The 57,671-nt window shown below is 36.2% G+C and carries 42 protein-coding genes, 1 tRNA gene and 1 riboswitch (1 of these 44 running past the window's edge); of the genes, 36 read left to right on the forward strand and 7 right to left on the reverse strand.

Going from position 1 to position 57,671, the window contains the following annotated elements:
• The 3 genes from AAA915_RS04625 to AAA915_RS04635 form a co-directional block, all read right to left on the reverse strand.
• The coding region (locus tag AAA915_RS04625; protein WP_338201804.1) for a MucBP domain-containing protein at positions 1–2,653 on the reverse strand (2,653 nt) is incomplete at its 3' end.
• Positions 2,654–2,848: 195 nt separating this feature from the next.
• Positions 2,849–2,919: transfer RNA gene (locus tag AAA915_RS04630), tRNA-Gly, on the reverse strand.
• 158 nt (positions 2,920–3,077) lie between these two features.
• The gene (locus AAA915_RS04635; protein ID WP_338201806.1) at positions 3,078–3,683 is read right to left on the reverse strand and encodes an SOS response-associated peptidase family protein; all 606 of its coding nucleotides are present in this window, start codon (positions 3,681–3,683) and stop codon (positions 3,078–3,080) included.
• 96 nt (positions 3,684–3,779) lie between these two features.
• Between AAA915_RS04635 and trpS the strand changes: the two genes are divergently transcribed.
• From trpS to glmU, 11 genes are all read left to right on the forward strand, one after another.
• Entirely contained in the window at positions 3,780–4,799 is a 1,020-nt protein-coding gene (gene trpS, locus AAA915_RS04640) for a tryptophan--tRNA ligase (protein WP_338201855.1), read from the forward strand.
• Between the two features lie 4 nt (positions 4,800–4,803).
• Positions 4,804–5,283, forward strand: a complete 480-nt coding sequence (locus AAA915_RS04645; RefSeq protein ID WP_338201808.1) for a deoxycytidylate deaminase — start codon at positions 4,804–4,806, stop codon at positions 5,281–5,283.
• Positions 5,213–5,869, forward strand: coding sequence for a TPM domain-containing protein (locus AAA915_RS04650; RefSeq protein ID WP_420915126.1), 657 nt, complete (start codon positions 5,213–5,215; stop codon positions 5,867–5,869). The genes AAA915_RS04645 and AAA915_RS04650 overlap by 71 nt, the downstream gene beginning before the upstream one ends.
• A 57-nt stretch (positions 5,870–5,926) precedes the next feature.
• A riboswitch (M-box (ykoK) riboswitch) is annotated at positions 5,927–6,093 on the forward strand.
• A gap of 89 nt (positions 6,094–6,182) precedes the next feature.
• Entirely contained in the window at positions 6,183–8,873 is a 2,691-nt protein-coding gene (gene mgtA / locus AAA915_RS04655) for a magnesium-translocating P-type ATPase (protein WP_338201810.1), read from the forward strand.
• Positions 8,874–8,989: 116 nt separating this feature from the next.
• Positions 8,990–10,966 carry a methionine--tRNA ligase gene (metG, locus tag AAA915_RS04660; RefSeq protein WP_338201812.1) on the forward strand — a complete coding sequence of 659 codons (1,977 nt, stop codon included), beginning with the start codon at positions 8,990–8,992 and terminating at the stop codon, positions 10,964–10,966.
• Complete coding sequence (locus AAA915_RS04665; RefSeq protein ID WP_338201814.1) at positions 10,966–11,733, forward strand: TatD family hydrolase; 768 nt, start codon at positions 10,966–10,968, stop codon at positions 11,731–11,733. The genes metG and AAA915_RS04665 overlap by 1 nt, the downstream gene beginning before the upstream one ends.
• Positions 11,720–12,286 carry a ribonuclease M5 gene (gene rnmV, locus AAA915_RS04670; protein WP_338201816.1) on the forward strand — a complete coding sequence of 189 codons (567 nt, stop codon included), beginning with the start codon at positions 11,720–11,722 and terminating at the stop codon, positions 12,284–12,286. Before AAA915_RS04665 ends, rnmV begins: the two co-directional genes overlap by 14 nt.
• A complete protein-coding gene (rsmA, locus tag AAA915_RS04675; RefSeq protein WP_338201818.1) occupies positions 12,276–13,169 on the forward strand; it encodes a 16S rRNA (adenine(1518)-N(6)/adenine(1519)-N(6))-dimethyltransferase RsmA in 894 nt (297 codons plus the stop codon). The genes rnmV and rsmA overlap by 11 nt, the downstream gene beginning before the upstream one ends.
• An 84-nt stretch (positions 13,170–13,253) precedes the next feature.
• Positions 13,254–13,499, forward strand: a complete 246-nt coding sequence (locus tag AAA915_RS04680; protein WP_034978009.1) for a Veg family protein — start codon at positions 13,254–13,256, stop codon at positions 13,497–13,499.
• Between the two features lie 122 nt (positions 13,500–13,621).
• Complete coding sequence (gene purR / locus AAA915_RS04685; protein ID WP_338201821.1) at positions 13,622–14,452, forward strand: pur operon repressor; 831 nt, start codon at positions 13,622–13,624, stop codon at positions 14,450–14,452.
• Positions 14,453–14,515: 63 nt separating this feature from the next.
• Positions 14,516–15,901, forward strand: coding sequence for a bifunctional UDP-N-acetylglucosamine diphosphorylase/glucosamine-1-phosphate N-acetyltransferase GlmU (glmU, locus tag AAA915_RS04690; protein WP_338201823.1), 1,386 nt, complete (start codon positions 14,516–14,518; stop codon positions 15,899–15,901).
• Positions 15,902–16,019: 118 nt separating this feature from the next.
• Here the strand turns inward: glmU and AAA915_RS04695 are convergent, their stop codons facing one another.
• Positions 16,020–26,768, reverse strand: a complete 10,749-nt coding sequence (locus tag AAA915_RS04695; RefSeq protein WP_338201825.1) for an SLAP domain-containing protein — start codon at positions 26,766–26,768, stop codon at positions 16,020–16,022.
• 410 nt (positions 26,769–27,178) lie between these two features.
• On the opposite strand from AAA915_RS04695, the gene AAA915_RS04700 reads away from it, so the two are divergent.
• The 6 genes from AAA915_RS04700 to AAA915_RS04725 all read left to right on the forward strand — a co-directional run bounded on the left by AAA915_RS04700 (position 27,179) and on the right by AAA915_RS04725 (position 34,742).
• On the forward strand, positions 27,179–28,534 hold the full coding sequence (locus tag AAA915_RS04700; protein WP_338201859.1) for an MFS transporter: 1,356 nt from the start codon (positions 27,179–27,181) through the stop codon (positions 28,532–28,534).
• 139 nt (positions 28,535–28,673) lie between these two features.
• The gene (locus AAA915_RS04705; RefSeq protein WP_338201827.1) at positions 28,674–30,230 is read left to right on the forward strand and encodes an SLAP domain-containing protein; all 1,557 of its coding nucleotides are present in this window, start codon (positions 28,674–28,676) and stop codon (positions 30,228–30,230) included.
• A 153-nt stretch (positions 30,231–30,383) separates the two neighbouring features.
• Positions 30,384–30,782, forward strand: coding sequence for a nuclear transport factor 2 family protein (locus AAA915_RS04710; protein WP_338201830.1), 399 nt, complete (start codon positions 30,384–30,386; stop codon positions 30,780–30,782).
• 288 nt (positions 30,783–31,070) lie between these two features.
• On the forward strand, positions 31,071–32,435 hold the full coding sequence (locus AAA915_RS04715; protein WP_338201832.1) for a PTS sugar transporter subunit IIC: 1,365 nt from the start codon (positions 31,071–31,073) through the stop codon (positions 32,433–32,435).
• A 14-nt stretch (positions 32,436–32,449) separates the two neighbouring features.
• Positions 32,450–33,550 (forward strand): DUF871 domain-containing protein, encoded by a 1,101-nt coding sequence (locus tag AAA915_RS04720; protein WP_338201835.1) that lies wholly within the window; start codon positions 32,450–32,452, stop codon positions 33,548–33,550.
• Positions 33,551–33,674: 124 nt separating this feature from the next.
• Positions 33,675–34,742, forward strand: coding sequence for a DUF871 domain-containing protein (locus AAA915_RS04725; RefSeq protein WP_338201837.1), 1,068 nt, complete (start codon positions 33,675–33,677; stop codon positions 34,740–34,742).
• A 55-nt stretch (positions 34,743–34,797) separates the two neighbouring features.
• On the opposite strand, the gene AAA915_RS04730 is transcribed toward AAA915_RS04725, so the two are convergent.
• Complete coding sequence (locus AAA915_RS04730; RefSeq protein ID WP_338201839.1) at positions 34,798–35,517, reverse strand: alpha/beta hydrolase; 720 nt, start codon at positions 35,515–35,517, stop codon at positions 34,798–34,800.
• A 118-nt stretch (positions 35,518–35,635) separates the two neighbouring features.
• Between AAA915_RS04730 and AAA915_RS04735 the strand changes: the two genes are divergently transcribed.
• From AAA915_RS04735 to AAA915_RS04825, 19 genes are all read left to right on the forward strand, one after another.
• Positions 35,636–36,535, forward strand: coding sequence for a BadF/BadG/BcrA/BcrD ATPase family protein (locus tag AAA915_RS04735; RefSeq protein WP_338201840.1), 900 nt, complete (start codon positions 35,636–35,638; stop codon positions 36,533–36,535).
• The gene (locus AAA915_RS04740; protein WP_110446503.1) at positions 36,532–37,626 is read left to right on the forward strand and encodes a DUF871 domain-containing protein; all 1,095 of its coding nucleotides are present in this window, start codon (positions 36,532–36,534) and stop codon (positions 37,624–37,626) included. Before AAA915_RS04735 ends, AAA915_RS04740 begins: the two co-directional genes overlap by 4 nt.
• A 20-nt stretch (positions 37,627–37,646) precedes the next feature.
• On the forward strand, positions 37,647–38,924 hold the full coding sequence (locus AAA915_RS04745; RefSeq protein ID WP_338201843.1) for a PTS sugar transporter subunit IIC: 1,278 nt from the start codon (positions 37,647–37,649) through the stop codon (positions 38,922–38,924).
• A gap of 5 nt (positions 38,925–38,929) precedes the next feature.
• Entirely contained in the window at positions 38,930–39,193 is a 264-nt protein-coding gene (locus tag AAA915_RS04750) for an acylphosphatase (protein ID WP_338201845.1), read from the forward strand.
• Between the two features lie 7 nt (positions 39,194–39,200).
• Positions 39,201–40,337, forward strand: coding sequence for a DUF1343 domain-containing protein (locus tag AAA915_RS04755; RefSeq protein ID WP_338201847.1), 1,137 nt, complete (start codon positions 39,201–39,203; stop codon positions 40,335–40,337).
• 371 nt (positions 40,338–40,708) lie between these two features.
• On the forward strand, positions 40,709–41,554 hold the full coding sequence (locus AAA915_RS04760; RefSeq protein WP_338201849.1) for a MurR/RpiR family transcriptional regulator: 846 nt from the start codon (positions 40,709–40,711) through the stop codon (positions 41,552–41,554).
• Between the two features lie 61 nt (positions 41,555–41,615).
• On the forward strand, positions 41,616–42,512 hold the full coding sequence (murQ, locus tag AAA915_RS04765) for an N-acetylmuramic acid 6-phosphate etherase (protein WP_338201851.1): 897 nt from the start codon (positions 41,616–41,618) through the stop codon (positions 42,510–42,512).
• A 75-nt stretch (positions 42,513–42,587) separates the two neighbouring features.
• Positions 42,588–43,992 (forward strand): IS3 family transposase gene (locus AAA915_RS04770; protein WP_338207474.1). Its coding sequence is split into 2 segments (ribosomal slippage): positions 42,588–43,081 and positions 43,080–43,992, totalling 1,407 coding nucleotides; the frame shifts between segments, so codons are not numbered across the junction.
• Positions 43,993–44,258: 266 nt separating this feature from the next.
• The gene (locus AAA915_RS04775) at positions 44,259–45,230 is read left to right on the forward strand and encodes a ribose-phosphate diphosphokinase (protein ID WP_223902105.1); all 972 of its coding nucleotides are present in this window, start codon (positions 44,259–44,261) and stop codon (positions 45,228–45,230) included.
• 164 nt (positions 45,231–45,394) lie between these two features.
• Positions 45,395–46,996, forward strand: coding sequence for an ATP-binding cassette domain-containing protein (locus tag AAA915_RS04780; RefSeq protein ID WP_338200925.1), 1,602 nt, complete (start codon positions 45,395–45,397; stop codon positions 46,994–46,996).
• On the forward strand, positions 46,986–48,569 hold the full coding sequence (locus tag AAA915_RS04785) for an ATP-binding cassette domain-containing protein (protein WP_338200923.1): 1,584 nt from the start codon (positions 46,986–46,988) through the stop codon (positions 48,567–48,569). The genes AAA915_RS04780 and AAA915_RS04785 overlap by 11 nt, the downstream gene beginning before the upstream one ends.
• A 25-nt stretch (positions 48,570–48,594) precedes the next feature.
• A complete protein-coding gene (locus AAA915_RS04790; protein ID WP_338200921.1) occupies positions 48,595–50,199 on the forward strand; it encodes an ATP-binding cassette domain-containing protein in 1,605 nt (534 codons plus the stop codon).
• 199 nt (positions 50,200–50,398) lie between these two features.
• Positions 50,399–51,427, forward strand: a complete 1,029-nt coding sequence (locus tag AAA915_RS04795) for an SIS domain-containing protein (protein WP_338200919.1) — start codon at positions 50,399–50,401, stop codon at positions 51,425–51,427.
• A 69-nt stretch (positions 51,428–51,496) separates the two neighbouring features.
• Positions 51,497–52,564, forward strand: a complete 1,068-nt coding sequence (locus tag AAA915_RS04800; protein WP_338207476.1) for an SIS domain-containing protein — start codon at positions 51,497–51,499, stop codon at positions 52,562–52,564.
• A gap of 2 nt (positions 52,565–52,566) precedes the next feature.
• Positions 52,567–52,986, forward strand: a complete 420-nt coding sequence (locus AAA915_RS04805; RefSeq protein ID WP_338200915.1) for a PTS sugar transporter subunit IIA — start codon at positions 52,567–52,569, stop codon at positions 52,984–52,986.
• Between the two features lie 13 nt (positions 52,987–52,999).
• A complete protein-coding gene (locus tag AAA915_RS04810) occupies positions 53,000–53,467 on the forward strand; it encodes a PTS sugar transporter subunit IIB (RefSeq protein ID WP_338200913.1) in 468 nt (155 codons plus the stop codon).
• 22 nt (positions 53,468–53,489) lie between these two features.
• The gene (locus AAA915_RS04815; protein ID WP_294603256.1) at positions 53,490–54,302 is read left to right on the forward strand and encodes a PTS mannose/fructose/sorbose/N-acetylgalactosamine transporter subunit IIC; all 813 of its coding nucleotides are present in this window, start codon (positions 53,490–53,492) and stop codon (positions 54,300–54,302) included.
• A complete protein-coding gene (locus tag AAA915_RS04820; RefSeq protein WP_046325426.1) occupies positions 54,292–55,125 on the forward strand; it encodes a PTS system mannose/fructose/sorbose family transporter subunit IID in 834 nt (277 codons plus the stop codon). The genes AAA915_RS04815 and AAA915_RS04820 overlap by 11 nt, the downstream gene beginning before the upstream one ends.
• An 89-nt stretch (positions 55,126–55,214) precedes the next feature.
• Positions 55,215–56,393 carry an MDR family MFS transporter gene (locus tag AAA915_RS04825; RefSeq protein ID WP_338200910.1) on the forward strand — a complete coding sequence of 393 codons (1,179 nt, stop codon included), beginning with the start codon at positions 55,215–55,217 and terminating at the stop codon, positions 56,391–56,393.
• Here the strand turns inward: AAA915_RS04825 and AAA915_RS04830 are convergent.
• A complete protein-coding gene (locus AAA915_RS04830; RefSeq protein ID WP_338200908.1) occupies positions 56,390–57,127 on the reverse strand; it encodes a GntR family transcriptional regulator in 738 nt (245 codons plus the stop codon). The two genes, AAA915_RS04825 and AAA915_RS04830, sit on opposite strands and share 4 nt — an antisense overlap.
• Positions 57,120–57,671: the 3' portion of a GntR family transcriptional regulator gene (locus AAA915_RS04835; RefSeq protein WP_338200906.1), read on the reverse strand. It continues 186 nt past the right edge of the window; only the last 552 of its 738 coding nucleotides appear in the window; the start codon falls outside the window, past its right edge; its stop codon occupies positions 57,120–57,122. The genes AAA915_RS04830 and AAA915_RS04835 overlap by 8 nt, the downstream gene beginning before the upstream one ends.

Raw genomic sequence — 57,671 nt, forward strand, 5'->3', positions numbered from 1 at the left:
CCACAATTGGTTGCCAACCAGCAGTACCGCCAGGGTTAACCGAGGCATTTTTAGTGTAAACATAGGTGACTTCCGTTTCCGTGCCAGAGAATTTGCCAGTTGGCTTAGTCTTCAAAGTATAACCCGGGATGACTTTAACAGCACTGTCCGGATAAGGGTCACCAATAGCACCTGTTAGTTGTTCATCGGTTATACCAGCAATTGGCTTACCATTCTGGTCAACGTAATGAGCTACGACCGTGACTAATTTAGCGTAAATATAGGTGACTTCCGTTTCAGTACCAGAGAACTTGCCTGTCGGTTTTGTTTTCAAAGTATAACCTTTGATATCTTTAACAGCACTGTCCGGATAAGGGTCACCAATCTTGCCACTTAGAGTTTCATCATCGGCAATCGGCTTGCCATCCTGGTCAACATAGTGCGCCAGCACCTTAACCTGGTTAGTGTAAACATAAGTGACTTCCGTTTCCGTGCTGGAGAACTTGCCACTTGGCTTTGTTTGAATTACATAGCCGGCAATTTCTTTTGCGGGATAGTCATCGCCAATCTTGCCGGTTAAAGTGTCATCACTAGCAATCGACTTGCCATCCTGGTCAACGTAGTGGGCCAGCACCTTAACCTGATTAGTGTAAACATAGGTAACTTCGGTTTCCGTACCAGAGAACTTGCCAGCCGGTTTTGTTTGGATTACATAGCCGGCAATTTCCTTTGCAGGATAGTCATCACCAATCTTGCCGCTTATTGTTTCATCCTTGGCAATAGGCTTACCGTCCTGGTCAACATAGTGGGCCAGTACTTTGACCTGGTTAGTATAAACATAAGTGACTTCGGTTTCAGTACCTGAGAATTTGCCTGTCGGTTTTGTTTGAATTACATAGCCGGCAATTTCCTTTGCGGGATAGTCATCGCCAATCTTGCCGGTTAAAGTGTCATCACTAGCAATTGGTTTCCCGTCCTGGTCAACGTAATGAGCCAGCACTTTGACCTGGTTAGTGTAAACATAAGTGACTTCGGTTTCAGTACCAGAGAACTTGCCTGTCGGTTTTGTTTGAATTATATAGCCGGCAACCGTTTTATCTGGGTAATCATCACCAATCTTGCCAGTTAAAGTGTCGTCATCGGCAATCGGCTTGCCGTCCTGGTCAACATAGTGGGCCAATACCTTGATCTGATTAGTGTAAACATAAGTGACTTCGGTTTCAGTACCAGAGAATTTACCGCTCGGTTTGGACTTCAAAATATAACCTTTGATATCTTTAACAACATTATCTGGATAAGGCTGACCGATGATACCGCTTATCGTCTGGTCAAGCGCACCCGCAATTGGCTTGCCGTCTTGGTCAACGTAATGGACCAGCACTTTAACCTGATTAGTATAAACATAAGTGACTTCCTGGACTTTATCTGTATAAGTTCCGCTAGCATTTGCAGGAGTGATTTTTACCACATAACCAGCAATATCTTGGGGTTCGCTGCTATAGGAGTCACCGATTTTCCCATTTAAAATTTTGTCTTCTGCCAGTTTTTTTCCAGCTTCATCGAGGTAGTGGACTGTAACTGCTCCGCCTAACCTGACATACGTATCCTGGTCTCTGCTCCCGGAATAGTTACTCATTAATTGACTAGAAGTCCAGCTCTTATTTCCCTGTGGCTTATCTACTGTGCCATTGCCTACATTCAACCAGGTGCCGGATGCATCAAGGTCAGTTCCCTGTAAATAATTATTAGGACCCAGAACTAAAGTAGATAAATCACGTAAATTCCCTAACATTCTTTTTTTATTAGTCACCTGAGCCATCTGGAAACTACTGATATTTAGAGTTTTTAAGTTTGTGGCGCTACTAAACATATATGACATATCAGTTACTTTTCTAGTATTAAAATTGCGTAAATCTAGACTAGTTACACCTGAAAGGCAAAACATAAAGCTCATATCAGTAACACTAGAGGTATCAAAACTGTGTAAGTCTATGCTCGATAACTTATAACAACTGGCAAACATCATAGTCATATTAGTTACTTTCTTGGTGTTAAAGCTACTCAGATCAAGATGCTCTAAACTTTCACACGAATAAAACATCTCTTGCATATTAGTGACTTCAGAAGTATCAACTTGATCTAAACCCTCAATTTCAGTTAGGCCACTAAGCAGCCAAAACATCCAAGAGGCATTGCCAACGAGCTTCAATGGCCCTGTAATCTTGATTTTCTTAATAGATTTATATACATCATTATCTCTAAAAAGTTGATAAAGGTGTTGAGGATTAGTCACCGTACCACCTGGTATAGTTACTATACCAGTAACAGTATCAAAAGTTACCTTGAGTCCGCCCCAAGAAGCTGTCAAAACAGACCGCGGGGTAATTCCTTTAGCTTCTTCGCCCGCAGCTGGCGGTTCATTGCTAGCCGCAGCTTCAGAAGTAGGACTTGCTTGATTGTTATTAGCAACAGCACTATCAGTTGAAGCTGCTGTTTGATTATTATTGCTAGCTGGTAAGGAGCTACTTTGAGCTCCTTGCTTTTTAGCGGCAGAATCAACTAAAGTATCAGCTTTAGCCGTATCAGGAGACATAATAATTAAGCCCAAGGTAGCAGCCGCTAAGCTAGTAAATATTAATTTGCCCCGATGGTGGCAGTTGGATTTAGAATTCATTGTCAAACCATAATTAAACCTTTCACAAATTAAAGAAATAAAACAAAAAGATAAAGTAATAATACCATTTTAAAAGTAAAAATAACAGTTTATATTGAGGCTTTATACAACAATAGTATATGATTGCTATCCTTAAAAACTAATAATTAGGCAATGAAAAAAGCAATGACTTTTGAAGCCATTGCCTTTTAATTAAGCGGATAGCGTGAATCGAACCCGCATCTTCAGCTTGGGAAGCTAACATTTTACCATTAAACTATACCCGCATCACTCAAACAGTTTACCATGTTTCGCTTGCGAAACCAAGTTTTGTTTTTAATTTTTAAAAATTGGCTAGATAGAAAACATATCTAAATCTTATAGTATTTTAGCGTGTTTTAGCTTAATTTGGGTAATAACAGGTGATAGAAAGTTTTTAGAATTGTTACTTTTTATGAGGCATTTTGACAGAATCAAGATTTAACTGGCTGCGATCAACTAATGATGAGAAGTTTTGAAACAGCCATTGGCGCAATTCATCTGCCTGAATAACTAAAGGCATACGGTCATGGATTGGGGCATAGTCCGCGTTAGGTTTAGTAGTAACCATTGAAAAATGATCTTTTTGATAGATTCCTGCTATTAACGTCAGTGCGGCATTAGCATTTTTAAAACTGAAGCGTTCATGATAATGATGGTTATTTTCACCCAGATAGGTCTCGTGACCGGATTCAAAAAATTGTTTGGCGATAATAATGCAGCGAGATTTAGCAAAGGAAGAATCCCACATTGATCTTTTCTCTTCAAAGAAGCGTTCAACCCGGGCATTAAAAACTACTTTTTTGTGGTCGAACGGACTGGGATAACCCCAAGTTTTAGGCAGCAATTGCAATTGATTATCTGAATATACTAGTACAGGAGCAATACCTTGTGGAAAGATATTCTGATTTTGAGGCAAGTTACTGGCGGGTTCTATTAATGGTAAATTTAAGTCGTTTGCTAAGTATTTTTTAATTTCGGCCAAACTTGGCAGTTGAAATTGATTACACATTTTTTCCTCCGTGTTTATTCATTACTTGATTTTTGGTAGAATTAATATAATTATTACATTAAAAAGATTTTAATTATTTAAGGAAGGCAGATTATGATGAAAAAGAAAGTTATCCTTACAGGTGATCGCCCAACTGGAAAATTGCATGTGGGTCATTACATTGGTTCATTAAAGAATAGGGTAAAATTGCAAAATTCGGGTGAATATCACCCATTTATAATGATTGCTGATACTCAAGCTTTAACTGATAATGCCCGTAATCCTGAAAAAATTCAAAAGAGTTTAATTCAAGTAGCACTGGACTATTTGGCAGTAGGGATAGATCCTGAAATTTCTACAGTTTTCGTTCAATCTCAAATACCTGCTCTGTTTGAATTAACAGCTTATTATATGGACTTAGTCACAGTCAGCCGCTTGGAGCGTAATCCGACTGTTAAGGCCGAGATCAAGCAAAAAGGTTTTAACGATTCTATTCCCGTGGGCTTTTTAAATTATCCAGTATCACAAGCGGCTGATATCACAGCCTTTAAGGCAACTTTGGTACCAGTTGGAGATGATCAAGAGCCCATGCTAGAACAAGCACGTGAAATTGTGCGAACTTTTAACCGCGTATATAACTGCAATGTTTTAGTAGAACCTAAAGGCTACTTCCCGGAAAAAGGTGAGGGACGGTTGCCTGGTCTAGATGGTAATGCCAAAATGTCCAAATCCTTAAATAATGCTATTTATCTGTCTGATGACGCCAAGACCGTTGAACAAAAAGTAATGTCAATGTATACTGATCCCCAGCATATTCATGTTGAAGATCCAGGTAAAGTAGAGGGTAATACTGTCTTTACCTATCTTGACATTTTTGATCCTGACAAGGATAAGGTAGCGCAATTAAAGGCAGATTACCAAAAAGGTGGCTTGGGTGACGTTAAAATTAAGCGTTACTTAAATTCGGTGTTGGAAAATGAATTGACTCCAATACGTGAGCGGCGCGCTAAATATGAACAGAATACATCTATTGTTTATGATATGCTGATTGAGGGCTCTAAAAAAGCAAACGAAGTAGCTGATCAAACCTTACAAGAGGTACGAGACGCAATCGGTTTGAATTATTTCAAGAGGTAAAAAAATGCGTAAGCGAATTCCCTGGAAACAGTACTTTATGATGCAGGCTTTAGTGATTGCCCAGCGTTCAACATGTGACCGAGCTTTGGTTGGTAGTGTTTTAGTAAAAAAGAATCGTATTATTGGAACGGGTTATAACGGTTCCGTTACGGGTCAGCCTCATTGCGATGATGTAGGTCATCAATTAGTTGACGGTCACTGCGTGCGGACAATTCATTCTGAAATGAACTCACTTATTCAGTGTGCACGTAACGGCGTTTCAACCGATGATACTGAAATTTATGTTACACACTTTCCCTGTTATAATTGTGCTAAAGCCTTAGCGCAGGCTGGAGTTAAAAAAATCAATTATTATTTTGATTATAATGACAGTCCTCTGGCGATTAAACTTTTTAAAGACTGTGGGGTTCCTTATGAACAAATTAAAATCGATCGGCAATATGTGGAGCAATTGGCCCATAAGCTGGAAGACGCTGAAAACTAAATTAGCGTTATTTACGGCTTTATTCGGTATTTTTCTGACAATGACGGGCTTTTCAAGTCCTAACATTAAAGATAATAGTAATTTGCTCGAGCGTGAAACCAGTAAATTGATTTTGGCCAAAAATGACCGTTATTTTCAAACCAGTGAGCAACCACAAATCATTGTCAAAACGGTGAACCGGGTTGACCATTTAACGCCCGCCAAATTAAATAAATATAAACGGACAGTTTTTATCGTTGTGGGTACTAAAAACAAGAAGCGTAACGTGCAGATATATTCCAGTAAAGATCTCCATAGTGCATTTTCTGCTGATGTCCGGACAAATATAATTCGGTCTCAATCTGACAAATTGCGTAGTAATAATAAAAAGAAGTTTAATGAAGGGTTACGTTTTGTTTTTAGGGCATGTGCCACTACCATTGACCAGCGTTACCAATATTCACTTGATAAATATGACTTGTCCAGTGATGAGCGCGCGCAACTTTCCCACCCTCATAGGCTGGCTTTACCTATCGCTTTAGCCTTGGCACTAGTAATCAGCGGCTTAGTTTACTTTTTTAAAAATAATTTGAACATAAAAAGGTAAAAATGTTGACTTTATCATGTGTTATGTATTAAACTCACAGTGCGAATTAAATAAGAACAAATAAACTGTTAGGTGAGACTCCTACGTGAACAAATGCTATCGCCCGGAAACATCCAGAGATGCCAACGGGTCAAATAGTTTTCGTCGATATAAGGCGCAAACCAGATAGCTAGCAGCATAAGCTTACGTCACGTAGTGTTAAAACTGAACGATGAGTATAATAATACCTGTTGAAAAGGGACGCCAAGCGGTTAGCTAGGTGGCCCTTTTTTAGTTTGTTTGAATTAGTTGTGTGATGAGGAGAGTGGGGAAAATGCTGAAAAAACCAAATGGTACTACTAGCAATAAAGATTTAGAACTGGTAAAAGCAATAGCTAAAGAAAGCAGATCAGAGACTTTAGCAAGACTGCATGCAAGCAGTGATGGTTTAACTAGCCAGCAAGCTGAAAAAAACCGGGAGGAATATGGTTCTAATACTATTGCTACAAATAGACATAATTCTAAACTCCGCTTTTTGGCAGAGGCTTTCATTACCCCTTTTACTTTAGTATTGCTAGTCTTAGCTACGTTGTCTTTATTTACTGACTATATTTTTGTGCCTGCTGGCGAAAAGGACCTAACTACTGTAGCAATTATGGTCACAATGGTTTTGATTTCCGGGATAACCAGTTTTGTGCAAAACGTCCGGTCATCTAATGCTGTGGATTCCTTACTTAAGCTTGTTTCTGTTACTACAGATATTATTCGCGATGGTAAAGACCAGGAAATTGATACCAGTGAAGTGGTTGTAGGTGATGTGATTCGGTTAGCTGCAGGCGACATGGTACCGGCAGATATGCGTCTTTTAACCAGTAAGGACCTCTTTTGTTCTTCCAGTTCTTTAAATGGTGAATCAAATCCGGTAGAGAAAATCGCTACTGCCAAGCCAAAAATCGGGGCGGACCGTGATTATCTGGATTATCCTAATATTTTATATGAAGGTACAACAATCGTTTCCGGTTCGGGCTTAGGAATTGTTTTTGCGACTGGTGAAAGAACCATATTCGGCAAATTGGCTCATGATATTTCACATAACGATGTTAAAAACACAACTTTTGATGTTGGTATCAAAAATGTTTCTAAATTATTAATAATTATGACTGCCATCATCGCACCTTTAGTTTTCATTATCAATGGTATTACTAAGGGCGATTGGGTAAATGCCTTGATCTTTTCAATTGCTACTGCAGTTGGATTAACTCCCGAAATGCTGCCTGTAATTGTAACCACCAATCTGGTTAAGGGATCAATCGAAATGTCCAAAAAAGGCACGATCGTTAAAAAAATGAATTCAATCCAAAACTTTGGTTCAGCTGATATTTTGTGTACTGATAAAACCGGTACCCTTACTCAGGACAAAGTAGTTCTGGAACGTCATTATGATTTAAATTTACGGGAAAATCCGCGGATTTTGGAGTTAGGCTATCTTAATTCCAATTACCAAACGGGGATGAAAAACCTGATTGACAAAGCAATCATTGAAGCTGCTGGGGATGAACTGGATATCAGTGAAATTCAGCGTGATTACAATAAGATTGATGAAATTCCGTTTGACTTTTCCAGAAGACGCATGAGTGTGGTGGTGGAAAACGCAGATGAGCAGCACGGCGAGCACTTGCTAGTAACTAAAGGTGCCTCAGAAGAAATGATGGCTGTTGCTACCAAGCTTGAAGTTGACGGACAGATTTTACCTTTAACACCTGAACGTAAGCAAAAAGTAATGGCTAAAGTAAATGACATGAATGATGATGGCTTACGTGTGATCATGCTGGGTTACAAGCGTAATCCTGCACCTGTCGGTGAATTTTCAGTAAAAGATGAAAATGACCTTATTCTTTGCGGCTATCTTGCTTTTCTTGATCCACCTAAGGAGAGTGCTAAAGATGCTTTGGCTCGCCTAAAGTACGATGGAATTAACGTTAAAATTCTGACAGGAGATAACGAGGCCGTTACCAGAACTGTTGGCTTACAAGTTGGTTTAAATGTCGATACAGTTTATTCAGGTGCAGATCTTGAAGGCAAGAAGCCTGAAGAGTTGGCAAAAATGGTGGAAGAATGCAATATTTTTGTCAAATTATCACCGGAAGATAAAACCAAAATTATTAATCTGTTAAAGCAAAATGGTCATACTGTAGGCTATATGGGTGATGGTATCAACGATGCCCCAGCAATGAAAGCAGCTGATGTCTCAATTTCTGTGGATACTGCTGTGGATATTGCTAAGGAATCTGCTGATATTATTCTGCTGCATAAAGATTTGAATGTACTAGAAGAGGGCGTGAGAATCGGTCGAAAAGTATTTGGCAATACTATGAAATATATCAAGATTACACTTTCTTCCAACTTTGGTAATATTTTATCAATTATGGTAGCCTCTTCATTCCTGCCATTCTTACCAATGCTGCCACTGCAACTTTTGGTTTTAGATTTACTCTACGGCACTAGTTGCTTGGCTCTGCCATTTGATGACATGTCTGATAAATTTTTAAAAGAACCACGAACATGGTCAACCAAGAAGTTGCCTAAGTTTATGTTTTACTTTGGTCCAACTTCATCCGTCTTCGATATTTTGACTTTCGCGTTGCTATTCTTTGTAATCTGCCCACAATTGACAGGTGGCAATTACAGCACCCTGGGAGCAACACAACAGGTTGCATTTGTCGCTCTTTTTCACACTGGCTGGTTTATTGAATCACTTTGGACTCAGGAAATGGTTATTCACGCTTTGCGTGATCCGCGCTTACCATTTATTAAGCAGCACGCTGCACCGGGAGTTACCCTGGCTACATTTGGTGCTGGTGTAATTGGAACTTTGATTCCATTTTCATTCTTGGCAACAAAGCTGGGCTTTGGCAAGATGCCAATTGAATTTATGTGGGTAGTACTCGGTATACTTGTTCTATATATTTTATTGACTACAGTTGTCAAGTATTTCTATTTAAAGAGTGAAAAATTTTTAATCTAAAAATAAGTATAGAATACTAAATATCTACTAAAAAAGAGAACTCCGTAAGGAATTCGCTTTTTTGTTAGTGTAGTATAATATAGTATAATTAAGCAAAAATTAAGGAGAAAATGAATATGGCTGATAAAAAAACTTTTTATATCACAACACCAATCTACTATCCATCCGGCCGATTGACTATCGGTAATGCTTATACCACAATCGCAGCTGATGTAATGGCACGCTACAAGCGCAGCCAAGGCTACGACACTTTCTTTTTAACTGGTACTGATGAGCACGGATTAAAAATTGAACAAAAAGCTGAAAAGCAAGGGGTTAAACCGCAAGAGTTTGTAGATAAAATGGTGGCCATTTATAAAAAGTTGTGGCAAAGCCTTGATATTTCATACGATAAATTTATTCGTACTACTGATAAAGAACACGTTAAAGGCGTACAAAAGATTTTTGAGCAGCTGTTAAAACAAGGTGATATTTATCTAGGCGAATATACAGGCTGGTATTCTGTAGAAGACGAGGAGTATTTTACAGAATCACAATTGGCTGAAGTGTATAAAGACGATGATGGTAATGTGATCGGTGGTAAGGCGCCATCCGGTCATGAAGTCCAATTGGTTAAAGAACCATCATACTTTTTCAAGATGAGTAAATACGCTGATCGACTTTATCAGTACTACCAAGACCATCCTGATTTTATTCTGCCTCATTCTCGCGAAAAGGAAATGGTCAACAATTTCATAAAGCCTGGTCTGGAAGATTTATCTGTTACCAGAACGACTGTTTCCTGGGGTATTCCTGTTCCAAGTGATCCTAAACATGTTGTTTATGTTTGGATAGATGCTTTATCTAACTATATTACTGCATTGGGCTATGGCTCAGATGATGATTCTTTATTTAAAAAATACTGGCCGGCTGATATTCACTTGGTAGGTAAAGAAATTGTTCGTTTCCACACCATATACTGGCCGATTATGTTGATGGCTTTAGGTTTGCCATTGCCTAAGCATGTTATTGGTCACGGCTGGGTTTTGATGAAGGACGGCAAGATGTCCAAGTCGAAGGGTAACGCGGTTTATCCTGAATCTATTATTAACCGTTATGGCGTGGATGCATTGCGTTACTACTTAATGCGTGCTCTGCCATTTGGGTCTGATGGTGTCTTTACGCCAGAAGATTTCGTTGAGCGCGTTAACTATGACTTGGCTAACGACTTAGGCAACCTGCTCAACAGAACTGTTTCCATGATCAATCAATATCAAAATGGAAAAGTTGAACCAGTTGCCCAAGAGCAGGATGACTTAGGCAAGGATTTAGCTCAAACGGCGGCAGACGTTATTGCCAACTACAAAAAAGAAATGGATACTTTGCACTTTACCCAGGCAATTGAAGATATCTGGAAGTTTATTAATCGTGCTAATAAGTATATTGATGAAACTATGCCTTGGAAATTAAATAAGGAGGGTAAAGCTGCAGATGTAGCGCGTGTAATGTCAAACCTGGCAGAAAGCCTACGTATCATTGCTTTGCTAATTGCTCCAATTATGACCAGGACTCCAGTAGAAATGTTCAGACAATTAGGTCTTGACTGGAACAATGATGAGCACAAGCAACTTGAATTTGGTAACTGCGCTTGGGACACTCAAGTCATTTCCGATCCCAAGCCGATCTTTCCAAGAGTTAAGCCTGAAGAAGAAATTAAATACATTAAAGACGAGATGGCTAAAGCTAAGCCGAAGAAGGAAAGCCGTAGCGAACAAGGTAAGGATAAGGAAATATCCATAGACGATTTCGCTAAGGTCAAAATTCAAGTCGGTAAAATTTTATCTGTTGAGCCGGTTCAAGGTTCTAAGAAATTGCTTCAGTTCCAAATGGATTTTGGCAATGGCGATGAAAGACAGATTTTAAGTGGTATTAGGCAATATTATCCTAATGCCAGTGAATTACTTGGCAAAAAGGTTTTGGCAGTAACCAATCTTAAGCCACGCAAGATGTTAGGTCATTTGAGTCAAGGTATGCTTTTATCCAGTGAGAAAAATGGAGAAGTTAAGTTAGCCTTGGTTGGCGATGAACATGCAGTTGGGGCGCAATTAAGTTAATGAAATTAATTGATAACCATACTCATTTACAAGATGAACCGTTTAGGGGCAAAGAAGAGTTTTACCTTGATCGGGCGCAAAAATTAGGTGTGACCAAAATAATTTGTGCAGGACAGGATCCTGAATTTAACAAGCGCGCGATTGATTTAAGCCAGCGTTTTACTCAAGTCTTTGCGATGGTGGGTTATTGTCCTGACGTGGCCAAAGATTATAACCAAAAAGCAGAAGACTTGCTAATTGAACAACTGCAACTTCCTGGGGTAGTGGCCTTAGGTGAAGTAGGACTAGATTACTATTGGGATGAATCTCCGCGTGACAAACAAAGAGAGGTTTTTGCCAGACAGATTGAACTGGCCCATGAATTGAAAAAACCGGTTGATATTCATACGAGGGATGCTTTTGGCGATTGCTATGAGATATTAAAAAACAGTAATTTAGAGTACGGTGCAATTTTGCATAGCTTTAATGGTGATGTTTCATGGCTGACTAAATTCTTGGATTTAAATGTATATTTTTCTTATTCTGGTGTTGTTTCATTTACTAAAGCAACCGAAGTGCATGAAGCGGCCAGAAAGACTCCTTTAGAGCGATTGTTGGTGGAAACTGATGCTCCATATTTAACTCCTAAACCATATCGCGGCCGGCAAAATGAACCAGGCAATGTTTATTACGTAGCTCGTGCTATTGCGGAATTAAAGGATCTTCCGTTAGAAAAAGTTGCTCAGGCAACATATGCGAATACGATGAGGGTCTATGGTCTTAACTAAAAAACAATTTAATGCCGTTGTTGTCGTTGAGGGAAAAGACGATACTATTCGCCTTAAACAGTTTTTCCCCGGAATTGAAACTATTGAAACAAATGGTTCTGATGTTCCTGATACAGTGCTTACTGAGTTGCAGGAACTAGCTCATAAAAGAGAAATTATTGTCCTGACAGATCCAGATTTAAATGGCGAGCGAATAAGACGTATAGTTACTAAGGCAGTGCCAACCGCTAAACAGGCTTTTATAACACGTAAAGAGGGCGAACCCCATAAAAAAGGTTCACTTGGCGTTGAGCATGCATCAAAAAAGGCACTGGTAAAAGCATTAAGTGCTTTACATGAAAAGAAGCTGCCCAGCAGTGATTTAACCAGGAAAAAGTACCAGGAACTGGGTTTAGCCAGTGGCCTTAATTCACGCAAATTGCGGGAGCAAGTTGGGATTAAGCTGCGCGTTGGTTATGGTAATGGCAAACAATTCTACCAACGTTTACAGACTTTTGGTATTTCACTTGCGGAACTTAGCCAAACTGTCGAGGAGGTTAAAGATGAACACTGAGATTCCTATTGGCTCTCCAGTTAGAACTCAAGCAATTATAAACCGTTATTTTATGAAGGCTAAGAAAAGCTTGGGTCAAAATTTTTTGGTTGACCTGGATGTACTTCAAGGTATAGTTCAAGCTGCTGCAATTAAACCTGGTGATCAGGTGATTGAAATTGGGCCAGGAATTGGTTCTTTGACTGAACAACTGCTCAACGCTGGAGCTAAAGTTTTTGCTTATGAAGTTGATGAAAACCTCCCGGAAGTGTTGCAGAATGAACTACCCGCAAAAATAAATGGTAAACCTTTGGATCAATGCTTTAAATTAAAAATGAAAGATATTTTAAAGGCTGACTTTGCAGCCGATCTAGTTGATTTTTTTGATTTTGATAAACCGATCAAAGTTGTTGCCAATTTACCTTATTACATTACAACTCCAATCATTTTCTTTCTTAATAATTCTCAACTGAAATTTACCAGTTTAACCTTGATGATGCAAAAAGAAGTGGCAGACCGTTTGCATGCCCATGTCGGAACAAAGGAATATGGGCCTTTAACAATCGCGGTTCAAGCCGAAATGAGTGTGCAGCCTTATTTGACTGTGAAAAGCAGCTCATTTATACCCCAGCCCAAGGTTGACTCAAGCGTCGTAGTTTTAAAACCTTTAGCGGCAGCGAAAAAACCTGATATAGATAACCTTGAACACTTTAACCGGATAGTAAAAATGTGTTTTGCTCAAAGACGTAAAACATTAAATAATAACTTAAAAGTTCTTCTGCCAGATGAAAAACAACGCTTGGCTTTGATTAAATCTTTGGGTGTCGATTCACGAATTCGTCCAGAACAACTGACACTAGAACAATTTGTTGAAATTGCACACAGTGTGTCGGTTAAAAATTGACGAAAATATTCTGGGGTAGTTTTTAAAAAGAATTGAAAAAATAATAATAAAGTGGTATAATACAACTCAAAGGAGTTGTTTTCATTGCCAACATCTATTATGACCATTAAGAGTAAGCTTGATTCACATTTAGGTGATTCATTAACTGTAGTTGCAAGAGCTGGACGTAAGAAAGTAACTAAAAGACGTGGAATTTTGAAGAACACTTTTCCTGCAGTTTTTGTAGTTGATTTAGATCAGGATTCAAATAACTTTGAACATGTTTCTTATAGTTACACAGATTTATTAACCAAAAATATTACATTAAAATTTGATAACGCTGTGCAATAAGATTAAGGCGTCATCTTAAGATTACTTTTTGGCAATAACATTTGGTAAAATGTTAGTGCCTTTTTTTATGGTTGAGTGTATAGTAGTAACTGGCAAAAGACAAACAATAGGAGGTAATTTCTATGAAACGTTCAGAGAGATTAGTTGATATGACTAAATATTTAATGGAACGACCACATGACTTAATTCCGCTGCCATTTTTTGCAAAGAGATATGGTGCAGCCAAATCTTCAATTTCTGAAGACCTGGCAATCTTGAAGCACACTTTAGCAAGTAATCAAGACGGAATTTTAGAAACTGTCGCAGGTGCAGCTGGGGGTGTGCGTTATATTCCTTTTTGGGGTAAAAAGCACGCGCAAAAATATTTAAATGAATTGGCCAGTCGCATTGAGGATCCTGACCGTATTTTAGCTGGAGGATTTGTTTACCTGTCTGATATTATTGGTAACCCACAAGACCTGGATAAGATTGGTAAATTGATTGCTACCAGGTATGCATATTCAAATATTGATATTGTGATGACTATCGAAACCAAGGGCATTGCCTTGGCTCAGGCAGTCGCACGTTATTTAAATGTACCATTTATCATTGCTCGTAAACGCTCAAAAGTAACTGAGGGAGCAACAGTTTCAGTAAATTATATTTCTTCTTCACTTGATCGTGTTTCTAAAATGGAGTTGCCCACAAGGGTGTTAAAAGAAAATTCAAATGTACTGCTGATAGATGATTATATGATGGCTGGCGGTACGTTGACGGGAATGCAGCAACTGGTAAAAGAATTTAATGGCAACATTGCTGGCATTTGCGTTTTATGTGAAGCAGACTTTGACGATGTTAAACTAATTGAAGGTCATCTTTCTTTAATAAAAATTAAAAAAATAGATGATAAGAGGAAAGTTATCATGGCGGAGCCGGGTTCATTGATTGCTCATACAGATTTTGGCAACTTTTAGTTTTTCAGACAGTATAATAAAATATAAATAGTAATTTAAGAATATAAAAGAGGCTGAAAATCTATGAAAAAGTTTGTAATTGTTCTAGCGGCTGGCAAAGGAACACGTATGAAGTCAAAATCATGCAAAGTTTTGAACAAAATATGTGGGAAAACAATGGTTGAATATGTGGTCGAAGCTGCTCAGGCTACTGAACCGGATAAAATAGTTACGATTGTTGGTAATGGCGCTGAAGAAGTTAAAAAAGTCCTTGCCGGTAAATCTGAGTTTGTGCTACAGAAAAAACAACTTGGCACTGGTGATGCTGTTTTAACTGCTGCGAATAAGTTGGCAGCGGAAAATGGTGCTACTCTAGTAATTACTGGCGATACGCCATTATTTACGAGTCAGACTTTTCAAAAATTATTTGATTACCACCAAAGTAAGGGCAATGCAGCTACAGTTTTAACTGCCCAAGCACCTAATCCTTTTGGTTATGGCCGCATTATAAGGGATGACCAGGATAATGTCTTAAGGATTGTTGAGCAAAAAGATGGCACAGCAGAAGAATTGGAAACTAACGAAATTAATACTGGTGTTTTTTGTTTTGACAATCAGAAACTATTTAGCGCATTAAAGCAGGTTAACAACCATAATGCACAAGGAGAATACTATTTAACTGATGTATTGGAAATCCTGCGCAATCAAGGTGAAAGAATTGGAGCATATAAAATGCCTGATTTCAGTGAAAGCCTTGGGGTTAATGATCGCATGGCATTAGCACAGGCTACTAAAACTATGCAGAAGAGAATCAATGAAAAGCATATGGTTAATGGCGTTACTTTTATTGATCCAGAAACGGCATATGTAGATGTGGATGTTAAAATTGGTTGTGATACTCAAATTGAGGGTAATGTAGTTATCAAGGGTAATGCAGAGATTGGCAATAATTGTGTAATTACCTCTGGTTCAAGAATTGTTGATTCAAAAATTGGCAATAATGTCACTGTGACTTCATCCACGCTTGAACAGGCCGAAATGGATGATTTTTCAGATATTGGTCCAAACTCACACTTGCGTCCTCAGGCTATTATTAGAAAGGGCGCCCACATTGGTAATTTTGTTGAAATTAAAAATGCTGAAATTGGTGAGAACTCTAAAGTTGGTCATTTAACTTATGTTGGTGATGCTACATTAGGTAAAGATGTTAATGTTGGTTGTGGTACTATCTTTGCCAATTATGATGGTGTGAAAAAAGATCACACTAACGTCGGTGATCATGCATTTATTGGTTCAGGTGCTACTTTAGTGGCACCGGTTAATATCGCTGATCATGCTTTTGTAGCAGCGGATTCAACAATTACTAAAGATGTAGCTAAATATGATATGGCGATTGCGCGTGGCCGACAGGTAAATAAGCCTGATTACTGGCATAAATTGCCCCTGTCTAACGATCCTAACTGGAAATAAAAAGCAAAATAGAGCTAAAATTAATTTTCAGCTCTGTTTAATTATGCATAATAACTAAAAAATAGCTCCTGAGTTCTTTAAACTCAAGAGCTATTTTAATAAGTTATGCTGCGCCTAATTATTTAAAATTAGTTTCTTTAACAAACTTATTTTTGGCAATGGTAAAGTACTTTTCGTGGTTAATTTTGACAGGACTACCATAAGTTTTAATTACCTGCTGTTTCCTTAAAACTTTTTTGCTAATTAGATTACCATGTTGGCTGTAAACATAAGCACTATGCCTTAATTTAAGCATTTTAGAATCAATATTGTTAGCGACAATGAATAAACCATCATCCAGTTCGTAGTATTTTTTACCATTGATGAATTGTTGGTTAACCGTATTAACAATTGAACTGGCTAGTATAATAATCTTGTTAGCACGTCTACCGTTTTGATCATATAGATATGAATTGTGCATAATAGTTTTTGCAACTGCTGCTTGCGCCTTTTTCGCTACGAGTTCGTTAATCGAAGCTGCACTGGTGGCTTTTTGCAAAGCAATATTTGCAACCTTAACAAAGCGGTTATGGGCAATAATGTAATATTTTTTACCCCGAATTGTGACTGCATTGCCATAGGTTTTAATATTATTGCCTTTTCTTAATACACCAGCTTTCTTTATGCGATTGCCATGTTTATTGTAAACATAGGCATTATGTCTTAATTTCTGACTAGTAGGAATAACATTACCTAGAGCAACATAGTAGATTTTATTCTGATTGCCCTTATCAACCAAGATGTAATAGCTCTGCCCGTTAATTTCTTTGATGCCGTACGAAGTAATGATTGAGCCGGCACCAAGAATAACTTTGTTAGCACGCTTGCCATTTTCATCGTAAAGGTAAGCGTTGTGCATTAAAGTTAATTCTTCACTGCTGGTTAAATCAAGTTTTGACTCTTTGTCTTCTTTGTTCGTAGTATTAACAGGCGTATTGTTAACAGGAGCTGGGATAGAATGATTGTTAGAACTATGATCGTTTTCGTGATTAATATCATGAAGAATACGGTCTATTGTGGCAGAATCTGTAACATCAAGATACATTTGCTTAATAGCATCATCACGTAATTTAGCAATTGTCTGACTGTCATTAACCTCAGGCTGTTTGAGAGAAGAGTTTGCCTTAGCCATATCTGTATCAATTTGGTTAATAATAGCTTTCTTTTCCTGCTCAGTGTATTTGCTTGAGGACTGAATTTCACTTGTAGCTGCTTTTTGTGCCTCTGCCAATGCCCCAGCAGCTATTTCTTTTTCACCAGTTAACTCCGTAGCGGCCAACTTATCTGCGTTAACAGAATTATTGAGAGCATCTTTGGCACTTTCATATGCTTTATCAATGATGGCAGTATCTGCTTTATCTTTAAATCTGTTTTTGAGAAGTTTAACAGCGGAATCGTAGGCAGCTGTTAGTCTTTCTTTTAGTACTGTGCTGTTGCTATTTAAAATATCATCCAGTTCCTTACTGTCAGCAACAATGATATTGTTTATTTGCGTGACAGCTTCTTTTCTGGCTTTTTCTATGCCAGCAGAATCTTGAGCCTGATCTATGGTGCCAGTTTGATTGTTATTGGCTTTAGCCACTTTTTGATCAATGTAATCTTTTATTACCTGCTTTTCAATATCAGTATAATTACTACCATCTTGATGCTTTAATTTATCAACTTGGTTTTTAGCATTGGCAGCAGTGTCGGCTACTGAGCCCTTAGCTATTTCTTTCTCAGCTGCAATCTTAGCTGCTGTGATATCTTCAATTGAGTCACCATTTACCTGTGAGTGCTCGTAGTATGCTTTATCAACACTGGTGGTATCGGCATTTTCACCAAATTTTTCTTTTAGTTCGGCTACTGCTTTTTGATGTTTAGCAGTTAATTCATTGTTTGCATCTGTTCTAAGCGAACTAATAGATTCATCTTTGGCGGCATTACCGGCACTGGTGATATCGGCTTTAGCGGTATCTTTGATTTTATCAATCTGCTCTTTCTTCTTGGATGTATCACCTTTAGGAGCACTGACTGCATCAATTTGATCCTTGGCTTTCTGGCTATCATTTTTAATTTGCTCTTTCAGCCTGTTCTTGGTTTCAGCAGCTAATTTTTCGTTGTTGTCAATTTCTGTAGTTACTTTTGCAGCTTTCTCATCAATGTCGGCTTTAGCCTGTTCCTTGTTAATGATGGTCATAGCCTCATCATAAGCAGCGCTGGTAGTCTGAATATCAGTAGCATTATTAATAGCTTTAATTTGCTCGTCAATACGATCTAGCAATTCTGGTGACAGCTTATCTTGCAATCTGTCTTTTAATTTACTGTATGCATCGTTAATGCCGTCTACTCCTTCAGCACCGTTAATGGCATTATTTTGTTCATCATTGAACCATTCTGGTTCAGTGCCAGTTTCAGGCTTAGCTAACAGACGATCAATGTTTTGCCCAATATCAGCTTCTTCAGGGATGTCGGCACTTGCTGCAGCACTTTCGATATCTTGGTAGCTCTGTTTATAAGCATCATCAATTGCTTTTTTAGCTGTTGCCTTTTGCTCTGCAGTTAATTGAGATTGATCAATTACAGCATGAGCCTTAGTTTGTTTATCTTTCAGAATGTTTTCGGCTTTTGTCTTATGACCAGCCAGGGCTGTCTGTTCTTTAATGCTGTTGATATTAGTAATAGCTTGTTTTCTATTACTATCTATTTGGTTTTTAGCGCCAGCTTCAGCTTGCGAAACAGAATTAATGTCAGCTCTTGCTTTTTCAACAAGTTTTTGAATTTGCTCCTTCTGCTTTTGCTGATCTGCTGGGGACAAACCAGATTTTTCTATTGCGTCATTTGCTTCTTTTTGTGCTTGCTCTACCTGAGAGAATGCATCCTGTTTCGCTTTAACTATTTCGGCTTTTTCTTGTGCAACTTGGAAAATGCGGTCGATTTCTTTCTCACCAAAATTAGCAGTTTCACCTTCTGGCACTATACCTTGTTCAGTATTTTCAACTTGTGTTCTAGCATCTTCGTAGTTGTTTTCAAGCTTAATACCGGCAATGTTAGCGATTGTTTTGTGAACTGCTGCATCTAATTGCTTTTGAAGCTCATCAATTTGATCTTGTTCCAGGTTGGTTGCAACACCAGCAATTTCGCCTTTACTGTTAACATAGTCCTTAAACTTGTTAATCTGCTTATTCTTCTCTGCAGTCAGTTTGCTTGGCAATTTCGCCTGATCAATGTTTGTTTTGGCATCTTGTTCTAACTGGGACAGCTGTTCACTTGCAGCACCATAAATTGAACTAATACCATCATTTAAGGCCTGGTCAATGTCTTTATAGCCACTAGCGACATCGTTGCCGGCTAAGCCTATACTATCAATGTCAGCTTTGGCTTCTGCGGCATGATCTTTCAAGACCTTAACAATTTGATTTTTGCGATCAAAGTTTTCACCTAGTTTGTTAATTGTTGTGATGCCATCTTCTGCAGCTGATTGAATTTGCGTAATAGTGTTTTGCTTACTACCCCTGGCGTTAATAATCTTTGCTGCTGCTTTTTTTTGTTCCTGCTCTATTCGTGCTTTCATTTGGTCAGCAACGGTGCTGTCTTCAGTTTCAGAAGCTTTAGCTTTGGCGTTGGTGGCTGCAGTTTGTAAATCATTGAGAGCTTGGGTTAGAGCTTCTTCGTTAGCAATATCATTATTGACGTTGCTAAGAGCTGTTTCACCATTACCTTTAGCAGCATTAATTTTATCCAGATCAGTGGCAGCAGAAATCTCGGCTTTAGCTGCACTTAAAGCGTCACTAATAGCCTTACTTAAGTCATCATATTGATTTTGATCAACTTTATTGTGCAAACGGTCATCGCTTAAGCGTTGGCTCAGCTTTTTAGCCTGCTCAACCAGTGAGTTGTAGGCGGTATTTTGTTCCTGCAGCAAAGCGGCGTTTTCTTTAGCATTTTGTACAATACCAGTAATCGCATTTTCAGCGCCTTGTTTTGCTTTCTCCACCTCGTCTGGACTTTGCGCCTTGTTAATATTTTGAATAGCTGTCTCTTTATTTGAGTTGATTAGGTCAATTTGTTGGGCTTTCTCAGTATCACTTAGAGCTGACTGTTCGATCTTCTTGATATTATCCGCAGCTGTTTGGGCAATATTCTCTAAGTATTTATTGGCATTATTCTTAGCCGCTTGTAATTGCGCATCGCTTAAAGCTTTGTCAATGTTAATAATTCCAGTAGTTTTTGCCGCTGTGATATCGTCTGTTGTTTGCTGACCGTTTACCTGACTGATGGCTTTATCTTTGGCAACAGTTGCCTGACTCTTATATTGGGCTTTTTCTTCAGCACTTAAGCCTGTAATTTGGTCAATTTGAGCTAAAATTCCCGGAGTATCAGGATTATCAGTTTTGCCATTGAGTTCTTCGGTAAGTGCATTAATCGCTTTATCTTTCGCATTTTTAATTTTTGCAGCATCATTAGAATCAGCTGTAGTCTTAATTCCTTTAATTCGATTAATGGTAGTATCTCTAATTCCTAAAACGGTGCCACTATCTTCAGCAGCAGCAATTGTTGAAATAGCATTTTCTAGAATGGAATCAACACTGTCTTGATCTTTTTTATCTTTTAAGCTGTTTTTGATTTCGTCTGCAACATCTTTAATAGCTTTTCTGGCTTGTGCTTTGGTAATTGCTAAGTTACCACTTGCTTCCGCTTTATTGATTGCATTAATGGTATCAGTAGTGATTTTATTGATACCGTCTTTTGTTTTGCTATTTTGCGATTTGCTCTTGGCATCCGCAGCAGCCTGATTAATATCAGTAATTGCCTGCTCATATTGGGAACTAGCGTCTGCTTTTTCTTCGGCGCTTAAAGAATTATAGGAGGTAGTTAATCTGCTAATTGCTTCTTGAGCAGCTTTGCTAATAGCCTCTTCGCTGTGATGTTTAGCATTTTCCAAATCAGCTGTCATAGCAGTGGCTACAACCTGACTAATAGCATTTTTACCATCATTTTTGGCTTTGTCTACTGCATCATTACTTTTTTGCGACTCAATATTTTGTTTAGCTTTAGCACTTTCATCGTTGATTTTTGCAATGGCTTGAGTTTTATCCGCATCAGACATTGCAGACTGATTAATGGCAGAAATTGCTTGAGCAGCCTGATAATCGATATAATTTTTAGCCTGATTAATATTGTTATCAAGGCTTTGCGCATCCCTAATAACTGCGTTCATATTATCAATGCCTTGCTGCTTTTCAGAATCAACTTGAGCAGCAGAAGTATTCTTTACTTTAGCAACTGCATCGTTATAGTAATCGGTTAACTGTTTAATTAATCCGTCTTTAGTAGTACTGTTAACATTCTGTAAGTTTGTAATTTGATTAGAAACATCGGTGTAGGTGTTCAACAATTCTTTAAGAGCTGCACTTCTACTTGATTGCAATACTATTTTAGCAAGAATTTTATTTAAAGCTTCTCGACCGGCATTAGTTGCAGTAGCAATTTCATCTTGGGAATGGGCATTTTGAATATCGGTTTTGGCTGAAGTTAAAGCAGAACTAATTTCGTCATAATAATCACCTTTTTCCTTGCCGGAAAGGTTAGGATCTTTTTCGATACTTGTACGAATTTTTTCTGCTAGAGCATTTAGGCCAGTGTCTTTATTGGTTAAAGCGTCATCTTTTTGTTGCTCTAAGTATTTTGCTTCTTCACTGGCAATACTGCCAGCAATGTTAGCCATAGCAGCAATGCTATCATCTCTATCTTTGGCTACTTGTTCAGCAGACGAATCATTGAAAACTTTGCTGGTTGCGGTTTCGTAGAAGTCATTAATTTTGCCTGTTAATGCGTCTTTTTGTGCACTATTAATTTTATTATTTGCAAAAGCCTGATTAATAGTATCTAAGTCTTTTTTCTTCTCATCTTGCAAAGCTATATTTGCCTGAGATTTTGCGGCTATTAACTGGGCAGCCGCCAAATCCTCATTGATACTGGTTTTGCCAGCTTGTCTGGCGGAATTAACACTATCGTTGTCTTTAGCTGCATTAATTGCTGCTTTGGCATTAGCTAAGTCTTTATTAATAGTTTCTTTATAATGTTGTTTATCTTCTGGACTTAAAACAGTATCGTCAAAGTTATTAATTGTACTTAAAGCATTATCAGCTGCTTCTTCAACTTCCTTGATTGCATCTTGGCGCTGCTTATTTAAATTAGTAGAGCCGGTATTAGCAGCATTTTCTTGATAACCAGTAATATTTTTAATAGCATTGTCTTCATCTGTTGCAATCGCAGTTTCATTTTCATCTTGAGAGATTTTAGCAACACCAGCATCAGTTGCAGTATTAATTAGTTCTTGATATCTGGTTTTTTCTTCGTCACTCAGGTTTTTATTATTTGTAATCGTAGCAATTGCCTTGTCTTTAGCATCCTGAATAGCTGCAATAGCTTGATTACATCGACCACTTAAGTTTTGCTCATCAAGTAAATTGTTTAATGCAGCTGTACCTTCTTTGGTTGCTGTATTAATGTCATTTATGTTTTCAGCGTTATCAATGCGGCCATTATAGCCTTGACTTCCAGTAAGCAATTCACTGGCTTTATTGGCAGCATCGTCTTTATTCTTAGCCGTTAAATTAGGATTATTCTGAATTTTGTTAACAGTGTCTTGTTTAACTGTTTCCAGTTGTTTTTTAGCAGCAGACTTATAGGCATTTAAAACATTCTTTTTGCCGTCAGTAATATCTTGCTTGACGTCAGCAGCAGAGCTATGACTGTCAATATCTTTAATAGCATTGGTAACAGCATCATCAATATTAGCTTCTTGCTCAACTCCTAAATTGCTTTTAGCTGTCTCTGCGTCTGCCTTAACTTGAACTTTAGCATTTTCCTTAAAAGCATTTAAGATATTTTCTTTAGCTGTATTTTCTGCTTGGGCAATATTTGAACTACTTGCAGCATTATCTTCAATTTTATCAATTACCGCTAAAGCATCTGTCATGGCGATTACGGCTTTGTCAACTTGACCAAGGGCATCTTCGTAGCCCTTAGTATAACCAGCAATTTCGGCTTTAGCAGCAGCTTTATTGATTAAACTCTCAGCAGTAGTTTTTCTCTTATTAATTATTTCTTCATCATCAGTGCCATAAATAGATTTGTCTGTATCACCAGTGGTAGCTGTTGCAGCAGCAACTGTTTGGTCTATTTCATCAAGGTATGATTTTTGTTCATCACCAGATAAACCAGAATTTTGAATCCGTTCTTTAGCTTGAGTAGCTGCCTCTTTAATACCATTTGCTGCCTTATCTTTTTCTTTATTAGCATGTGTGCTATTAATCTTATCGATACCGTTATTAAGATCGTCTTTAGGATTATTGCTATTAATAATATCTTTGATAGCTTGATTTAAAGCATCTTGAATCTCAGGCTGATCGTCACCATACTGCGTTATTTGTTTCTTAGCAGCAGCTTCTAATGCATTAATTGCATCAATAGTATCTTGTATACTTGGAAGTACAGCTTTAGCTTCTTTTTGATGGCTATTAATAGCCGCTTCATCTTCGTCTTGATCAAGATCACCGTCAGGAGCAACAATTTCTTTTGGCCGCTTTAGCTTGTCTTTTATACCGTTAATTAACTCATCTACTGGCGATTTGACATTTTCGTCTTTAGCGGCTGCGTCAATGGCATTTTCGACTTTTGTAATTGCCTGATTAATATCAGTTTTTACATTATTTCGGTAATCTTTTCCTGCTTGATTAATGGCGTTAATTCCGTCGTTAACAATTTGATCGATATTAGTGTTATTTGTTGCAGCAGCCTGCACTTTGCTAATGGCTTGGTTTTTAGCAGCAGTGATAGATTGTTCTTGTGAAGGGAACTTTTTAACTTGCTCCTCTGCTTGTTGAGTTAGTTTGTCAATTGCAGCCGCTTTAGCTTTTTCATATTCTCCTTGACTTTGGGCTGTTTGTATAGCCTTATTAACCAAGTCTAAAGCTGTCTTTTTCCTGTTATTTATTTCATTGATTGCAGTCTTGGAAGATTGAACGCCATAAACTGATTTATTGGAATCATAATTGTTATCTTTATTAGTAGCAGCATACTTGGCAGCTTCATTCAATGTATCTGTCAGTGCTTTTTCCTGATCTGCAGTCAAATTAGCCGGCTTTTTAATTTTAGCATCGTTAATAGCATCAGTAATTTCCTGGGCTGCTTCTTGCTGTACCTCGCTAAATGGTTTAATTCCAAGACTAACTGTAGTAGGGCGGTCGCCACTGGCAATGTCTAACGGACTATATTCAATGAAGTTTGCGTGAGGAGTTAGTTGAATTGTGGCGTCTTTAGCCATCCTGGTAGTAATTTCAGCAGGAATGATAATGGTGAAGGTGCCATCAGGAGCAACTTTAGCGGCAAATTTGGTAGGTAATGTTGCCAAGTCATTTGCTTCACCGCGATAAGTATCAATAGTTTGGGCATATGGATTAGCGATTGATGAATCAATGAGGGCCTGACCATTTTTGTAAAAGCCACTATCTTTGAAACTGGCTAAAATATAAGCTTCAGTACCACCAGGTAAGATATTTTTAAAAAAGCTGTCACTATCTGGGCCGTCTTTTGCAGGATCATAGTATAATACGTGACCTTTGACCAGCTTGGAGCCATCGTCTTGATTAGTTACTGTCACGTTTTCTGGGTCAATATCTAAGAAACCGCTTTGATTGGCTGGTGTAAATCTGATGTTATTGTAGCCGGGGTTATCTTTACTGGAAAAAGCTGCTTCCACGATGGCTCGAAAGAGCTGGTCATACTTTTGATGATTGTAATTTTGCAGCAATTTCTGGAAGTTTTCAGGCGCTTTACTGAGAATGGTGCTAAGCTGGGGACTATCTTTTTTGACTTTTTCTAAATCGAAGATCCTATTACCGTTTAATACTTCCAGTTTGTTAACTGCGACAGTTTTAGCATTTTTTTCGACCTGTAAAACATGAAAAGGCGGTAAGACTAAGTTACTGCCAGGAACAGATCCATTTAAAAGTTCACCAAGATTTAAGGACTGGCGAACATTTGTGACAGTTATTTTATTATCACCGATAATGCTAGTGCGGTCATTGTTATTCAAATGGGCGTCTAACACAAGAGAAGTAGGGTTATTAACAATTAGCTGCCCGGTATTGGCCACATCGACCAATTTTATTGCACCGGTACCGGCATCACCAACTAATTGAATTTCAAAGCCGCCGTTTTGCACGTTAGCTTTACCATCAATTTGCACTAGCGAACCAGTATAATTGCCCATGTTTTGTCCAGTAATTTTGAGAGCACCGCTAGAGTTAATGGTAAAATCGCCCCCAATATAAATCAGGTTTTGCTTATTTCTAGTTGAAATATTACCATTCGTGTTAACGGTAATAATGCCGCCTTTTCCAATGTTAACTTTTGATTTGGCGCTATCTAGGTAAATTGCTCTGGCTTGACCATTATTTTGCTTGCCCGCATAATTAATTCCTTCACTTTGCCCGATGTTAATGGTCACTTGACCATTAACAGTTACTTGTGCATCGTCACTAATAAAGATGGCGCTGACAGGATTGCCGTGTTCACCGTTGTTAGCACCATTTGTACCATCATATGTCTTAAGTGGGGTCAGATTAACAACTGCTCCTTGTTCAACATTTAAAGAGTTGCCTTCTCCTCTCATTTCAATCAAGGTACCACCAAATGTTGAGCCTTCAAAGCGGCAACCTGCTTTAAAAGTAATGCTATTATTGCTATTGGTAAATTCTAAAAGTTGCTGATTACTGCCGTCAAACAACCAACCAATATTACTTGGAATTTTGACAGTTTCCGCGTGAATTTGGCCTTCAAAAATAATGTCGGTATTGTTTCTGGTAAATACTAACTGTGAACCATAAAAGACAATGTTTCTAAAAGTAATTCTAGCTTTTTGGTCTCTATTCATATTAGAGGTGTTAATGACACCATAATAGTCAGTACTCTTCAGTATTAGGTTTTCGTAAGTAAGATCTAAAGAAGAGTTACTGGCAAGAGTGGGATCGATACCCTTGAAGTCCAGAGTGTACTTAGCATTACCAGCAGACTTAATTAATAATTTTCTGCCTTGAAAGTAGGAGTGGACACGCCTGTCTTTTTCAGCACTAATATTAGTGGTTATATCAATTTCACTTACATCACTATTGGTTAGGGCACTAATAAAATCCTTCCAGTTACCAACGCTTACTTTTTTACCAGCGTCTTTTGCATCTTTTGCGGTGATCTTAGACTTTGCGGTTTCCTTATTTTTATCTGTTTTGCCAGTTTCCTGCTTATCTGTATTGTTTACACCGGGCTTTTCTTTGTCCGAATTATCGCTGTTAATATCTGCTTTATCTTCATTGTCTGTATTAATATCATTGTTGTCTGCACTATTTACGCTGGAACCTTCTTTGTTTGGATCGTCATTATTGGCAGCAGTTTGATCTGTTTGAGCAGTGTTATTTTGTTCACTGTTACTATTACTCTCCCTCAAAAACGAACTCAAGCCAGAAAATGTGGTTAAATTTGCTTCCCCTTCTGGCTTGTTTGTTTTGTAAGTAGCAGTAGATATATCTTGTGCGGTATTTTTGTTACTGGGATGAGTGATACTGTCTTGCGAAAAAGGATTTGCTTGAGAATAGGCATTATTCTCAGTTGGTTGAGGTGGAACAACTGTATCAGCCTTAACTGTTTTGCTATTTAAACTTAAGAAAGTAAAGCCAAGCAATACAGAAGTAGTACCAATACTCAATTTACGAATTGAGAAATGGTCTTGCTTAGCCTGCTTTGCCATTTTTTTCACCCGTTCATTGTAATTATTCTTTCCTAACATAGAAATTTCCTTTCTAATTTCCATTTACTATACATTTATCAATTTAGTAGATGATGATAAAAATGTCAATTATTGCGTTTTTTTAGGTGTTATTTTATAAATAACAAATTTTATAAAAATAAAGCAGCAAAAATTAAATAAAGATAACGCTAACATTAAATTTTAGATAACAAAAGTTGGCATTTTTAGGCTTAAAATGGATAATGATATTAAAAAAATGTCCAAAACAAAAAAATCTAAAATTTATATATATATCTAAATAATATTGTTATATAATTACTTTAGTTTGCTAAAAATAAGAAGGAAAAATGCAGTTACCACAGTGCATGATTGTTATGTTTCAAATTAGTTGCACCATTTTAAAGATTAAGAAAGTTCTATGATATCCTGAAGGGGAGGAGGCATTTATGATGTTTAAATGGATTTTAAAGCAGCCTGATTCGAATATGCTAGTTCCTAAAGAAAAAGTGGCACAAACATACAGATGGCGGCAACTAGGAGTTTTACTAGCAACTTGTATTGGCTATATTGGGTACTACATCATTCGCCTTGTATTTACCACAGAGCAAAATGATATTATGAAAGAATATCATTTCTCTACAGCTAATATTGGTTTGATTTTGTCTTGTTTTGGTATTGGCTACGGCATAGCTAAACTCTTTATGGGTGTATTGGCAGATAAGTGTGATTCTAACCGATATTTAATGGTAGGACTTTTATTGTCTGCAATCTTAAATATTTTCCTAGGTTCGACTCACAACCTTTATTTAATGATGTTGTTAATGTTTTTAATGGCGGTCACACAAGGAATGGGGGCTGCAGCTTGCCAAAAAATGATTCAGCTCTGGTGGGGGCCAAGAATGAGGGGGACAATGTATTCCATTTGGTCTTCAGCACATAATGCTGGCTCATTTATTTGTGTGGCCATAGTGCAATTAGCGGTTTTCCTTTTTTCAGGTTCAATTTCAGCTGTCTTTTATACATCCTCAGCAGTTTCCTTTATCATTTGCATCTTAATTTTAGTTTTGGGTGCTGATAGACCTAAGGTGGTCGGATTGCCTGATATTTCTACTTATACAGGTGACAAAGTGATTCTGGAGAATGGGCAAGTTTCTACTTCGGATCAGACTGATTTGAGTGTTGGTCAAATTTTTGTTAAATATATCTTGCAAAATAAATTAGTTTGGGCAGTTACTCTGACTTCAATGTCACTTTATTTGGTTCGCTACGGCATTCAGAGCTGGATCCCATCTTATTTGGTCCAGAATAAAGGCTTCGATCCTGCAGCTGCTAAATGGATTATCGGCATTTTTGAATTAGCATCAGTTCCGGGAGTAATTATTATTGGAGCGATTTCAGATGCTTTAAAAGGTCGACGTGCGTTAGTTTCAATCGCCTGCGTAATCGGAACGCTAATTTGCTTAACGCTATATTTTTTCAGTAATAATCATGCTCTAATAATTGCGGCTCTAATCATAATGGGTAATTTGATTTACGCACCGCTGACACTTGTGGGACTAATGATTAATGAAGTTGTGCCGAAATATGCAGTAGGTGCATCAACGGGTTTCATGGGCTTTTTCCAATATATTTTTGGTGAAACTCTGGCTACAGCTTTAATTGGGATATTGGTTGATAAATTTGGCTGGATCGCCAGCAACTCAGTTCTTTACGTTGCCTCATTTGCGGCATTAATTTTCTTATTTTATACCGCTATTAGTGAAAGCAAGATGCGCAAAGAAGCAGAAAATAATAAATTAGATTGAAAGAATTTTGCAGACATTTTACATTGATGCAAGAGTGTTAAAAAAAGGTAAGTAATGCTTTAAGCTATTTGAATTAGCGGTTTTTAAGTATACAATATTATGTACCGATATAATTTTAAAATAACGAGGTTGGAAACAAATGAAGATTAGTCGAAAATTATTAATGGTATCTGCAGCTGCGTTAATAGGTGTCAGTCCTGTACTTAGTGCAAGCCAAGCTGTTGTGGTTCAGGCCGCTAACAAGACTACCGCTAAGAAAGAGACGACAAAGAAGAATACCATTAAGTTGAGTCATAATGCTTATGTTTATGATAAAAATGGTAAACGCTTGAAGACCTACATGGGTAGTGCTAAAAACACTAAAATTGCTAAGGGCATTACTCTAACATTTAGTAGTAAAGTAACTATTAATAAGAAGGATTATTACAGTATCGGTAATAATGCTTTCATTAAAGCTGCTAATGTTGGCTATGTTAATGGTAAAAAGGTGACTAAAAGTGCACCAGTGGCTACTGCAAAGGTAAAGCATAATTCATATATCTATAATGCTAAGGGCAAAACAGACAAGAAAAAAATTAAGAAAGGTCAAACTGTTACAGTTGATCAGTTAATTTATATTGGTAAAAAGTTGTTTTACAGAATTAATGGTCAAAGCAATCAGTTTATAAAAGCCACAAATGTTGGTAAAACCAGTGGTGCTAAACTGAAACCAATAAATAAGAAGCCTGGTAAAAATGAAAATGTACCAAGCGATAATCAAAACGACCCAACTGTAATTCTTCTTAATCATAATGCTTATGTCTATGATAGTAACGGTGAAACCACCAAAACTTTGATTAGGAGTGGGGAAAAGGTAACAGTTGATAAATTGCAATATATAGGTAAAAAGCTTTATTATCACATTAATGATTCTAATTACCCAGGTAATGATCAATGGGTTAAAAAGAATAATGTGGGAATTGTTACTGGCAAGCAACTTGAGCCTTCAAATTCAAAGCCTGAAAGTGATGAAAATGTGACAACTGTTACTTTAGCTCGCACCGCTAATGTCTATGATAATAAGGGAGTTTTACAATCAACTAAGACCTTTGCTAAGGGTCACACTGCTCGTGTAACAGAATTGCGTTATATTTGGGTAGCAGCTGAAAACCAATCTGCACTGTTTTACAAGTTGCAAAGTGATAAGAATGGCTATCTGAGAGAATCAGATATTAGTAACGTTAATGGTGTTAAATTATCTCCAGTCAATACTCCAGAAGCAGCTAAGAATGAAAATACGTATGCTTCAGCAACTGATAAAAAAGCTTTGCAGGATGCTTTGAGTCAAGATACAACTGTTAAAGCCAGTGATGCTTATAAGCTTTCTGCTAAATCATTACGTGATGCTTATGACGCAGCTATATCTAGTGGAAGTCAGATTAACACTGCTAAATCAACTGTTACTCAAGTCAATGATGCTTTAACTAAAATTAATACTGCTAAAGCAGCTTTAAATGGTAAAAAGATAGTTGTTAGTGATTTAAAGAACTTGTCATTAACTGAAGCCAGTCAAATTGTTGATTTAGTTGCCAGCGTAAATGGTGTAGACAAGAGTGCTGTACAATTTAGCAACAATAATACGATCCTGACGATTATTAGTGCTAATGGTTTCCAAAAGCCTGTAACTATCACTGATTACGTTACGACAAATAAATAAGTTGTAAATAAAAAATCAGTTAAACTAAAAAGAACGCAATTTACTGAAAAAGTGAATTGTGTTCTTTTTTGAATTTTATATATAGCTTTTTAACTTTAAGCTTATAATATTGATAGATTCTAAAAGCCAAAATGAAAACTGGCAGGAGGTAAAATGATGCACACAACTGAGCAACTTTTCGCTGAGGAAAAGATTATTAGAGAATATTTTAATTCATGGCTAGAAAGAGATTTTAGTAGACTTGATAACTGGTTTAGCCAAGATGTCTATTACCGTGAATGCTATGGTGCTACTTATAAGGGATTAAATGAGTTAAAAGCCTATATCAATTCAAAGTCTAAAGAGCAGACAGTTTTAAAATGGGATATTTCTCAAATCGAACAAACTAATACTGGTAAATTTGTAGTTACTTGGTTTTTTGATGCTAAAGAAAAGCAGGAATATTGTTTTGACGGTGTTTCTCTAATAGCTTTTTCTGATAGCAAGATAAAAAGCATAGTGGAATATTCAACCAAGCATGAGACATACCGACCATACAAGGACAAAGTGTAACCATGATTTTGTAAACATCATATATTTAACTCATTGGTGGTAATAATTTAAATTTAATAATTCCTTTTTTTATTTCATAAACAAAAAGGTTAAAAAATTTTTTAGAAAAATATGGTATATACCATTTATATTCAAAAGCTATAAATATATTGAAATTGAAGACTGATTTGGTTTAGACCAAAGCTGAAAATCCTACTGCCACAACATTTTTCACCGATTTATAGTAAAACGTTTCCATTTAATGTGCTATAATACAATTGTAGTGAAATATTAGTAGGAGGAAATATTATGAATGCTATAATTAATTGGCTAAACAAGCATCTAGTACCTGTTGCAGCCAAGATTGGTTCAATTCGTTGGCTTGTGGCTTTACGTGATGCCTTTATTTCGATAATGCCAATAATGTTAGCTGGTTCTGTTGCTAGTGTATTGAATGCCATTTTTAGAGACGTTCCCACCAACCTAGGCTGGATGGGTGTTGTTAACTCAATGCAATGGCTGATCAGTATCGACGCAATGGTCTGGACAGGATCAACTGCTATTTTGGGTTTGCTGTTTGCCTTTACCTTTGGTTATCAGATGTGTGTGCAATATAAAGTTGAACCAATTGCGGGTGGTCTTCTTACACTAGGCACATTTATTATGAGTTTGCCTCAGAGCTTTTCAATTGATTTGAAAAATGCTCTTACTAAAGGTGATATAAAGACTTTAACTGATGCCGGTACAGCTGTTGTCGGTAAAAATGTCAGTGCCTGGGGCTGGTTTAACTTTAATAAGTACTTTGGTGCTTACGGCTTCTTTACCATAATGATCATGGGTGCCATTTCAGTTTCAGTTTATATTGCTTTAGTTAAGAGACATATTACTATTAAGATGCCAGCAAGTGTTCCACCTGCAGTTTCTAACGCTTTTACTGGTATTATTCCAGCAACTGCTGGTTTGTTCGTTGTCGGTATTATTGATTATCTATTTAGTTTGAAGAACACTACAGTTATTGACTTGATTGCTCAAACGATTCAAGAGCCATTAATGAAGATGGGTCAAGGATATGGGTCATTGCTATTAATTGTGTTCTTAGTACAACTGTTCTGGTTCTTTGGTATTCATGGTACCAATGTTCTGGCTCCAGTTACTGAAAGTATTTGGACAACAGCATTAATTGCTAATGTTAATGCCCACAAGATGCAAAAAGCTTTACCATATATGTGGACTAGAAGCGACTTCGACCTTTATGTTTGGATTGGTGGTGCAGGTTCAACACTATTACTTATCCTAGCTGTTCTTGCCTTTTCAAAGCGTGAAGATGAACGTGCCGTTGCCAAAATTTCTCTTGTACCTGGAATCTTTAACATTAACGAGCCTATGATGTTTGGTATGCCAATTGTTTTGAACCCAATTTACATTATTCCATTCATTCTTGCTCCATTAGTTATGGTATCAATTGCTTACGGTGTTCTGAGTCTCGGCTGGGTAAGTCCGGTTGCAGTACAGACTACTTGGGCAATGCCGCCATTCCTTAACGCAATAATCGCTACGATTGACTGGCGTTCAGTTATCTTACAAATTGTTAATATGGTTGTTGGCTTCCTAATCTATGTACCATTCGTTATTGCATCTAATAACATGGATCCTGAAAAAGTTAATAAAGTTTAAGGAGCAATAATTTTATGAAACAGTTAGGTATTTCCCTTTATCCCGAACAAAGTACATTTGAGCAGGATAAAGAATATATGGATTTAGCTCACAAGTATGGCTACAGCAGAATTTTTTCTTCACTCTTGCAATTAAAGAGTGCCAGCGGTGAAGATTTACTTGCCAAGTTAAAAAAAGACGTTGCTTATGCAAATGATTTAGGGTTTAAAACCGTAGTTGATATTAATCCCGTTTTATTTAAAGAATTAAAAATTGACTATAATGATTTAGTCTTTTTCCATGACTTAGGCGTTTGGGGCTTAAGGTTAGATGAGGGCTTCAGCGGTATGGAAGAAGCCGCTATGACTCATAATCAATATGGGTTAAAAATAGAACTTAATATGAGTCGGGGTACTAATTATTTGGATAGTATTATGGCTTATGACCCTGAAGTTGATAATTTGATTGGTTGTCATAACTTTTATCCTCAAGAATACACGGGATTAAGTGAAAAGATTTTTAATGAATATTCACAAAAGTATCGTGACTATGGTTTACATACTGCTGCGTTTATTTCATCTAAAAATGCTCAATTCGGTCCGTGGCCTGTTCATGAAGGTTTACCAACAATGGAAAGCGATCGTCAAAGAGACATTTTTAGTCAAGTAACACATTTGCGCTTGAGTAAAAAAATTGATGATATTATTTTTGGCAACGCATTTGCTAGTGAAGATGAACTAGCTGCTGCTGCAAAAGCTTTTAACAGTTCATTTCCTGCTTTAGGAATTGAATTTGAACAAGATATTTTGCCAATTGAGAAGACAATTTGTCTTAAAAAGCCGCATTTGTATCGCGGTGATGCTTCGGAATTTTTGTTGCGTGATACACAACCCCGTGTCGTTTATGCTAAAGAAGATATTCCTGCACATAATAACGATAAAGCCTCTTTTGAAAGAGGAGATATAGTTGTTGTCAATGATAAATATCCACGCTACAAGGGAGAATTACAAATTGTTTTAACTCCATTTTCAAATGATGGTAGACGTAATCTTGTTGGTCACATCAGTCCAGATGATTTGGATCTGTTGAAAGACATTGAGCCTTGGAGTACATTTATATTACGAGAATCTAACTAAGTTAATTTAATTATTAAAGCCATGAGCAATTGCTCATGGCTTTTTAATATGCATTTTTTTAAATAAAAAATAGTATAATTGTACATGTAAGTGATTTCATATAAAGGAAGAGAATTAAATTACTATGCTAGGTTTTTCAATGTATCTCAACCGCGATTTTACGGCTGATGACTATAATTATCTGCTGGCAATGCGTAATGCGGGATTGACTACTGTTTTTACTTCATTGCATATACCAGAAGATGATCAAAAAGTTGTTTTGAAAAGATTAGCTGAATTAACCAAGTGGTGTCAAAATTTAGAAACAGATATCATTGCTGATGTTTCAAAAGAGGGACTAGAGAAATTAGGCATTGCACTAGATAATGAAAAGCAGGTTAAAAGTCTGGGGTTAACTGGACTAAGAATAGATGACGGTGTATCCGCAGCTACTATAGCTAAACTTTCGCAGAAAATGCCAATTACTTTGAATGCCAGTACTATAAATAAAGATGACATCACAGCTTTACGAGAACACGGTGCCAACTTTGAAAATTTGCAAGCTTGGCATAACTTTTATCCTCGCCCGGAAACTGGCTTAGATGAAAATTGGTTGGAACAAAAAAATAAGTGGTTACACCAAATGAATTTGAAAACGATGGCGTTTGTTGCGGGCGATGATGTTCTGCGTGGACCTATTCATGCTGGACTGCCAACTCTTGAAAAACATAGGGGTGAGAATCCTTTAGCTGCCACATTGGAATTGAAACAGCTTGGTTGCGATCATGTCTTCATTGGTGATGGCTCTTTAACAACGAATATGATTGACTGTTTTAAAAATTACATCAAACAGCAGACTATTACACTTCATGTTGATGAGAACCTGCCTGAATTATTCAATTATGAATGGAGCAATCGTCCAGATGTTGCGCGAGATGTGATTAGGTTGACGGAGGGGCGTAGCCGCCAACTTTTTAACACAGAACCACAGAAAAAAGTAAGTTCACGTCCTAGGGGAACCATTACTTGTGATAATAAATTATATCTGCGTTACCAGGGTGAATTACAAATAACTAAGTGTGATTTACCAGCAGATAAGAAAGTTAATGTCTTAGGACAAGTGGTGCCTCAAGACTTACCGCTTTTAGATCTAATCGGTGCAGGCCAGAAGATTAGCTTTGTACCCATTGCTAAGAAATCAACAAGTTTATAATAACCTAATGAAGTTAAAATTATTTGCTAGATATTTGGAACCAATGTTTACCTGATTAAAATTTCTCCAATGGTAACCAGTCAAAAATTTTCTCAATTTGTTTATCCCAAAAAGTCCAGTCATGTTTGCCACTGCTAATTTGCATGTTTAAATTAATCCCTAGTTTTTTAATTCTGTTTACAAACTTTTGGTCATCATTCAAAAGAGGATCTGAATCACCAATTAAATTCAACCAATTTGCCATAGATAAAATATTTTTATTTGATAATGCCAAATTATACAATGAAGGAGTTTTTTTACTCTCTATTATTTGATAATCTGGCATTATTTTTGGTAATACAGATAAGTTGGTTACAGGAGACATAGTTGCGATATAGCTGAATTTATGTGGATCCGTAAATGACCACTTATATGCTCCAAATCCTCCCATTGAATTACCGACTAAAAAGTTTTTGTTCTGATTAGTACTAAAAGGAAAAACAGAATATAAATAATGATATAACTCATCTGTTAGATATGTATAAAATGGCAAACCATCTTGTATATTTAAATAAAATGATCTCTGCATGTCGGGAAAAATTATAGCAGTATTGTATTTTTCTGCGACTAATTCGATTCTAGTTTTTCTCAGCCAAGTATTACCATTGTCTCCTAGTCCATGTAACCACCATATTACTGGTAATGGTTTTACTATTTTTCGATCAGGAAGTAAAAGTCTCACGGTAGTCTGATTTTCTAATAACTTTGATGAAAATTGAATTTTTACAAGAGCCATATTGTTCTCCTCTTTGAAATTTTTTTACACAATTTTTATAAAAATATTGAAAATATTTTTCTTTATATTATAATGTAAGCGTAAACAAATAACAAATGCTTTTTTAGAAGGTGATTAATTGGAATATGTAATTGGGATAGATAGTGGTGGGTCACACATTGTAATTCAGGCAATTAATTTAAAAGGAAAAGAATTGTTTGAATTCACTAGTGTGAGTTGTGGAAATATACTGATTGATTATTCAGCAACACTTGAACAAATAAAAAAATTAATTTTTAAAGTTGATGGCAATCTTTCTTTAAGTTTTTGCAAAGTAATAGTAATTGGAATAGCTGGTTTAAGTAATAGTAAATGTGCTTCTAAATTTAAAGAAGAAATTTTTAATTGCTTTCACTTACCAGTAGTTTTGATGACAGATGTCAGCCTAGGTATGTGGAACGTATTGAGTGGTGAAGATGGAACTTTGGCAATAGCTGGAACTGGTTCAGCTGTTTTTGCCAAATCCAAAAACAAAATCGATCGTGTTGGGGGATGGGGATATCTTATAGGAGATGAGGGCAGTGGATATGACATTGCTCGAAGAACAGTAAAGTTTATAACGAGTTCCGTTGACCATCACTTGAAAGATGACTTTACCGATTTATTTTTGCAAAAATCAGGATTTGACGGAGTTTCAGATTTAATTTCCTGGATATATTCTAATGATAGAGATCAAATTGCTACACTAGCTAAAGTTACCGCCGAAATTGCTCCTACTAATTCGCAAGCTCTTACTATTATTAGTAATGCTGCTAATGACTTGGCTAAACAGGTAATTATATTGCTGAAACGGAACCCCAAGAATTTGTTGATTGGTGAATCAGGTGGTGTATTAACTACGAATACTATATACAGAAAGAAATTTGAAATAGTAATAAAATCGTTCTCTCCAAAAATGAAATTTGTTATTTCTTCTAAGAATAATTCGTATGGTAGTTATTTTTGGTATAAATATAATAAGGAAAATATTGAATCATGACAATGCGCCAATTGGGTTTGTCAATTTATCCCGATCACAGTGATCAGGATAAGGACGAATCATACATACTGCAGGGTGAAAAATATGGCTTTACCAGAATATTTATGAGTATGCTTGAAGTCAAAGATGTTTTAGCTACAAAAAAGAAGTATAAACACATAATTAATTTCGGTAATTTACATGGCTTTACTACCACTTTGGATGTTTCTCCAAATATTTTTAAAACAATTGGAGCTTCATATACTGACCTAACCTTTTTTAAAGAACTAGGTGTAACAGGAATACGCTTAGATCAGGGGTTTGATGGCATTACGGAGGCCGAGTTGTCTTTTAATCCAGAGCACTTAATTATTGAACTTAATATGAGTAATGATACAGGATATTTAGATAATATCCTTAGTTATCAAGCCAATGAGCCATTCATATATGGATGTCACAATTTCTATCCCCAAATTGGAACTGGACTGGAAGAAGAATTTTTTATACGTACAAGTAAAAGGTTTAAAAAAAGAGGAATACATACAGCTGCCTTTATTTCAAGTCATTGTGGAAACTTTGGCCCTTGGAATGTTAATGATGGGTTGCCAACAAGAGAATGTGACCGAAATTTACCGATTGAAGCGCAAGCTAAGTCGCTGTTTATGACGAACTTAATTGACGATGTAATTATTGGTAATGCTTATGCGAGTGAAGTCGAAATGAAAAGACTAAGTTGTATAGATAGATATGAATTGAGTTTTAATGTCAACATTTCCAATAATATAAGCGCTGTTGAAAAGAAGATATTATTAAATGAAAAACATTATCGTCGAGGAGACAGCAATGCATTAGTTGCAAGGTCAACAATGTCTAGAGTTAAATATAGAGATATAAATAATCCTTGTCATGATAATGATAAAAAATTTCATGTTGGTGATATTGTTGTTGGCAATGACAATTTTGGTATTTATAAAAATGAATTGCAAGTCGTTTTAAAGTCTCATTATGATACTCGTAAAAATAAAGTGGCAGAAATTGATAAAGTAGATATCCCTTTATTAAAGTATTTAAAGCCATGGACAAAATTTAAATTTAAAGATATTACGTATTAATTTTATGAAAGGAGTATATAATGAAAAATTTTAGTAAAAGCCTTGAACAAAAGGTAATGCCAGTAGCAACAAAAATATCTCAAAATCGATACTTGGTTTCGATTCGTGATGGTATTATTGCTACTATGCCTTTAACAATGCTTGGAAGTTTTTTCGTTCTATTCGCACAATTACCAATTACGGCTTATCAAAATTGGGTAAAGCCTTATGTTACAACAATTATGCTGCCATATAGAGCAACAGTTGGTTTAATGGCGGTTTATGCTGCATTTTGTATAGGTTATTATTTGGCAAAGCAGTATAAAATAGATGCCTTGTCTAGTGGATTAATAGCAATGGTAGCATTTATGATGACTACCATTCCTGTAATAGCTAATGATGCTGCAAATCCAAAATTGTCACTAGGAATGGTATTACCAATGACCTATTTAGGTGGATCAGGTATGTTTACAGCAATGGTAGTAGCTATACTCTCTGTAGAAATTGTAAACTTTTGCGTGAAGAAAAATATTACAATAAAAATGCCTGATGCTGTTCCTAAATCTGTTTCTCGCTCATTTACAGCAATTATTCCAGCTGCAGTTGTAATCATACTAGTCTGGATTGTTACTGGTATTTTGAAGTTTAACATTAGTGAGTTTTTAATGACAATTTTTAAGCCGATTATAAATATAGGTTTGAATTCATACTTAGGAATTATTATCCCAACTTTGCTTATCACCATATTATGGTGTATGGGAATTCATGGATATGCAATAATTGGTCATATCCTCGAACCTTTCTGGTTAATCCTTTGGCAACAAAATGTTGATGCAGTGGCTGCTGGACATGCAGCTACTAATATCGGAGCTACTGGTTTTTATAATTTCGCCTGGATTGGTGGCGCCGGTGGTACCCTTGCTTTATGTGTAATTGCAGCCTTTTGTTGCAAATCAGCTTATTTGAAAGAAGTTGGTCGATTAGCATTACTACCAGGTATATTTAATATTAATGAACCTATCATTTTCGGTGCACCTATTGTATTGAACCCAATACTTGCAATTCCATTCATTGTTGGGCCATTTATTACTACTACTGTTACATATTTTGCTATGTATTTTAATTTGTTAAACAAAACTTCAGTTAATGCACCATTTACTGTACCATTTCCGCTTATGGGTTATATGACAACTTTAGGAGATGTAAGAGCTATTTTCTGGATGCTTCTTAATTTTGTGATTTATTTAATTGTCTATTACCCTTTTACTAAGATGTATGATAAACAATTACTTAAAAAAGAACAGGCTGAGGCGAAGTAATAGATATGAGAAAAAAGTTGATATTACATGGAAACTTAACTGACGGTGGTGTAAAGTATGTCGCACAGCGATATGCAATGGAACTACATTTAACAGGTATTTCTGCTCGTGGTCCTGAAGGAACAATTGAAATTGAAGTTCAAGGTGGAGAGCAAACAATAAATAAATTTATAGAAAAGATCAAACAGGGTAATCAGTTCTTTAGTGTTCAAAAAGTCGATGAAAGTGTAATTCCAGAGATACCCGAAAAAATCTTTCATATTGGTTAAAGCAGTCATGAAATTAGGTATTGAAAATATTAATGAGTTTAAACCTTTAATAATTAATAAAAATATTGGCTTAATTACAAACTTTACGGGTTTAACTTCTGATTTTAATTCGACAATTGATGTTTTGAACAAATACTCCTCAGTAAAGAAAGTATTTACGCTAGAACATGGGTTACATGGTATTGCTGATCCTGGACAAAAAGTGGCAAATTATTTTGATCAAACTTTAAAAATAACGATTCATAGTCTTTATGGCAGTCAGCTTGCTCCTACTGCTGACGAATTAAAAGATATTGATATCTTGATCTTTGATGTTCAGGATATTGGTGTCCGTTACTTTACATATATAAGCAACATGTTTAAATTAATGCAAGTCGCAAATAAACTAAATTTACCCTTCTTAGTCATGGATCGCCCCTTACTTTTAGGTCGTAAAAAGCCATTAGGACAAATAATAAAGCCTGACTTTTATTCCTTTGTTGGAATGTTGCCATTGCCAAATTATTATGGTTTAACAATTGGTGAATTAGCAAGTTGGATAAAAGCTACTCAATTACCTAATTTGAATTTATTTGTTAGTCATTTAATTGGTTGGAAACCTGAATTAAATATTGAAGAAAATGGATTACCGTTTGTAGCTCCGTCACCAAATTTACCCTCAATGGATGCCCTTAGATTATATCCAGGTCTTTGTTTGTTAGAAGGAACTAATATTTCTGAAGGAAGAGGAACGGTTAAACCGTTTGAACAACTAGGTGCTCCATGGATTAATGAAAAAGAATTTACTAAAACTTTGCGAGATTCTTTTCAAAATAGTGGCGTCTTGTTTCAAACGGTGTGGTTCAAACCAAGTAGCTCTAAGTTTTGTAATAAGATTTGTAAAGGAGTACAAATACATATTGTAAATCATAGCTTTAATCCATTAATAGTAGCAATTAAAATTATACGAGTTCTATTAGTTTTATATCCAAATAAATTTAAGATGGATTTAGTTTCACCTGCTATAGGAACAAAACATAATTTTATTGAATATTTAATGGGTTGTGAGTTTCGCAACTTAGATGATACAGACCGTTTACTAGCAATTTTTGAAAAGGATGACGAACCTTTTTATAAAATAGCACGTAATTATTATTTTTATTAGGGAATAGGAAAATGTCTATTGGATTAAGCATTACTTTTTTAGTTGTTATATTACTTTTTCTGTTCATATTAGCATATAGTCTAGTTGAGAAAGTTTATAAGAGTGGTCACAAAATTTATAGTATGCTGGTTGGCTTTATCAGTTGTTTGTTATTAATATATGATTCGCTTTTTGTCAAAAATACTATAATATCAGCTATCATTCAAGCATTATACTTATTTGGTGGCATCATCTTCTTTATGTCTTTTAATTTGAACTTTAAGCTTATAATAAAAGGTAAAGGAAATAGTTGGTTGGCAAAGCGTATAAGACGATTACAATCAATAAGTAAAAATATTAAATAATCAATTTTTATCCTTGTTAGGTGTTTTATGAATTTTCAAAATAGAGTTGAAGCAGTTCGTGATAATTTAACAAAATCAGAAGTCAAAATTGTCAAATTTATAGAAAATCATCCAGATAAATCTCTTAAACTTAGTATTAACGAATTGGCTAGTTGTGCGCAGTCAAGTTCAGCAACGGTTACAAGACTAGTAAAAAAGCTTGGCATTGATTCTTTCACAGCCATGAAAGTAATGATTTCTAAAGATTTGGGAGGCCAAAAAGAAGATAGTAACTATCAATTGGATGTAAGAAAAAATGAATCTTTCATTTCCATTTCTGATAAGTTACAGGAAAATTATAGTAAAAATATTATGGCTACCAAAGAACTACTGAAAGAAGAGATTTGTCAATCCGTAGTAAATCGCTTACTAAAAACCAAAAATTTATATGTTTATGGCGTTGGCGCTTCGTCACTCGCTTCAACTAATATTTATCAAAAATGGTCAAGAATCGGTTGCCATGTAGTTAAAAATCAAGATTTTGAAGTCTTTTTAACGAATCTTTGTGGAGCTAAATCTCAAGATACCTTGTGGTTAATTTCTAATTCAGGCGAAACGAAAGAAGTATTGAAGTTGGCGAATTTTGCAAAGCAAAATAATATTTTTACGATTTCTCTTACCAAATTTGGCCAAAATTCTTTAGTTAAAAACACCAAGTTAAATTTGACGACATGTAAACCCCTAGAGCCTGATGTTAGAGTTGGAGCAACCAATTCTATTATTGGTCAGTTTTATGTAATTGATGTAATTTTCTATTTGTACTTTAGCCATAGTTTTGAAAAAAGCTATAAGGCAATAACTGCTTCAAAAAATGCTGTTAAGAAATTTAAATAATATAACTCATCTGATTTATTAGAACTTAAAAACTATTTATAAGATAACTAACGGGAAAAGAATGAAATTAAAACAATTAATAACAGAAGCACGCAATCCTGCTTCAACTCATATTGATACTATGTCTACTATCAATATGGTAAAAACTATCAATGCCGAAGATCAGAAAGTAGCGCAAGCTGTAGCAGAACAAAATGAGACAATTGCACTCGCGATTGATCAGGCTGCTGAAAAATTCGCGGATGGTGGGAGATTAATATACATAGGTGCTGGCACTAGTGGTCGGTTAGGAGTCTTAGATGCGACTGAGTTAGTTCCAACATATGGCATTGAGCCAAAAAGAGCAGTAGGTCTTATTGCTGGTGGAAAAGAAGCATTGTTTACTGCTGTTGAGGGTGCAGAAGATTCTATGACTCTCGGAATTAACGATCTCCAAAAAATTAAATTGACTGCAGATGATATTGTAATTGGTGTAGCTGCTAGTGGTCGAACACCCTATGTTGTTGGCGGCTTAAAATATGCAAGAAGAAGCCATGCTCTAACTATAGCCATTGCCTGTGTATCAAAATCAGTTATTGGTCAAAATGCTGATATTGCAATTGAAGCTATAGTCGGTCCCGAAGTAATTACTGGTTCGACCCGAATGAAGGCTGGTACTGCTCAGAAAATGATTTTAAATATGATATCAACAGGTGTAATGATTAAGCAAGGTAAAGTTTATCAAAACGTGATGATTGATGTACAGCCAACAAATGATAAATTAATCGATCGTGCATCTCGGATTATTAGTGAAACGGCAGTAATATCTCTTAAAGAAGCTCAGACCTATTTAAGACTCGCAGGTAATAATGTTGCAGTAGCAATAGTAATGGCCAAAACAGGAAAAAACAAAATAGAAGCAACACAGTTATTAACCAAGTATAATTGCAATGTAAGTGCTGTGCTAAAAAATAATTAATCTTAAATAGAACCCTCTATGTGAAGTGCTCCATAATAGTTAGACATTAATCTGACTATTAGGAGCACTTTTTTCATGACTAAATATTCAACTGCTTTGAAAATGGAAATTTGCAGTAAATACTTATCCCACCAATCCTCTTTAGCTAAACTAGAACGCGAATACGGCATTGATCATACCGAGATTAGGGCCTGGGCAGAACGTGCCCGCAAACATGGCTTAGCCGCTTTAAAGGTTACTCACACCCGGCAAACTTATTTGCCTGAATTCAAGCTAAATGTGGTACGCTTCTATCATGAACATCACATGGGAGTACTCAGGGTAGCCGCAGTTTTTAATCTTTCGCGGTCAGTAGTAAGACAATGGCTGGCGGCTTATCAGGCTGCAGGCTACTCTGGGCTGCTCCCAAAATCCAAGGGGAGACCACCAACCATGACTAAAAAGAAGCGTCAGAAGAAGCTTAAGCCCACTAAGAAGCTAACCGAAGTAGAACAATTGCGTCGTCAGGTCGCTGAGCTAGAGGCACAAAAAGCCGACTTAGAATTGGATAACTTAATCCTAAAAAAGTGGCTGCCCGATATCCACGCTCACCAACCGGCAAAAAACCAGAATAGCCGTGGAGATTCGGGCTGAGCGACCTGAGGTGTCGTTAAAGCTTTTGCTTGCCAAGCTGCACCTTAACCGCAAAACTTATTACGACAACCGCAGTCACCGATTGAACCGATCAGATAAATACGCTGCTGTTAAAGGCGTAATCAAGTCTATCTTCTACCAAGAAAGTGATGAGACTTACGGTTATCGACGTATGCATGGTGCACTCTTAGATCAAGGCTTTAGCTATGCGCCCAATACCGTGCGCAAGCTGATGCGGCAGCTGGGACTAAAGACCAGAGTCTACAGCAGGCGCACTGCACGCTACAGTTCTTATGCGGGCCCTGCAGGCGTAATCAAGGAAAACATTTTAAAGCAGCGGTTTAATGAAACCAGACCCTACCACGTCTTGCACACGGATATTACCGAATACAAGCTGACCACAGGCAAAAAGGTTTATATTTCGCCGGTCATTGATGAGGCCTCACTGAAAATACTGGCTTGTCAAGTCAGCTATTCGCCTAACATGAGGCTGGTTTATGACATGCTGGCAGAGCTCAAGCAAAAACTGCCTGAAACAGCTCAGCCTATTTTGCATTCAGACCAGGGCTTTCAATACCGCCACAGCGGCTATCAAGCTAAATTAAGGCAAATGAAGATTAAGCAGAGCATGTCGCGCAAGGGTAACTGCCACGATAATGCACCGGGCGAAACCATCTTCAACCTAATGAAACGGGAGAAGCTCAACCGCATTAAGATCAGTTCACTAGCAGAAATGCAGGCAGTACTGCGCGATTATGTTTACTGGTTCAACCATATCAGAAGATCAAACAAACTAAAATACACGACTCCGATTAAATATCGGAATCGTGCGTTAGGTCTTGCTTAATAATAAAATGTCTAACTTTTTAGTTGCACTTCAATGTTGAAAAAGTCAACTTGAGGGTTTTACTGTGAATGATTTTCTAAAAACGAAAAAATGAAATGGATTATATACTGCTTTTTTGTGGTAAAAATTAGTTATTTTGCTCATTAATCTAGTATTCAGGGCTTGAATGTCACCAACTAAAGTTGAATAATAATATAGGAAGTAACTTTTTCGGACAACTTTTGGTAAAATAATAAGTTGTTAACAATTTTAATACGGAGGAAATTATGTCTTATAAAGACAATATGATGTTGTTTGCCCTCAATTCCAATGTTCCGCTGGCGGAAAAAATTGCACAGCGGGTGGGAGTGCCACTGAGTAAGTCCAGTGTGCAACGCTTTAGCGATGGTGAAATTCAAATTAACATTGATGAATCTGTTCGGGGTAAGGATGTATATTTGATTCAGTCAACCAGTGTACCGGTTAATGATAACCTAATGGAATTGTTGATCATGATTGACGCTGTGCGCCGTGCAAGTGCACAAACAATTAATATTGTGATTCCTTACTATGGTTATGCTCGGCAAGATCGTAAGACTAGACCACGTGAACCAATTACTGCTAAGTTAGTAGCTGACATGTTGCAAGAAGCTGGAGCAACCAGAGTCTTGTCACTGGATTTGCATGCACCACAAATTCAAGGATTTTTTGATATTCCGGTTGATAATTTAATGGGCGCACCATTACTTGCTGATTACTTTTTGAGAAACAAATTGCAAGAAGATGCTGTTGTCGTTTCGCCTGATCATGGTGGCGTAACGCGCGCTCGCAAACTGGCTGAGTTTTTGAAGACACCTATTGCGATTGTAGATAAGCGTCGTCCACGCGCAAATGTTTCTGAAGTAATGAATATCATTGGCAATGTCAAGGGTAAACGTGCAATCATTATTGATGACATGATTGATACAGCAGGTACGATTACTCTAGCTGCTCAAGCATTAATAGATGCTGGGGCTACTGAAGTTTATGCCAGTGCTACTCACGCTGTTTTATCAGGTCCAGCTATCCAAAGATTGAATGATTCTCCGATTAAAAATTTGGTATTGACAGATTCTATTAATCAGCCAGTAGAAAAGAAGCTGGAAAAAACTCTTATGGTTTCAGTAGGTCCGCTTATTGGGGATGCAATCAAATGCATTCAAAAACATGAACCACTCAGTCCTTTATTTAACACTAGATACGAAAAAGATAAACATTAATAAATTATAAAATTTACTAAGATCTGCTTAAGTTAAGCAGATCTTTTAGTTTGGCAGAATTACCACTTAGTCAGCTTTATTGACCCCTTAGTGAAATTCTATTGCATTTAAAATAAAATTAAAGTTTAATAAAAACATACCAAAGATGAAAGGATAAAAGAGCAATGTCACTTAAAGATCTTTTTAAAACCAATATTTTTCGAGGAATTTTCATTCTAATTATTTTCTTATGTTATGCCATTTGTGGAACATTGGCAACGTACCTTTTTAAATATGCAATCAATGATTTAACAAGAGGCAACTGGGACAGATTTGTATTTTGGTTAGTCATTGATTTTATTGTCTCAATCTTTACTGTTTTGTCCTTACCATTGGGAACATTTTTGTTTAATAAGCAAGTTCAAGAATGCTTACATAATATTCGTTCCCAAATAATGCGGCGGTATTACAATTCTGGCGGTTATAAGGTATCAGAAATACAAAATGAGTTAGGTAATAATCTCAAGATTTTAACAGACGATTATGCTACGCCTTGGATTCAAATTTGGACCAACTTGTTAAGTCTTATCTTCGCAATTGGTACATTGATAACTCTTCACTGGTCATTAATTTTATTTGTTGCTGTAGCGGCAATTATTGTGTTGACTCTACCTAAAATTATGACAAAAAAGTTATCTAATTCCACAGCCGCAGCAGCCAAGAAAAACGCGCAGCTTTTGAATACAATTGAAAATTGGTTTTCTGGTTTAAGTGAATTGCGCAGATACAGTGCAAGTGGCCGACTAGATAGAGCACTTGGTCAAGATAGTCGGAAACTGGCAGAAGCCAATGTTTATAGAAAAAAAGTACAAGGGATCTCGATTAGTATTAACGGCTTAGGTAATGCTATTGGTCAAATTGGGTCAAGTTTATTCAGTGGACTACTATTTTTTAATCATATAATCACTTTGGGTGATTGGTTTATAACAGGTAGCTTTGCTTCGACCATTTTTAATGGTCTCTGGGAAGTTATTAACGCAATGACGCAAATGAGATCAACCAAAAAGTTACGTCAGGAAATTGCTGATTTAACAAAACCAATACCTGAAAAAAAGCCTGGAACGGTTGTTTATGGTGTTGAATGTCACAATTTGAAAGTGCAATATCAAAATGGAGAAAGTATATCTTATCCTGATTTTACTATTAATAAAGGCGATAAGGTCTTACTTTCAGGAGATTCAGGCACAGGTAAGTCTACTCTATTCAAAGTCCTGCTGGGACAACTTAAGCCCAAAACTGGTGAGGTCTACTTTACTGCTCAAGACGGGACTAAAATTTCGCCTCAGCAAGCTCGACTAGGTTACATAGCACAAGATGCTACGCTCTTTCCTGATACTATTGCAAATAATATTACGATGTTTAACAGTAAACTGGTTAGCAAACTAAAAGAAGCTGTCAAAAAAGTTCAATTAGTGCCAGATTTAGCCAAGTTTCCAAATCAAATTAATACAACGGTTGATTTAGATCAAGGCAATTTATCAGGTGGACAAAGACAAAAAGTAGTTTTAGCCAGGGCTGAAATTCATGATGAACCATTTTTGTTACTTGATGAAGCGACTAGTGCAGTTGATAGTAAGTCTACCAGTGAAATTATTGGCAATTTGCTCGATACCGATAAAACACTTTTAATGATTGCACATAACTTCAGTCCTGAACTAAAAGACAAGTTTGATTATCAAATCAATTTAAAATCAAATAAAAAATCAGGTAATCAAAATGACAATTAAAGAATTTTATAGGATAAATCCTTTACGCTTTATTGTTTTACTTTTAATCAATATTGGTTTATATGCACTGCTAATTCTTGGTACTGCACTCAGTATTATAGAAACTACGGCAATTCAAAAAGGCAATTTTAAAATATTTTTAATTGTTAATGTATGTGCTTTTATATGTGTAATGGCAGATTATCTACTGCAAGGGCTGTCACAATACATTTTGTCTCAGCAGGAAGAGCAATATAATGTTGCAATCAGGGATAAAACCACTAAACATTTTTATGCAGATCAAAAAGACCATGCAGTAGCACAAGTTCAAAACCGGTTAACGAATGATATAGTTCAAAGTCAGCAAAATTATATTACTCCTTTTTTTAGCTTAATTGGGGGAGTAGTCATTATAGTTTCTACCATTATATTATTGGTTTCATTACATTGGAGTTTGCTTGTTACCATATCAATAATGGTACTAATCTCCTTAATTTTGCCAAAGCTGTTGGAGAAGCCCTTGCAAAATTCAATGATTCAAGTTTCTAAGACCAACCAAAAATATCTAGATTGCCTGGAGAAATGGCTTAATGGACTTGCAGAAATACAACGCTATTTTAGTGGTGCAAAATTATTTAAGGTAACGAGTACAGCTGCTAAAAATTTAGAAGATGCTAATGTTAAACAGAATGGTGTTATGCAACTACTAACCGTAATAAATGGCCTAGTATCGGCTATTTTCTCTTTGATTTTATTTTCATTAGTTGGTTATTTGTTTCAACAAAAATTAGTTGTTTTTGGTGCCATTACCGGAGTGGGCAACTGCCAATCATATTTGAGACAGGGAATTCAGATTATAGTAACCTCTTATGGGAAAATGAAGGGGTCCGAAACTCTAAATAAAGAAATTGCTAAAACAGCGACACCAGTAAAAAAGGTGCAAACTGCAAAAAAGGTAAGACCAGTTGCGATTAGCACTCACAATCTGAATTTACAATTTCCCAATGGTGAAAGGTTGCAGTTTCCTGATATTAATATTGAACAAGGTGAAAAAATACTGTTGACTGGAGATTCAGGAGCTGGCAAATCAACATTGTTTAAACTTATTTTAGGACAAATCAAGCCAAGTTCTGGACAAATCATATTTAAAGATAAAGATGGTTCAAGGATTAATCCAGATATGAGTAAAATTGGCTATATTCCGCAAGACCCTGTGCTTTTTCCGGTAACTATTGCTGATAACATGACTATGTTTTCCGATAAATTAAAAAGTGCACTGCCACAATTAGTTGAAAAAGTTCAACTTTCTGGCGATATTGCCAAGTTTGATGATGGTTTAGAACAAAAAATCGATTTAAACAAATTGAATATTTCTGGTGGTCAAAGACAAAAGATTGTTCTAGTACGAGCTTTAGTCCATCAAAGTGAAATTTTTTTGATTGATGAAGGAACCAGTGCTATTGACCAGCAAGCGACAATGCAAATTTTGCGGGAAATCACATCGAGTTCTGCTACAGTAATCTTTATTGCACACAGCTTTAATGATCAAATGAAAGAAATGTTTGACAGAGAAATTCACTTAACGAAAACATAAAGCAATAAAAAGGAGGTAAGATATTATGACAATTAAGGACTTTTATAAGCAAAACCCTTTACGCTTCATGATACTAATTTTGATTACCGTTTTAGAGTGGACTTTACCAATTGTAACTACACAATTAATTATGCTTTTAACCACAGCAGTTCAGCAACAGAAATTCCAACAGTTTTTAATTATAAATGTCATTTCATTTATGCCTTTCCTATTTCAATATATAATACAAGGACTGGATGCGTTCCTTCTATCAAAACAACAAGAGGAATTTAATTTTCATATCAGAAAAAGATCTGTATCTCACTTTTATGCGGATCAAAAAGAGCATTCTGTTGCCCAGATTCAAAATCGATTAACAAATGACCTGAATCAGAGCCAAGAAAATTATTTTACACCATTTTTTAGTCTAATTGGTGGTGTTATTAATTTAGTATCTGTAGTTGTTCTGCTTATTTCATTACACTGGAGTTTACTTCTCACAATTATTTTGATGGTGGCTATTTCGTTAGTGTTACCAAAATTATTAGAAAAGCCACTACAAAATTCAATGACCAGGATTTCAAAGAGTAATAATCAATATCTCGATTGCTTAGAAAAGTGGCTTAATGGCCTTGAAGAACTACAACGTTATTTTGCCGGAGGAAAACTATTTAAAGTAACTAATGATGCAGCTAAAGAGCTAGAAGATGCTTATGTCAAGCAAAATGGGGTTACACAATTACTAAGTATAATTAATGGATTGGTATCAGTTTCTTTTTCATTAATTTTGTTCTTACTAGCGGGTTATTTGTTCCAAGCTAAAATAGTGGCATTTGGTGCAATCACTGGAGTAGGCAATTGTAATTTCTACTTAAGGCAAAGTATTCAAATCATAGTTAGTCGCTATGGACAAATAAAGGGCTCCAAAACTTTAAATCAGGAGATTGCCAAAACGGCTGCGCCAGTTAAAAAAGAACAAACTGAAGAAGTAGCAACTCCAGCATCACTTAGTACGCATGATCTTAGTTTGCAATTTCCTAATGGTGAAAGTTTGGCGTTCCCCGATATAGACCTGAAACCTGGAGAAAAAATACTGTTAACAGGCGATTCTGGAGCTGGCAAGTCAACTCTGTTTAAGCTCATCTTGGGAGAAATCAAGCCAAACTCAGGGCAAATTATTTTTAAAGATAAAAATGAAGCAGTAATACATCCCGATATGAGTAAAATTGGTTATATTCCACAAGATCCAGTTCTTTTTCCCGTCAGCATAGCTGATAATATGACAATGTTTGCCGATAAACTTAAGAGTGCTTTACCACAACTTGTAAATAAAGTTGAGCTTGCTGGTGACATTGCTAAATTTGATAATGGACTAAATCAAAAAATTGACCTCAATAAGCTAAATATTTCGGGAGGGCAAAGACAAAAAATAGTTCTGGTGCGAGCATTAGTTCACCAGAGCGAGATCATTTTAATAGATGAAGGGACTAGTGCCATTGACCAAGAAGCAACAATGCAAATTTTGCGCGAGGTTACTTCAACTCCCGCTACGGTAATCTTCATTGCACACAACTTTAGTGACAAAATGAAAAGCCTATTTGACAGAGAAATTCACTTAGCTAAAAATGTTAAAGCAAAAAGTGAAAGTTAAAGATTAAGAGAAGAAATTAATAAGTAGAAGACTAATTCAAAGCTAATTTTGAATTAGTTTTTTATTTCTACAAAAATAAATGAAAGCGATTTTAAAAAAGTGTTGATTTATTTCTAAAAACTGGTACACTTAAAAGTGAAATCGGACTTATTAAATATCCAATTTTGTTTATCTTGTTTTTTTACTTGGGAGGTAAAAAATGGAAACAGAAAAAGTAGAACTAATTAATTTTAACCCAGAAGGCTATCTAAAAGATGGTGAAATGGTCTATTCCAAGAGGTCAGAAATTGAAGAGCTGGCTGACAAGCTAACCCAAGAAGGATATAAAAATATCTATCTGATGGGAATAGGTGGAACCGAGTTTGAATTGTACCAGTTTGCATATGCAGCTAATAGAATGTCAGACTTACCAGTTAAAGTGATTAATGCTGCCGACTTAAATGCAGTCCATCCACGTGATTTGACCAAAGATACAATTGTTATTACTGCAAGTGACAGTGGTAATACTCCAGAGATTATCGAAGCTGCACAGTGGTTAATAAAAGATAATATTAGACTAATTGCATTTACTAAAAAGAGCGGCGAATTAGGTGGAATGGCACCAACTGTGATCGAAGTAAATGGCTCAACAGGTTCTGGACAAAACTACTATATGGCAGAAGCTATGTTAATTTACAGCTTGCTTTATAAACATGGTGATTTTCCAGACTACCCTCAGTTTGCTGATCAACTGAAAAATGTCTTTAAGGACTTGCTGGACATCAGAAAGAAATTCGAACCAAAAGCTGATGAGATTGCTCATAAATGTTACAAGGCTCCTTACACTATTTTTACCGGTTCAGGAGCTCTGTGGGGTGAAACCGAATTATTCGCTGAATGTCTGCTTGAAGAAATGCAATGGGTAAGAACACGCCCAATTACCAGTGCAAAATTCTTCCATGGTACTCTTGAATTGGTTGAAAAGGGTGTACCAGTTTTCATTGTCGAAGGTGAAGACGAATTCAGAAAGCAAGACGTTCGTGTACAACGCTTCTGCGAAAAAATTGGCGCTGAGCATTACGTAATTGATACAAAAGAATATAGTTTAAGTGTTGATGATAAGTTTAGACATTTGGTTATTCCGTGGATTGTTAACTCTCTGTTAACAGACAGATTAACAAATCACTACCAAGTTTATACAAAGCATAATAAAAACTACAGAAGATATTATCGTCAATTCGAATATTAGTATGATAAAAAGACGGGATACTTGTGTATCCCGCTTTTTATTCAAATTTTTAGTTTGGAAGTGAATATGATGGAAATGCTTGATTATGTTAAAGCGTCACCGCAAAAAGTTAAAGAAAACATTAATGATAAAGAAAGTTTAGTCACACCATTAGTAAAGCTTTTTTGTGATCAAAGTTTTGTAAGCGTTATCATAGTCGCATCTGGATCATCTATGAATGCTGCAAAAATGGCACAACCATATATGGTTAAACGTTTAGGATGCCCTGTATCGGTAATAACTCCTGAACTGTTTGAACTGACGGAACCAATTGATTTTAACAAAACATTCGTATTCTTTGTATCTCAAAGTGGGGCTTCTACCAATATTCTGCATGCGATGACTTATATGAAAGAATTAAGTCACCAAACTATTTTATTAACAGGTAATGTTCATAGTCAGGCTGCTGGTAATGCCGATTACGTAATTGATTATGGTGTAGGTATTGAAACAGTTGGCTATGTGACTATAGGTTTGTCTACATTAATTCTTTATTTAGCTCTTTTTGCAAATGAAGTTGCTATTAAAGGTGATCGTGAATATAACTCTGATGATGAATTTATGCAATTAGCCAATGTTATGTCTAGCACAATAGATAAAGGAGTCGATTTTGTCAGTGAGCACTTCCTGGAGCTTGCTGAAATGGGTCCAACTTTCATTTGCGGTAATAATATGAACTTGGGTGTCGCCAGGGAAGCTGCTCTTAAGTTCCAAGAAACTTTGAAAATTCCAACGATGCACTATGAAGTTGAAGAATTTATGCATGGCCCAGATATTCAGTTAAGCCCAAGATATACGGTATTTTTAATTGATAATCTGCAACATAGCTCACGAATTTCTAGTATTTATGAAAAACTAGCTGTAGTAACTTCAAGAAGATACTTGATCACGTTTGGCAGTGAACTAAAAGAGGAAAACATTATTAATATTACCAAGCCGTTGATTACAGATCTGTGCTCTCTGGCTGTAATACCATTTTTCCAAGTTATTGTTGCCTCTATGATGCCTGCACTGAGTACGGAAAAATCTCATCCATTGGCAGATAGATTTATGCACGCAATTACTACTAAAAATTATAGTCAAAATAACAAGGAGTAAAAATGGTTCAAGTATTGATATGTACGCATGAAGAAATGGCTGTTGGCGTGAAAAAGACAGCGGAATTTATTATGGGTCCGCAAAAAAATTTACATGCTATAGCAGCTTATACTGATGAACATTTAGATTATCAAAAAATGATTGCTGAGTTTTTAGAAAAGCATTCTTCTGAGCCGGTAGTTGTGCTAACAGATATTCTTGGCGGCAGCGTTAATACAGCATTAGGGAAAATGCTAGATCAATACCAAAATCTGCATATCATCTCAGGAGTTAATTTACCAATGATAGTGCAACTATTGTTGTCAAATGAAAAAACTTTGGATGAAACAATCCAAAAGACAATTGCAGAAGCAAAAAATGGAATTCAGTATGTAAATCAAACACTCACTAAACAGACGAGTAGTTTAAGTGATGATTTCTAAGGGGATGTTTTAAATGATTAAAATGATCAGGGTTGATTATCGTTTACTCCATGGACAAGTCGCTGTGTCATGGACAGGAACTCTTGGAGCTGATGCACTTTTGCTAGTTAGTGACACTTTAAAAAATGACAAGTTAAGATTGCAAATGCTTGCTTTGGCTAAGCCCAGTGGTGTCAAGGTAGTAGTAAAAGACACACAAGGTGCAATTGATGTTATCAAGAGTGGCAAAACTGATCGCTACAGTTTATTCATTATTTGTGAAACTGTTGAAATAGCGGCCAAGTTAGCTCGTGAATTTAATATTAAATCAGTTAATTTGGGCAATATCTCATTTGGTGAAGGCAAACAAAAGATTAGCAAGAGTATTTATATTAATGAAGACGAAAAAAGAACAATTAAAGAATTAATTGACGAGGGAGTTGATGTCTTTATACAAATGGTACCTACAGAAAATAAGATTGAGGCTAAAAACGTAATTTAGAGCGGTAAAGGAGATGTTCTAAATGATTTTAAAAACATTTTTAATTTTCATTGTAGCTTTAATTGGCTATAGTGATGCTTTTACTGGTACGAGTTTAATTCAACGTCCACTAGTTATGGGGATGTTAACTGGACTTGTATTAGGAGATTTAAAAGACGGTATCATTATGGGTGGTGCCATGGAACTGGCTATGGTAGGCTCGGTTTCAATTGGTGCTTATATTCCGCCTGACATGGTTTCTGGAACTATCTTGGGTACAGCACTTGCTATTCAAGCACATGCGGATTCAGCAGCCGCTTTAACACTGGGAATTCCAATTGCCACTATAGTATTGGCTTTAGAAACTGCAATTGGTCAGCCACTTAAATTGATCTTTGTTCACAGAATTGATAAAAACGCACAGGATGGAGATACTAAAGCAATTGCACGTAATATGATTATTGGTGGTTATGCTGGTAAGTTACCAGGCTTAGTTATTGTGCCAACAGCATTTTACTTCGGACAACATGCGGTCACTACTTTACTCAGCAATATGCCTAAATTTATCTCTACGGGAATGACTATTGCTTCAGGTTTACTGCCAGCGTTAGGATTTGCAATGCTGGCACAAATGATAATGAACAAGAAAGTTGCTGTGTTCTTTTTCATTGGTTTCTTCATGGTTGCTTACGGCAACTTGTCAACAACGGGTGTAGCTTTATTTGCTGCTTTAATCATCATTGTGATGTACATCTTTGTTGAGAGAAAAGATGATAAGAAAGGTCAAGATACAGCTACGGAAACTGCAGCGGGACAAGCAACAGAAGAACAAGGAGATGGTTTCGATGAGTTTTAAAATACAGCCTGAATATAAAGGTAAAATAACTAAAAAGGATCTACAAAAAGTATTTTGGCGCAGTATTCCCACAGAACATTTGTGGAATTACGAAAGAATGATGAATGTTGGCTATACCTTTGCTATGATTCCAATCTTAAAGAAACTTTATCCTAAAAAAGAAGATTTATCAGCTGCATTGACGCGGAGTCTAGAAGTTTATAATGTTACACCGTATATTATTACTTTACCAGAAGGTATTGCTACAGCTATGGAAGAGCAAAATGCCAGTGATCCGGATTTTGATACGCAATCAATTTCGGCCGTTAAGCTTGCTATGATGGGACCTCTGTCTGGTGTAGGCGACGCCTTCTTCTGGGGTACTTTAAGAATTTTGGCTACTGGTGTTGGTACTTCTTTGGCAATGCAGGGAAATATATTGGGGCCGTTACTTTTCTTGATAATTTTTGATGTGCCACATTTTATAATCAGATATGTTATGACTTTTTTAGGATACGGTCTTGGTTCAAACGTGATTGATAAACTAAAGAAGTCTGGTATTATGGATAAAGTTATGGAATATGCTTCAATCATGGGAATCATGGTTGTTGGTGGCATGACGATGAGCATGTCAAAAATTAACTTTATTACTAAAATAGGTTCCGGAAAGGGCGCCCAAACCATCCAAGGACTACTGGATGGTATTGCACCTGGACTAGGTGTCTTAGCGTTATTTGGCGTCATGTACTGGATGCTTAAGAAGAAAATGAATCCATTACTGATTATGTTGATTGTCTTAATCGTAAGTATAGCAGGAGCCTACTTTAACATTTTAGGAGTTTAGCTGCTACTTAATTTAACAGTCATCAAAAAGAAATGAGATTAAAAAAACTCATTTCTTTTTGTTTTTTAAGTAAAAAACAAGGTGAAAAAATGTTAAAAAAAAGACGGACCATTTCTTTAAAATGGCTACTTCTTGGTGTACTAATCACTAATACTGCAATGAGTTTTATTTGGCCTCTAAATACAATTTATATACATGAAACTTTACATAAAAGCTTAGTAATTGCAGCATCTGTATTATTCTTAAATCAATTTGCAACTATGTTAGGTAGTTTGATTGGTGGTAAATTGTTTGATAGCTGGAGCCCTTATTACTCTATTTTACTGGGAATAGTTCTAAATATATTTGCTTTAGGTGGACTTATTTTTTTTCACGCCTGGCCCTCTTATGCCTTGTTACTTATTTTATCTGGTCTTGCAAACGGTATTTCGGTAACTTGTGAAAATTCTCTGGCAACTAGAGTGGGCAATCATCGTTCCAGCTATGTATTTAATCTCTTATACTTTGCGTCAAACTTTGGCTTAGTTTTTGGAACTCTTACGGTTGGATATATTATGCCTTTGGGAATTGGCTATGTATTTGCAATTGCAACTATAATTCAAGTATTGTTTTTAGTGGTTGCTTTTATCAATTATAATATTCAAATAAATCAGATTTCGATCTCAAAAAACGAAACAGAAAGTAAAGGCAAACTAACCCCTAAAATTTTAGGAGCCCTCATAATGGTTTTAATTTGCTGGCTTATTTATGAACAATGGCAAAGCAATCTTTCAACTTTTATGGTTGAAAAAGGTTTTAAAGTAAAAAATTATAGTTTTTTATGGACATTTAATGCAATTTTGATTGTTTTATTTCAACCTGTTGTTACTCATTTTGATGAGTTATTATTAAAACATATTAGAGGAAGACTAAATACGGGTATTTTATTATTGCTGGCATCATTTGCATTTTTATTGTTACCGTTTAAAGATGGCTATTGGCTCTATGTGACCTCAATGTGTCTATTGACCTTGGGAGAGATATTGCTTTTTCCTGGAGTTGCCAGCTTTGTAGACAAAGAGTCGCCTAGAAATTTAACTGGTTACTATCAGGGGAGAGTCCAAATGTTTAGCGCTCTAGGTAAAGCAATAGGTCCCTTATTTGGTGCATTGATTATTGATAATACCAATTATGAATTTCTCTTTTTAATCTGTATTTTAATGGCATTAATTGCTTTAGTTATTTTTTCCTGGCCAGTATTTGCCATTTCAAAAAAATATAAAGTTTAATTGCTGAGGTTTACGTGATAACGGATTGAACCTTCGCTTGCTATGACATAGCTTTCAGTGTATTCAATAATATTTTGATTTTGGTCGGCGGTTGAATAGCAAGATTTGAAAACAAATGAGTTGGAACTGATTTGCAATAATTTTGCTTCTTCAGGCATCAAGGTTTCGAGTTGTTGATAAGTTTGATATGACTTCAAAAAATGACCCATACTTTCAATATAATCGTATAAACCGATATTATTAAAATTAATTTGATAAAAGTTAGGGAAAAACTTTCCCGGAACATAAGAGTTCTCAAGTGCAAAAGGTTTACCACTATGTAACTTTAAACGTTGAACGCCATAAACCGGTTCAGTTTCATTAAGAGCTAATTTTTGCCTTAGAAATTTTGAATCAATATCAGTAAAAAATTTAATCTGTTTATTTGCAATAATAATTCCTTTAAGAGACATTGAATTGGTCAGAGAACGGGAACTATCAAATGAAATATTAAAGCGCTGATCAATACCACTAACGACGAAAGTCCCTTTTCCCAGTTTTCTCACTAATAATCCGTGTTCAACTAAAGAATTGATAGCACGCTTTGTAGTTGTTCTGCTGATTTTGTAGTGTTCTGCCAGTTCACGCTCACTAGGTATCTTTTGACCCGGTAAATATTCTTGAGTTCTAATTTTTTCGTATAAGAGGTGTTCAATTTGTTCGTATAAAGGGGCTTTATAAGATATTTTATTCATTAAATGTACCAAGTTTTTCACTTATTATCTGAGACGGCATAATACTTACCGTATTTTTGGCGTCACTATATTGCTCTACAAACAAACAAGTTTGGTTGCTTGTAGTGGTAAATGTTGTTTCAACAGAAAGTAAAGGTTCCTGCACTTTAACGTTAAGAGCTTTAGCAATTAGTTTATCAGCAAAACAGAAGTTTAACGTAACATCTGCATCTTGCGCCATTTGCAGTTTTTCCTTAATTTTATTGAAGATTAATTCTTCACTACTTATTGAAAAACTGTTCTCGATTGGTAAAAAGATTCTATAAACTACATAACCGTTTGATTCTTTTTCAACGGCTCTAAGAGTTACTAGTAAGATCTTTGTTCCCAATAAAACTTTTAATTTTTCAGAAAGCTCCTTATCTGTATCGATTAATTTATGCCTTAGTATTTCAAATTTTGTGTCATGTTGAGAAATATTAAGGTAATCAAGTTTATTTGAAAAAGAATTAATCAAATTTAAAAGTGGCTCATGTTTACGGTAGTTAACATAGTAACCTGCTGC

The sequence above is a fragment of the Lactobacillus rizhaonensis genome, from assembly GCF_036246345.1.
GTDB lineage: Bacteria > Bacillota > Bacilli > Lactobacillales > Lactobacillaceae > Lactobacillus > Lactobacillus rizhaonensis.

What these genes read in the sequence shown, in the direction of transcription:
- AAA915_RS04775 (WP_223902105.1), top strand. Translation starts at nt 44,259, where the DNA reads ATGTCTTATAAAGACAATATGATGTTGTTTGCCCTCAATTCCAATGTT.
- murQ (WP_338201851.1), top strand. Translation starts at nt 41,616, where the DNA reads ATGAAATTAAAACAATTAATAACAGAAGCACGCAATCCTGCTTCAACT.
- AAA915_RS04725 (WP_338201837.1), top strand. Translation starts at nt 33,675, where the DNA reads ATGCTAGGTTTTTCAATGTATCTCAACCGCGATTTTACGGCTGATGAC.
- AAA915_RS04745 (WP_338201843.1), top strand. Translation starts at nt 37,647, where the DNA reads ATGAAAAATTTTAGTAAAAGCCTTGAACAAAAGGTAATGCCAGTAGCA.
- AAA915_RS04645 (WP_338201808.1), top strand. Translation starts at nt 4,804, where the DNA reads ATGCGTAAGCGAATTCCCTGGAAACAGTACTTTATGATGCAGGCTTTA.
- trpS (WP_338201855.1), top strand. Translation starts at nt 3,780, where the DNA reads ATGAAAAAGAAAGTTATCCTTACAGGTGATCGCCCAACTGGAAAATTG.
- AAA915_RS04720 (WP_338201835.1), top strand. Translation starts at nt 32,450, where the DNA reads ATGAAACAGTTAGGTATTTCCCTTTATCCCGAACAAAGTACATTTGAG.
- AAA915_RS04650 (WP_420915126.1), top strand. Translation starts at nt 5,213, where the DNA reads ATGAACAAATTAAAATCGATCGGCAATATGTGGAGCAATTGGCCCATA.
- AAA915_RS04665 (WP_338201814.1), top strand. Translation starts at nt 10,966, where the DNA reads ATGAAATTAATTGATAACCATACTCATTTACAAGATGAACCGTTTAGG.
- AAA915_RS04800 (WP_338207476.1), top strand. Translation starts at nt 51,497, where the DNA reads ATGGAAATGCTTGATTATGTTAAAGCGTCACCGCAAAAAGTTAAAGAA.
- AAA915_RS04825 (WP_338200910.1), top strand. Translation starts at nt 55,215, where the DNA reads ATGTTAAAAAAAAGACGGACCATTTCTTTAAAATGGCTACTTCTTGGT.
- AAA915_RS04830 (WP_338200908.1), bottom strand. Translation starts at nt 57,127, where the DNA reads ATGAATAAAATATCTTATAAAGCCCCTTTATACGAACAAATTGAACAC.
- AAA915_RS04750 (WP_338201845.1), top strand. Translation starts at nt 38,930, where the DNA reads ATGAGAAAAAAGTTGATATTACATGGAAACTTAACTGACGGTGGTGTA.
- AAA915_RS04635 (WP_338201806.1), bottom strand. Translation starts at nt 3,683, where the DNA reads ATGTGTAATCAATTTCAACTGCCAAGTTTGGCCGAAATTAAAAAATAC.
- AAA915_RS04730 (WP_338201839.1), bottom strand. Translation starts at nt 35,517, where the DNA reads ATGGCTCTTGTAAAAATTCAATTTTCATCAAAGTTATTAGAAAATCAG.
- mgtA (WP_338201810.1), top strand. Translation starts at nt 6,183, where the DNA reads ATGCTGAAAAAACCAAATGGTACTACTAGCAATAAAGATTTAGAACTG.
- AAA915_RS04705 (WP_338201827.1), top strand. Translation starts at nt 28,674, where the DNA reads ATGAAGATTAGTCGAAAATTATTAATGGTATCTGCAGCTGCGTTAATA.
- AAA915_RS04805 (WP_338200915.1), top strand. Translation starts at nt 52,567, where the DNA reads ATGGTTCAAGTATTGATATGTACGCATGAAGAAATGGCTGTTGGCGTG.
- rnmV (WP_338201816.1), top strand. Translation starts at nt 11,720, where the DNA reads ATGGTCTTAACTAAAAAACAATTTAATGCCGTTGTTGTCGTTGAGGGA.
- AAA915_RS04815 (WP_294603256.1), top strand. Translation starts at nt 53,490, where the DNA reads ATGATTTTAAAAACATTTTTAATTTTCATTGTAGCTTTAATTGGCTAT.
- AAA915_RS04755 (WP_338201847.1), top strand. Translation starts at nt 39,201, where the DNA reads ATGAAATTAGGTATTGAAAATATTAATGAGTTTAAACCTTTAATAATT.
- AAA915_RS04700 (WP_338201859.1), top strand. Translation starts at nt 27,179, where the DNA reads ATGTTTAAATGGATTTTAAAGCAGCCTGATTCGAATATGCTAGTTCCT.
- rsmA (WP_338201818.1), top strand. Translation starts at nt 12,276, where the DNA reads ATGAACACTGAGATTCCTATTGGCTCTCCAGTTAGAACTCAAGCAATT.
- AAA915_RS04715 (WP_338201832.1), top strand. Translation starts at nt 31,071, where the DNA reads ATGAATGCTATAATTAATTGGCTAAACAAGCATCTAGTACCTGTTGCA.
- glmU (WP_338201823.1), top strand. Translation starts at nt 14,516, where the DNA reads ATGAAAAAGTTTGTAATTGTTCTAGCGGCTGGCAAAGGAACACGTATG.
- purR (WP_338201821.1), top strand. Translation starts at nt 13,622, where the DNA reads ATGAAACGTTCAGAGAGATTAGTTGATATGACTAAATATTTAATGGAA.
- AAA915_RS04785 (WP_338200923.1), top strand. Translation starts at nt 46,986, where the DNA reads ATGACAATTAAAGAATTTTATAGGATAAATCCTTTACGCTTTATTGTT.
- AAA915_RS04760 (WP_338201849.1), top strand. Translation starts at nt 40,709, where the DNA reads ATGAATTTTCAAAATAGAGTTGAAGCAGTTCGTGATAATTTAACAAAA.
- AAA915_RS04810 (WP_338200913.1), top strand. Translation starts at nt 53,000, where the DNA reads ATGATTAAAATGATCAGGGTTGATTATCGTTTACTCCATGGACAAGTC.
- AAA915_RS04820 (WP_046325426.1), top strand. Translation starts at nt 54,292, where the DNA reads ATGAGTTTTAAAATACAGCCTGAATATAAAGGTAAAATAACTAAAAAG.
- AAA915_RS04790 (WP_338200921.1), top strand. Translation starts at nt 48,595, where the DNA reads ATGACAATTAAGGACTTTTATAAGCAAAACCCTTTACGCTTCATGATA.
- metG (WP_338201812.1), top strand. Translation starts at nt 8,990, where the DNA reads ATGGCTGATAAAAAAACTTTTTATATCACAACACCAATCTACTATCCA.
- AAA915_RS04710 (WP_338201830.1), top strand. Translation starts at nt 30,384, where the DNA reads ATGATGCACACAACTGAGCAACTTTTCGCTGAGGAAAAGATTATTAGA.
- AAA915_RS04780 (WP_338200925.1), top strand. Translation starts at nt 45,395, where the DNA reads ATGTCACTTAAAGATCTTTTTAAAACCAATATTTTTCGAGGAATTTTC.
- AAA915_RS04795 (WP_338200919.1), top strand. Translation starts at nt 50,399, where the DNA reads ATGGAAACAGAAAAAGTAGAACTAATTAATTTTAACCCAGAAGGCTAT.
- AAA915_RS04695 (WP_338201825.1), bottom strand. Translation starts at nt 26,768, where the DNA reads ATGTTAGGAAAGAATAATTACAATGAACGGGTGAAAAAAATGGCAAAG.
- AAA915_RS04740 (WP_110446503.1), top strand. Translation starts at nt 36,532, where the DNA reads ATGACAATGCGCCAATTGGGTTTGTCAATTTATCCCGATCACAGTGAT.